We start from the raw sequence: 44,956 nt of genomic DNA, 5'->3' as shown, positions 1-44,956 counted from the left end.
GGGTTGATGCAGCATGTACCGTTGGCGGAAACACGGGACACCCCCCAACCACCCGGGAACCTCCCCGGAATTCCGAGAGGAACGACCGCAGATGACCGGTCACCACGAATCTACCGGACCCGATCCCGCGCTGAGCAGCGATTCTGTGCGCCGGGTGAGCCAGTATCAGACGGCAGGCGTGAACGCCCGGTTGAGGCTGTTCGCGCTCCTGGAGGCGCAGGGAGTGCCCGCGAGCGAGGCGGACGACCTGGTGGCCGCGCTGGAGGCCGGGGCGGTCGCAGGGGCGCAGTGCCAGGTGGTGGAGCTGGACGGCATGGCGCCGCACCCTCGTGGCGCTGAGTTCGAGGACGGCTGGGACAAGGGCGTGGCGGCCGTGAGCGAGGCCCTGGTGGGCATCGCGGACCGGGAGTGGTCCCGGCGCGGCGGCCGGTCGGCCGGGGCCGCTGAACTGGCCGTACACATCGCGGGCGTGAGGCAGCGTGAGCGCGCCGACCTGGTGCGGCTGGAGCGGTACGTCCGGGAAGCCGTCCTGCCGGCCACTCACCCGCACACCACCAGGCGCCGCCAGGTCCTGGAGGCGCTGGGCGAGGCCGGCGGTCTGTGCACGGCCCGGACGGTCAACAGCGATGGGGACTACGTCGTCTGCACGCTCGATGCCGGTCACTACGACCCGGACGACAAGCCGCCCTTCAAGGACGGAAAGCCGGGCGGCTGGCACAAGGCGGATGCGTCGATCTGGAACGACATGGGCGCGGCCTGCATTCCGCACGCGGCCCTCTGAAAGACCGCAGGAATTCAACTCCAGGGGAGGCACGGAATGTCAGCGATTCGGCTCAAGGAACACCAGGTAGACCAGAGGTCCGCGTTTAGGAAGTGGGTGGGATTCCCTGCAAGGTCATCCGTGCCCCCGCAGGGTGCCCGCGGAACGATCGTGTCAGCGACCGGCTCGGGCAAGACGATCACGGCCGCCGCGTGCGCGCTGGAGAGCTTCGCGGACGGCCGGATCCTCGTCACGGTCCCGACCCTGGACCTGCTCGCCCAGACCGCCCAGGCGTGGCGTGCAGTCGGCCACCGGGCCCCGATGGTCGCGGTGTGCTCCCTGGAAAACGACGCGGTCCTGAACGAGCTCGGAGTGCGCACCACCACCAACCCCATCCAGCTCGCCCTGTGGGCCGGGCACGGGCCCGTGGTCGTGTTCGCCACATACGCCTCTCTCGTGGACCGCGAGGACATCGACGCACCCGAGGGCCAGCGGAAGGTTCGCGGGCCGCTGGAGGCCGCTCTGGCGGGCGGAGAGCGCCTGTACGGACAGCGCATGGACCGGTTCGACCTCGCCATCGTGGATGAGGCCCACGGAACCGCTGGTGATCTTGGGCGGCCGTGGGCGGCAATCCACGACAACCAGCGGATCCCGGCGGACTTCCGGCTCTACCTCACCGCGACCCCGCGCATCCTCGCCGCGGCCCGCCCGCAGAAGGGCGCGGACGGCCAGGAGGTGGAGCTCGCGACGATGTCGGACGACCCGGAGGGAACCTACGGCGCGTGGCTCGCAGAGCTCGGTCTGAGCGAGGCCATCGAGCGCGAAATCCTTGCCGGATTCGAGATCGACGTCCTGGAGATCCGCGATCCCTCGCCTGTCCTCGGGGAGTCGGAGGAGGCGCAGCGGGGCCGGCGCCTGGCGCTCCTGCAGACCGCACTGTTGGAGCACGCGGCGGCGTACAACCTCCGTACGGTCATGACGTTCCACCAGAAGGTCGAAGAGGCCCGCGCGTTCGCGGACAAGCTCCCCGAGACCGCAGCCGCGCTGTACCTGAACGACGCCTCCGACGACGACCTGGCCGCCGCCGACAAGCTCCCCGCGTCCTCGATCGACGCAGAGTTCTACGAGCTGGAGGCAGGCCGCCACGTACCCCCGGACCGCGTCTGGTCGGCGTGGCTGTGCGGCGACCACCTCGTAGCCGAGCGGCGGGAGGCGCTGCGTCAGTTCGCCAACGGCATCGACGCCACCGGGCGCCGGGTGCACCGCGCCTTCCTCGCCAGCGTTCGCGTGCTCGGGGAGGGCGTGGACATCACCGGCGAGCGGGGAGTCGACTCGATCTGCTTCGCGGACACCCGCGGCTCCCAGGTAGAGATCGTGCAGAACATCGGCCGCGCGCTCAGGTTGAACCAAGACGGCTCCACGAAGGTCGCCAGGATCATCGTGCCGGTCTTCCTGGAGCCAAACGAGGACCCGACCGACATGGTGGCCAGCGCCTCGTTCCGCCCCCTCGTAGCGGTCCTCCAGGGCCTGCGCTCGCATGATGAGCGACTCGTCGAGCAGCTCGCCTCCCGCGCACTCACCAGCGGCAAGCGCAAGCTCCACGTCAAGCGGGACGACGACGGCCGGATCGTCGGGGCCGGCGGCGAGGACCAGGAGGACGACGACACGCAGGCCGCCGCCGAAGCGGCCCTGTTGCACTTCTCCAGCCCGCGCGACGCGGCGACGATTGCGGCGTTCCTCCGTACGCGGGTGTACCGGCCGGAGTCGCTGGTGTGGCTGGAGGGCTACCAGGCCCTGATCCGCTGGCGGGCGGAGAACGAGATCACCGGCGTACACGCCGTCCCGTACGACGTGGAGGTCGAGGTCGGCGTCACGAAGGACTTCCCGCTTGGCCGGTGGGTGCACCAGCAGCGGAAGGCGCTGCGGGCCGGGGAGCTGGAGGACCGCCGCAAGACGCTGCTGGACGCGCCGGAGGCCGGGATGGTCTGGGAGCCGGGCGAGGAGGCGTGGGAGAGCAAGCTCGCCGCGCTCCGGTCGTACCGCCGGGCCACCGGGCACCTCGCTCCCCGGCAGGACGCGGTGTGGGGCGAGGGCGAGGCGAGGGTGCCCATCGGGCAGCACCTCGCCAACCTCCGGCGCAGGGGTGGTCTGGGTAAGGACGCGGATCGGGCGGCGAAGCGCGCGCAGCAGCTCACCGAGATCGACCCGGACTGGGACTGCCCGTGGCCGCTGAACTGGCAGCGGCACTACCGGGTGCTCGCCGACCTGGTCGACGCCGACGGCGTGCTGCCCTATATCGCGGGCGGCGTCATGCACGACGGTGATGACATCGGCTCATGGAGGTGGCGTCAGCAGGAGCCGGGTACCTGGGCGCAGCTCCTGCCCGAGCAGCGCGAGCGGTTGACCGTCCTGGGCATCCGCGGCGCCACCCTCCCCGTGACCGCTGCCGCCCTGACGGAGCTCCCTGCTGCGCCGGCCGACGCAGCCTCGGGCCCGAGGAAGGCCGGAAGCAAGGCGGAGGCTGCGTTCCAGCGGGGCTTGGCAGCTCTGGCGCAGTGGGCGGAGCGGGAAGGGCAGCGGGCGGTGCCGCGCGGGCACAGCGAGACGATCATGGTGGACGGTGAGGCGGAGCCGGTGATCGTGAAGCTGGGCGTGTGGGTCTCGAACACCAAGTCGAGGCGGGACAAGCTCAGCGCCGCCCAGCGCGCCGCTCTCGCCACGCTGGGCGTCGACTGGGCGGGAGCGGTCCGAGTCGCCCAGGACGCTCCGGCGCAGCCCGCCCCTGTGCAGGCCGCACCGCCTCAGCGTGTCCACCATGATGAGTGCGACAAGACGCTCCACGAGGGCGGGAGCTGCACCTGCGATCTCATCGAGCAGTACGGACCGCCCTCCGAACGCGACGACTACTGACCACCACCGCACCGAACCGAGCCCCGGACATCGCAGATGATGTCCGGGGCTCTCTGTGCGGCCGGCCTAGTTGGCGAGTCGCTTGAACACATCCTCGAAGCGATTGAGAGTCTCGCTGTCGACCTGTCCGAAGAACTCTTCCCGGTCGCGGGTGAGCTGGTGCGCGGGTCCCACGTGGTCGAAGTCTCGAGGTTCCTTTTGCTTGCCGCGGGCGACGCCGATCCGCATGAGGATCGCTGTGGGGTTGTCCGAGACAAGCAGGTCCGACTCGTTCACCGCGACGTTTGTGGCCTTGTTGTAGAGCCAGAGGTAGTCCTTGACGGAGAACAGGTCCTCGATGTCCGCGGTCTCGGGCAGTCCTTCGATCTGGCCAATGATGATGATGTGGGACTCGTCGACCTCAGCGGCCTTCGCGGCGCGGAGGACTTTGGCGGTCACCTTGGTGGTATCCGCTCCGTCGATCAGCGCGCGAACGTCCAGACGCCGCCCCATGACTGCTACGAAGGCCGGCATGTTGCCGATGCCGCCGACCGGGATGATGGCCAGCTTGGGATCGAGGCCGGTCCGGCCCTGACTGATCAGGTAGTCGGACATCCGCATGAGGAAGACGAAGTCGCTGCTGCCTTCCACGGCCAGGAGCGGCCCGGCTCCCAGAAAGAGGTGCTGGGCGACGGAGTACCCCAGGGCTGCTTCCACCGGCAGGATCGTCTTGGCGTCGGCGGACAAGCTGACCGGGGTAATGACCACTCCGAGAGCGGGGTCCTCGCGTGTGGCCTGGTCGTGGATGGCGCGCATGGTCTCGTACCGGGTGGGGTCGATCATGTGCTGGGAGTGGGTGGTGTAGAGGACCTGCTGCTTGGTGCCGATCTCTCCGTAGATGTAGCGCAGGAAGTCGCCCTGGGCTTCACCGTGCAGGCTGGTGCCGGGCTCGTCCAGGAGGACCACGACGCGTTCACCTCGGTCACGGTAGGCGCTGAACGCGGCGAGGAAGGAGAAGAACCACTGGAAGCCGGTGGAGCGGGTGGCGAAGTTCGTCTCCACTCCGTGGCGCTCGTCGCGCAGCTCGATCTTCAGGATCCGGTGGTGCGGAACCGGCTGACCGTTGGCATCGGCTGGCATCGGGATGAGGTCGGTGTCGAACACGACGGACAGCGCGTCGTTCTGCTTCCAGTACTCGAAGACTTGGGCGCTCAGTTCCATACTGGCTGACTGGAGTTCAGCCTTGCGGCTGTTGTAGTCGTCGTCCAGGAAGTCGTCGGGCCCCTCTCCGGCCAGGCGGAGCAGCGACAGGATCGTCTCGTCTCCCTTGAGCCGCTTTCCGGCCTTAGTGCGCTCAGCAAGGGCGTGGAGGTCGCTCTCGCCCGGCAGCAGCTCGTAGGTGGAGAAGTAGAAGAACTTCGGAACGAGACTAGCCAGGGCCTCGACCTGATCCTCGTCCAAGTCGCTGTCGATCAGCAGCTTGTACTTGTTCAGCTCGGCAGGCACCTTGTCGAGCACCTTGGCGCGCGCCGTCTTCTTGTCTTCCTTCAGCTGCTTGGCGTGGGCTTTCGCCGCGGTTACGACGCCGGGAATGGTCTGCTCACCCTTGAGCAGCTCACGGTCATCGGCGTCGTCGATGCCGGTCTCCTGGAATACCTGCTCCAGCACGTGTTCCAGCGCGCACGAGAAGCCGACCTCGAGGACCCCACCGTAGGTCCGTGACGCCTCCACGATGGTTTGGACGGGGGGACGTATACCCAGGTGGTCTTCGAGCTTGTCGAGGTCGGTCTCCTCCAGGGAGAAGACCGCCCTGACGGGCGCGACCTGTCCCAGGTCCTTGTCCCGCCGGTCACGCGAGAGCCGCCGACGCGGGTAGTCCGTGGTCACGTCGAACTCATCGGCGTCATTCGCGGGATTCAGCCGGTGCAGGGCCTTGAGGATCGTCGTCTTGCCCGACTCGTTCTTGCCGATCAGGCATGTCACGCCGGGATCAACCGCCATGGTCTGGGAGTTGGTGAAGTTCCGGAACGCGTCGATCTCTACCGTGTGCAACAGCATGGGCGTCCATCCCCCAGGGCGTCGTTGTCCTGGTCGATCAGCCGACGGTCCCGCACCTCCGCAGACAGATGGAGGCCGCAGCCGCACGGCATTGGCTTGATCCGCCAGTATGCGCGCGGGCACTGACAGCGACCCGGGGATTTCAAAGTCTCGGCCTTGGCTGGTAAGCCTGGTATCGCTGACAGGGCGAAGGAACTCAGGTGCCGAGCTGGCACGAGCGCCAACGGCGCCCGGTGCGGCTGATCAGTCCCAGGTCTTCCAGGCGCCCGAGCTGGTAGGCAACCGAGCTGGTGCTGGACAGGCCGACCCGTTCTCCGATCTGCCGAATCGAGGGCCCTTCGCCGTAATCCGCGATCCAGTTACTGATCACCCGCAGAATCTGGACCTGCCGATCAGTCGGAGCATCGGAACTCATGCCGCCCTCGCTGCACGACGGTCACCGCGGGCCTGACGGCGCAGCTCGGTCCGGCCCGCCGGCCTGCCGGACGGTCGGGTGTTCCAGAAGGGGTGCCACCAGATGCGGGCGGACAGGAGGAGAAGGCGGCGGCGCAGTGCAGTGTTGCCGTGCTGGCGGGGTGTGGCGAGGGCGTCGTATGTGGCGTTGAGGTCGCGCTGGGCCTGTACCAGGTCGGCGGGGAAGGTGGGGGCATCCATTCCCGTATTAGATCGTGTGTTCGATTTTCTTGTCACGTCTGGACACGTGTGTCCGTGCTCGCTGCCCGATCATCCGCACAGCCCTACCGGCAGCCACCGAACATGGCGGGGTGCCTGCAACGCACGGCCCTGCATCGGCTCCACGCACCTCCGTCCAGGGCATCGGCGCAGTTCAGGGGTGAAACACGTGCAGGAGCGTTTCACTGCCACAGGCTGGTGTTGCACCTGTATGGGCTGTGTAGCGGGCAGGGACTCTTCGAGGTAGAGGTGCACCGATTCCCGTCTTGGTGGACCCCGTGTCGCACCAGACTGGTCGCATGACACAGGGACCGAGGGTGTACGGCAGCGAGCGTGATGACCCGGAGCACGGGCCAGAGCCCGGCCGCGACTACCGCGAGCTGACCGGTGGGCCGCTCGACGGACAGCTGATCGAGGTGACCGGCTGGACGGAAGAGGAGATCACCATCGGCGCGTTGTTGATCACTCCTCAGAGTGCATACGGACCGGGCGGCCGGGCCTCATATGGGCCTACCTTCAGCCGTCCTGACGGCCCGTAGGTGTGGGAGGGCGACGTGCCCTGACCCCCTCGCCGCCTGCGGTGCCCCAGCCCGGGCCGCGTCCTACCCGTCCGTCAGGCCCGTCTCGGGCCGACGGATCTCGCACGTCATGATGTACGACTCCCCCAACGCGAACGCACCCCCATCCGGTCCTCAGAAGCGTCGGGTGTAGCGCATGAGGAGGGCGCGGGCATCGGTCTCGGTGAGTCCGAGGGCGGCGGCGATCATGTCCCAGGGCTTCTCGTCGGTATCGACCGTGTAGGCGGCGGCCCTGGCGGTATCGGCGCTGGTGCGCTCAAGGGTGCCGATGACCTTCAGTGCGGCGAGCGGTGCGTCCGTGGCCAGGGTGTCCAGACGGGTGCGTAGCTGGGTGAGGAGGGCGGTGATGTCGTCGGGGACGGGGACGGTGCGGGCTTCGATGTCGTCGATGTGCTGGTCCCAGTCGGCTTCCGGGCCGGTGGTGTCGTACAGGTCCGGGCCTCCGGCGTCGGTGACCTCCTGCCAGTCCAGGGGGTGCAGATCCGTACCGCGCCAGCCGCACGAGCACGACCCGCGCAGCGCGGTCGCGAGCGGGGCGCGCCGGGTGCCGTCGTAGACCCACCAGTCGCTGATCTTGTGGATCTCCGCACCGCTGCCGGTGTCGAGGTACACCGGCTTTGGCTCTGCGCCGCCAGCCAGCACCGCTCCCGGGCGCCCCTCATGCGACGCGCCGAACTCCTCGGTCTCCCACATAGCCCCTACCCCACTGCCCGATCGTCGGCCCCACTGCTCCGACCCTGCCCGACCCCGGGCGCCGACGAACCCTGAATACCCGAACCGGTGAACCCCAGCCCGGCGGGAAACACAGAACCATCCCCGAGCTTCCGCCGGCCCCGCCCTTCGACCGCTTCGTCGCTCCGGGCCGCCAGGCGCGCCTCGGGCTCGATGCGCTCGGCCGCCAGCAGACGCGGCTGCTCCCTCCCCGGCTGAGCTGTTGCAGGGGTGACCGGTCCGGTGCCGAGACGGCGACGCATCGTGCTCATGAGCACATAGTCCATGATCGCCTCGGGCTCGGCTCCCCGACCCCGGAACTCCTTTTCGAGTCCGGTGCCGTCATGAGCCGGCAGCGTCGTCAGGGGGATCCGGCTCCACCTCGTCTGGGCTGAACGCACAGAACAGGGCGGCCAGGTCCGCGTGCGAACGGCCCGGCCCGTTCCTCGATCATCGCGAGGACCTGGGCGCGGGCGATCTTCACCGGTGAGGTCAGGGTGCCCCGGTCACCACGAGCGAGCCGTCGCTGATCCGCCGGATCCCGCTGATCCTCAGCGGCGGTGAGGAGTAGAGCAGCGCGCCGCCCCGGTAGAGGTCGTACTGGTAGCTCTTGGCGTACTCCAGGGTCCGGCGCTGCTCGGGGTCAGCATCGGGCAGGGTGAGTTCCACGAAGCCGCGGCCCTCGCGCAGGATCCCCTGGCAGGTGATGGCCCCGGTGATCGTCGTCGTGGTGGTGGTGTCGGTCGTGAGGTGCAGGGTGTCGCCGTGGATCGGCCGTGTCCCGGGGAAGGTCATGCGGGCACCACCGCTTGTGCGAGGCGGACTTCGGCGATCGGCTCCCACCTGATGTGGGCGCCGTCGTGCCACTGCTCCACCAGGTGCAGCCGGTCCACGGCCACCGTCGCCGACAGCGGCTCCTCGATGGCGGCCAGCGCGGCGCGCAGGGTGACGGCGTCGACGTCCTGGGCGCCGTCGGAGGTGTAGGCGAGGGACAGGTGGGGGTAGCGGCTCGGGGCCGGGGCGAAGGCGGCTCCGGTGCGGGCCATCGCCTGGATGAGCATCTCCACGACCGCAGTGAACGGGTTCCCCGGCCACCCGCTGATCTCCACCGCTATCGCACCGATGGCGGGCCGGTCGAACGTCAGGGTGAAGGGATCCACGGTCCGCGCGCGGTCTTCGACGTCCTTCAGGAGCGCGTCCAGGTCGACGTCGTCGCGGTGCAGCCCGACCGCGTGCAGGAGCGTGCAGTGGATTCCCTCCAACGGCACACTCCGCAATCCCGGGGCCGGCGGAGCGAACCCGTCTGTAGGCACGCAAATGGAATGTCCCGTTCCGGCGTAGCGACCTGGACCTTCCCGACTGTCTCATTTTGAGGACACGGCACTTCTGTCTCACGATCTTGTCCTCTGGAGATCTCCGGCACGCCGTGCACTGCTGGCGCTGGCGGCGCACACCTGCCAGAGGACTGACTGATCGTGCTTCGCGTCCACAACAGGACCTCCTGGAACGCGGTGTTTTCGACAACCACTCGCTACCAGGAGGTCCTTCCTCCATACCCCGGCCCGCGAAGATCACCCGCACGGGACCACCGGCCGGAACACCCCATCGATCAGCAGGCCACATGATCGATTGAAATACGGCTTCTGATGGCGGCAGGTTCCGTATTGGGCCTGGCCGGTACCTCCCCGGCGGTCGCCGGCACCGGCGACGCCGTGGTGCTCACCGACGAGCTCCAGCCGTTGACCACGTACACCGACCCGCAAGGCTGCCAGGCGCTGCCTCCGGTGACGCACCAGGTGAACCACGGGTCGGACCAGCCGTTCAAGGTCTACGCCGACCTGTTCTGCGCGGGCCCGTCTTTCACGATCCAGCCCGGTTACCACTCCCACGCCGAGAACGCCGGCTTCCTTCTCCTCCTGATGCCGAGGGCGGGGGCGTACACCCGAGCGGCCGGCGGCCCTCGCCTGACCTCCCCCAGCGGTTCAGGCGACGAACTCCTTGGTCCAGAAGGACCGGTAGATCAGCTTGCGCGAGACCTCCATCAGGTAGGACACGGCCCTGATCTCGATCTCCGTCAGCTCCGGGTGCCAGATGTCGAACAGCAGGACGGCGCGCCCCTGGTCGCTGTCGTTCCACACCTCGTGGTCGTAGGAGTCGTCGAAGACGAAGGCCTTGCCGGACTCCCATGTCCTCGTCCGGTCACCAACCCGCATCCGCGCCCCCTCGGGGGTCACGAGGCCCAGGTGGCAGCGCAGATGGGCGTTGGTGAAGCCGGTGTGCGCCGCGATGTGCGTGCCGGGGTCGAGCACCGAGAAGTACGTCATGCCGCAGCCCAGCGCCCCGTGGGCGGGCCGCAACGCCCGTACGGTGGCCGGGCAGGCGCTGAGGTTGCGGGGGTAGGACTTCGCGGAGTAGTAGAGGTAGTGCGCCGACCAGCGGCCCTCGTCGGCCAGTTCGGTCGGGTTGGCGACGACCCGCTTCCCGGCGAGGCCCCCGAGGCTCTCGAACTCCGCCCTGATGTCCGGCGTGGCCGCCTCCACGCCCGCGAGCCAGGGGAAGTCCGCGTCGTCCCACCATGCCTTCTCGGTGAGGCCGTGTACGAAGAGGTTGGGCTCCTGGCCGCCGCTCAGGTGCTCGTCGGCCTTGCTCTGGAGGGCGATCTCCAGGCCGCTGGTCACCCGCTCCAGCGAGGGCCTGTCCACGCCCTGCTCGTCGATCCATCGCTCCAGGTAGGCTGGGCTCTCGGCTAGCCACGGTTGCATGTCGTCCTCCAGACATCGGGGTGTCGGTCCAGCGGGAGTGTGCCCGGTCGGTCAGTCGGCGGTGAGCAGCGCGCTGAGGCTCTCCAGCGCGCTCTCGCGGGTCCGTACGCGGGTGGGGCTCTTGGCGACGAAGCCGGTGAGGGTGCGGCGCAGCACGTCGCCCGCAGTGTGGTCCACGCGGCTGATGGTGTGCACAGTGTCCGCCTTGACCATGACCAGCCGGTTCGGCCGCGGCACGATGGCGACCGGGCTGGTGCGGCTGCGGGCGATCCGTGTCTCCATGCGCAGGACGAGGTCCTTCTCGGCGTTCTCCTCGTCGCTCGCCGGCAGGGGGTCCTCGTCGATCAGTTTCAGCTCGCCACCCCAGGACGGCCGCCACCGGTCGTGGAGGAACAGGATGAACTCGCCCTGCCTGCCGAGGCCAGCGTCGTTGTGCCACCCGAGCCGGCTGCCCGCCGGGTACTTCCAGAAGGCGAACGAGATCCTGTCCCAGTCGGCGCCCGCCTCACCGAAGAAGTGCGCGTACGCGCGGACGGTCCTGGCCAGTTCCTCGTAGACGCCGGGCTGCCGTACGGCGTCGGGGGTCCCCAGGTCGTGGCGGAAGCGGGCGCCGCGGGAGCGGTGGGCGGGTCCGTCCTCAGGCGAGATCACACTGTCGCGCAGCGTGAACGCGGTATTCGTCATGAGGGCCTGTGCCGCCGCGAAGTCCTGCGGGCTCAGGAAGTCGTCGACGACGATGTAGCGGCGGCCCTGCTCTGTTTCCTGCACGGTCCTCACCTCCGGGGTCAGGGGGTCCGAGGAGTCATCGGGTTGGGGTGGCGCGGCGGGGGTCCGGCCGGGGACGCGGCGAGGACGGCCGCGCCCCAGCCCGCCACGGAGCGGTGCGCGGGGGTGATCAGTGCCTCGTCGGGCAGTTCGGCGTCGATCGTCTCCTCCAGGCGCGTGGCGAGGGCGATCCAGTCGAGCGAGTCGAGCCCGAACAGGGCGAGGTCGCGCGTGCGCAGTGCGTCGTCCTGTGCCAGGGCCGCCGCGTCGGGGGGTTCGATGCCCCGTTCGGCCATGGCCCGCACGACTAGTCCCGCGACCAGGAGTTCACAGTCCCTGAGCCGCCCGGTCTGTACAAGGTCCGTCATCGTCCCGCCTTCCGTACCCACTCGATCAGCGCTCGGCGGTCGGTCTTGCCGACCGTGGTCCTCGGCAGCCGCTCGCGTACGAGGACGCGCGGCACGGGCACGTCGGCGTCGGCGCGGGCCAGGGCGGCGGTCAGCTCGGCGGCCGTGACGTCGCCCTCGACCACCGCGTAGAAGTCCTCGAACTCGGGCCTGTCCTCGCGCGGCAGCACCAGCGGGAAGACGTCGCGGACGCCGGGGACGCCGCGCAGGAGGCGCTGGGCGAGGTCCGCCCTGACGAAGGTGCCGTTGAGGCGGAGGGGGCCGCGGGCGCGTTCCTCGAAGGTGAGCAGGCCGTCGCCGCCGTGGCGGACGATGTCGCCGGTGTGCCACTCGTGGGTGGGCCCGCTCTCGTCGTCCATGCGGCCCTCGACGGGGGCGGCGGAGCGCAGCACCAGCTCGCCGCGCTCGCCGGGGCCCGGCGCGAGGACCTCGACGCCCGGCACCGGGCGGCCCATGCCCCGGTCGCCGAAGAAGGTGCCTCCGGTCTCGGTCGAGCCGTAGCCGCGCAGCAGGGGGACGCCGAACCGCTGCCGGAACGCCGCGTCGAGGTCGTCCGGCACGGCACCCGCGCCGGCCATCGCCGCCCGGGGGCGGACCGTGCCGGTGCGGCGGGTCCCGGCGAGCAGGCGGGCCACCGGCGGGGTGACGGCGAGCACGGTCACGGCACCCTCGTCGGCCTTGCGGGCGAGGGTGCCGGCCCGGACGAGCGGGGTGACGTCGAGGTCGCAGCCCACGAGGAGGCCGGCGACGCTCACGCCCCAGCCGAAGGAGTGGGCGAGCGGCACGGGGACGGCGACCCGGTCGCCGGGCCGCAGCCCGAGGCCGTGCCGGTAGCCCTCCGCGTCCTGGAGGACGCTGGCGATCCCGCGCCGGACGACTTTCGGCCGGTCGGTGCTGCCGGAGCTGAGGTGCAGCACGGCGGTCGTCGCCAGGCGCGGGTCGCGGGGCGCGGGCGCCGCGGGCAGGACGGCGAGCGCGGGGGTGATCCGGCAGGCGCCGTCGAGGCCGTCGGCCGTCTGCTCGGCGCGCTCCCCCGGCGGCACCGGCAGGGGTACGCAGTCCGACCGCCAGACGGCGAGCGCGGCGACGATCAGGTCGCGGCCTTGCAGCCCGTCGAGGACGACGAGGTCGCTGGGGCGGGCGCCGGCGCGGGGCAGCTCCGCGGCGAGCCGGTGGAAGGCGGAGCCGGCCGCGTCGATCGGCTCGCCGTCGACCCGTACCCCGTGCGCGAGGATCCGCGCGACGAGGTCGGTGCGTCGTGGCGCGCTCATCGCACGGCCTCCGTCTCCTGCGCCCGGGCGGGGGCGGCAGCGGAGTCGATCAGCCGGTCGATGGTGAGGATGGGCAGGACGGTGGCGAGGCTGCCGGCCACGCCGACCCACAGCGTGGGCGTGATCCCGATGGCCGAGCCGAGCCAACCGGCCACGAGCGCGGCGAGCGGCATGCTGCCCCAGACGACGAAGCGGACCGAGGCGTTCATGCGGCCCAGGAGGTTCTTGGGGCAGAGCGTCTGACGCAGGCTCACCTGGGTGACGTTGAAGAGGAGCGCGCCCACGGTCAGGCCGAACTCGCCGAGCAGCAGCACGGCGCCGGCGGCCGGCTTGCTGTGCGGGGCGAGGACGGCGGCCACCGGGTTGGCGACGGTGAAGAACGCGGCCATGAGCAGACCGCAGGACATCACGGTGCCGGCGCTGAACCGCTGCCTGGCCTTCGGCGCGAGGAGCGCCCCGAGGACACCGCCCGCGGCACCGCAGGTCATGACGAGCCCGAGCATGAACGAGTCGAAGCCGATGGTGCGGATGACGAGGACCGGGACCAGCGTCGCCACCACGGTGGCGAAGAAGTTGGAGACGCCCATGGAGACGGCGAGCCGCCGGATGACGGGCTGGTCGCGGACGAAGCGCAGGCCCTCCGCGATGTCGGCGGCCAGCCGGTTCCCCTCGCCCGCGACCCGTTCGGGCTTCCGCTCGGCGTCCTTGGTCACCATCAGGGACAGGAAGCTGACGAGGTACGTGAAGGAGTCCACGAGCATGACGACGGGGGCGCTGACGACCCGCATGAGGAGCCCGGCGAGCGCCGGCCCGCCGAGCGTCGAGACCTGCGCGGTCGCCTCCAGCCGGGAGTTGGCGGCGCCGATCTCGTCCTCGGGCACCAGCACGGGGACGTACGACTGGTAGGCGACGTCGAAGAAGACGCTCACCACGCCGACGAGGACGGCCACCGCGTACAGGACCTCGATCCTGAGGCCGCCCGTCAGCCACAGGAGCGGGACGGTGAGGATGGCCAGGCACCGGATGAGGGCCGCCCACATCATGGTCCTGCGCTTGAGCAGCCGGTCCACCCACGCGCCCGCCGGCAGCCCGATGAGGAGGTAGCAGACGGTGGAGGCGGCGGCGAGCACGCCGACCTGGCGGGTGTCGGCGTCGAGCAGTTCGACGGCGGTGACGGACAGTCCGAGGGTGCCGATGCGGGTCCCGAACTGGGAGAGCGTCTGGCCGAACCAGAAGCGTCTGAAGTTCGTGGACGAGACGGAGTGCAGGTTCATGGGGTGGTTCACGACACCGGCTTCCCGGCACCCGCCGCCACGGGAACATCGGTGCTCGTCCCGGAGTCGAGGAAGACTGACCCGCGCAGGCGCAGGCCCGAGGCCCGGGTCAGCTCCTCGACATGCTGCTTTCGCACCACGTAGCGGTTCTTGCCGTAGATGAGGTAGCGCTGCCGGTCGTCGGCGCCGGTGAAGTTGACGGTCATGACGTTGGCGCCGGCCTGCAGGCCGCGGGACTGGCCGCCCGCGGACGTCTTCTCCAGCGCGCTCACGGACGGGATGAGCATCTGCGGCCGGTGCAGGCGCAGTACGGCGATGGTGTTGAGCGCGAGTTCGTTGGAACCGGCGGGCTCCAGTTGCAGCGGGGTGTCGGGCGCGGGGACGAACGGGGCGACGCTGCACATGTGGGCGCCAAGGGTCTCGGCCAGTTCGATGTCGTCGACGATGCTGTCCAGGGTCTGACCGGGCAGGCTGGAGATGAGGCCCGTACCGACCCGGTAGCCGAGGTCCACGAGGTCGCGGAAGCAGCGCAGGCGCGTCTCCAGCGGTTCGTGGCGGATGGCCCGGTGGAGCTCGGGGTCGCTCGTCTCGTGCTTGAGGATGTAACTGGTGGCGCCCAGGTCGCGCAGCCGCTGGTACTGGCCGCGTCGCAGGTTGCCCAGGTTCAGCAGGATCTCGACGCGCCCGTCGAACAGCTCGCGGATGCGGGGTATGGCGTCTTCCAGGGTGGCGACGTTGCGCGGGGTCTCGCCGCCCTGGAGCAGGACGATGTCGATGCCGGCGTCGCGGATGGCGCGGGCGCGGGCCACGATGTCGTCGCTGCTCATGAAGTAGTGGTCGTTCTCGGGGGTGTTGTCGCGGCGCATCGGGCAGTAGTCGCAGTTCACCCGGCACACGTTGGTGATCTCGATGACGCCACGCAGGATCACGGTCGGCCCGAAGTGCTCCTCCCTGAGCCGTCGTGCCTCGGCGAAGAGTTCTTCCTGGGCCGGGCCCGTGGCGGTGAGGTACGCCCGGATGTCAGATCGGGTCAGCATTGCGACACCTCGCGTGTTCGTTCGTTTCGGTGGGCTCGGTCGGGGACGGGGGCGGTACGTCGAGGTGGACGACCTGTTCGGCGACGAGTCCCGCGTCGGCGGTGTCCCGGAAGGTGCGGCGCACGGTGTCCGCGTCGGGCGTGAAGACCACGGTGGACTCCTCGCCGTTGACGGTGACGGAGAGCGCCCCGCCGACGGGGAGGCGGTCGCCGCGCAGATGAAGCGTGACGCGCCGGGCGCCGCTCACGTCGATTTCGGCGCGCCCCGGGGCGGTCCATCGCGCATGGACCTCGCCCCGAGCGCCGGGCTCGATCCCGCCCAGTTCCACCCAGTGGGCGCGGCCGTGCGTGTCGTTGTCGGCGCGGTGGCGGATCTCCAGGGGCAGCCCCGCGCGCCGGGCCCGGCTCAGCCACCGCTCCAGCCGCCGGAACAGCGGGCTGTCCTCGGCGAGTCCCAGGGTGTCCAGGCCGTGCGCGCCGTCCGGGACCTCGACGTACTCAAGCGCGCCATGTCCCTGCTCGCGCAAGGTGGCGACGGACTCTCGGTCGAACCGGGGCGGGATCCGGCTGTCCTCGGCGCCGTGGACCACGAAGAGGGGGAGGGGCAGCGCGTTGGGCAGCAGGGCCCGGGTGCGCCGGTCGGGTCCGAACGACTCCCAGATCGAGAGGGCGCCGTTGAGGGGGACGGCGGCGGCGAGGGAGTGCCAGTACCGCATGCCGAGGTTCCAGGTGGCCAGTCCGCCCATGGACACCCCGGCGAGCACGCAGCGGTCCGGGTCGGCGCCCAGCACGGTACGAGCCCACCGCAGAGCGGCGTGCGGGAATTCCTGGCCGGTCAGGTCCCAGCGCGGCATGCGGAAGCGGCTGCCGAAGATGCCCGCCACGTCGAGGTGGTGCTCGGGCGCGCCCAGTTCCTGGGCGGTGGGCGCGAGGACCGCGAGCGAGAGGCGGTCCCCCAGAGCGGTGAAGTACGGCAGGATCTGCTCCCCGGAGCCGCCCGCGCCGTGCAGGACGATCAGGGCGCCGAGGCGCCGGCCAGGGCGGTGGGGCGGTACGTGGACCGCCATCGCGGTGCTCCGGCCGCTCGCCTCGTCGACGAGTTCCACGGTGTCCGACCAGGCCCGCCAGGGCCGGTCGTCGAGCCCCTCCAGGAGGGTACGCAGGCGGGTCGCGTCGAGGCCGTGCCGGGACAGTTCGGCGTGCGCCCGCTCGTCGTCGGGCTGGAGGGACAGGGTGCGTGCTTCGCTCGGCATCATGCGTGGACCTGCTCCTTCCGCTCGTGTGCGGGGGGGTTCTCGGCGGGGGCCGCGGAAGTCGGTGCGGCCGAGCCTGACGGGCGTACGGCTGAGGCGGTGGGCCTTCAGGGACGCGAGGTGGAACGCGGCGGGCAGGTCGGCGGCGGGCACGGGCAGTTCCACCCGGTGTGCGCCGGCCGCTCCGGCCAGGGGGGCCGCGGCGGCGAGGACCTGCCCCAGGTCGGTGACGGAGGCGGCGGGGAAGCCGCTCAGGACGAGGCGGTGCCGGTCGTGGACCCAGTGCACGCCCTCGTGCTCGTCGCTGGTCAGGAGATCGGCGACCAGCGGCGGTGGTGTCGCCGCCGCCACCTGGAGCCGGCCGTGGGAGCGGGCCGTCGCCTCGGTGGCGTACGGCACGTCGGCGGGCAGCGGGAGGTCGAACCGGTGGAGGAGGGGGCCGGTGGCCCGCAGCCGCAGCATGTGGGCGAGCGCGGCCTCGGGCTTGCGCGGCTCGACCCAGGCCGCGAGCCCGGCGTAGCCCTCGGCGCGTGCGGTGTCGCGCAGCGCGAACGCGAGTTGCAGCGCGGCGCCGCTGCCACGCAGGGGCTCGTCGACGAATACGCCCTTCAGGAGCAGGTGTTCGCCCCATCGCATGCTGCGGTGGACGGCGCCGAGGCGGCCGTCGGGCAGGTCGACGCCCATCCACAGGTAGTCGTCGGGGCGGGCGAGTTCGCGGGTGAGGGCGGCAGCGTCCAGCTCCTCCAGAGCGACGATCCGCAGGACGCCCTCGGTGTCGTCAGGGGTGAGGCGTCGCACCGGGCCCTCCTCGGCGGCCGGCTTCTTCTCGTGCGGAGCGTTCACGCGAGCGGCAGCTCTCGACTCAGGGCCAGGTACGGGAACTCCGTGGGCGCGGTCTTGAGCGGGTCGGCGGGCAGCGGAACCTTCGCCATGCGCTTGCTGGAGCTGCGCGCCGCCATGAAGTTGAACAGCACGCTCGGCGGCATGAAGCGATTCTCCAGATCGCGGATGATCCACGAGAACGTGTCGGGGTGAAACGGGTAGAACGTGGGGGCGAGCAGGTCCTCGTCCGGCATGCCGAGCTGCCGGGCCATGCCGGTCTGCGGCAGCACGCGGTAGCCCACGTGCATGACCAACTCGCCGTCGTGCAGCTTGGAGTTGATGTACTCGATGCTGTTGCGCACGCTCGCGGCGTCCTCGCCCGGCCCGCCGAAGACGACGTTCACCCGCGCCGGGATGCCGTGCTTGCGGCACCGTTCGAGGCAGCGGTCGACGTGCCGGGTGTCGAAGGTCTTGCCGAGGAGTTTCATGACCCGGTCGTCGAGGCTGTCCGGGGAGATGACGACGAACTCGACGCCGCTCTCGGCCAGCAGGGCGGCGAACTCGTCGTCGAACGGCTTGGGGGTGAAGTACGCCGACCACGTCAGCCCCGGCAGCGCCAGCTCCTTAAGGAGCTGGACGACCTGCTTGGCGAAGCGCAGTTCGCTGTTGAAGATGCCGTCGGTGAAGAAGACGCGGCGGATGCCGGAGGCGTGGATCGCCCGGAGTTCCGCGGCGATGAGGTCGAGGGGCTTCAGGTCGCCGCTGTTGTCGCCGTTGAGGTACGCGTACGGGCAGTACACGCAGCCCTGGTAGCAGGTTTTCCGGCGGGTCTCGACGCCGATCATGGCGCCCTCGAACCGCGTGTAGACCTTCATGAGGGGTTCGGGGTGACGGAGCACCTCCGTCAAGAAGCCCTCGTAGCGGCGGCCCGTGATGTTCTTGTGGAGTCCGCGGTGCTCCTCGGGAGCCGCGAGGATGTCGAGCATGGCCTGTTCGCCGGGGCCGATGACGCCGACGTCGAAGCCGAGGAGCGGCCTGAGCTGGTCGGCGAACAGGGTGTAGCCCGGTCCTCCGCCGACGAGCAGCGGACGTGGCCGGCGCGTCGCATCGAGAGCGGCGCGCATCCGGTCGAGGAAGCGGATGTAGTGCTCGACATGACCGTCGCAGGAGAGGTCGATGGGGTCAATGTTGCGGATGGTGAACCCGATGGCGTCCCAGGGTTCGGTGGCCCAGGTCAGATCGTCCACGGCCGCGGGGTCCTGCACGAAGTCGATCAGCCGGGTCTCGTGGCCGGCCAGGTCGAGGGCGTCCTGCACGCACCGGATCCCTATGGGGAAGATCGGTTCGTTGCCGGGCATGGGGAGACTGGCCAGATTGACCAAAGCGACGCGGGCCATGTCGGTCCTCTCTGGAAGACGCTGCGGATGATGGACAGAAGGGTGGCGGGGGCAGACCGACGACGCGGCCTGCCCCCGCCCTCCTTGTGCTGCTCACGGCGCCTGCGGGAAGGGGCAATCAGCGCAGCGCTACGTGCCTCCCCCGGGCGCCGGCGGTCCGCTCAGCCGCAGGAGGGCGCCGTCATCGCGTGCAGGAAGTCGGAGTCGACGAGGTCGAACAGCGACTCGCAGAGTTTGTCGAAGCGCTCCGGGTCGGTCGCCATGAGCGCCTGGACAGCCTCCTTCTCCATCAACATGCCCGACGCTTCGAGAGCCTCGCGCGGATTGTTGGCCAGGTGGACCGCGAAGTCCTCGTCCTGGCTGAGGCGCTGGATGAGCGCCTCCATCGCGCCGGCGGCCTTGCCGGCCTCGGCGATCTGGTCGGCGGAGTACTCGACGACTTGCTGTGACATGTGTCCTCCTCTTCCCCCGGGTACCGAGGGACGGGCAGCAACGACGGATGGTGAGCCGCAGAGAAGCCGGGCTCGGGCGGGCGTACGTCGTGAGCCGAGCCGTTCACCTTCACGGCCGACCACCCGCGATCGAGCCCCGCTTGCGACGCCTTCGATCTTTCTGGATGCCGTGGCGAAAGTCATCGCCGTCCCACATGGTTGGCGCACACACGCAGTATGGAAGGTAAGAGTCCACACCGCGGTCACCGCTGTCACCGCTGGTTAGGCAGGCGAACCCCGCATGGCACCCGACCCCGAAATACCCGTGCACGGGACACCTGCTGGCGAGATTCCCCTACTTGACAGGGGTCGGAATTCCCTCCCTCAATTCTCTCTCCGCCTCTCGCACCGCGCGCCTCCTGCCACACACGCCCCCGCAGCCCCTGCGAGGTCGGCCTGGTTGATCCAGCGTCCGGGGGCGGTGGTGCCCGGGGCGGCGGCCCACTACACCAGCGACGCAGACACCGTCCTGCGGTGAGTGCCGCTCACTTCTGCTCGCCGCTGCGATGCTGGTCGTCGAGTAGATTTGCAACCGGGCGGGCCGCGGCCAGGACCTCTTTCCCGAAATCGGTCAGGCGCATCCGGTGCCCGCACTGGCCACGGATCAAGAGCTGCCCGCGCAGGTCGCGCTCCAGGTGCTGCAGGTGCACGGTCATCGTCGACGGTGACGTGCCCACGGCGCGGCAGTACGCCGCGAGCGAGGGATAGTCCACGGCCTGCAAGAACCGCAGGAGTCGACGGCGCCCGTCGAAGGTGCGCACGGCAGGCTGCACAAGGGCGGGGAAGCGGTCGACGCCCGGCGCGTCTGCGGGGCGGCTGGGCTTGCGCTTCTTCTTGTGCGGGCGGCGTACGGTCGCGCGGTCCCAGGTCTCCCGTGGCCGGTCAGCCAGGGTGTGTGCCCAGTGCTCGACGGCTTGGACGACTTGTCGGCCCAAGGGGGTGAGTTCCAGCTGCCGACCCCGACTCGCGCGGAACAACAGCGGTCCTCCGAGGTCCTCCTCCAGGCGCTTGAGCTGCATGGTGAGCGTGGCCGGGTTAAGGCCGTGTGTCTGGCACGCCTCAGTAAGGGTGGGGTAGCGGACCACCTGGATGAAGATGCGCAGCCGGCGCAGTGCATAGGAGTTGCCCAGGGCGGGCCGCAGCACTTCCGGGGCCGTAGCGAACTCCTGCCGCGGAGTCTTCGGCTGCCGGTTGTTCCGCGTCGCGATGCCGTGTTCACGGAGCCGGGCGGACACGGCCGATCCGCTCATACCGCGCTCCTGGCCCATGTCATCCAGCGTGCGGCGCTTGACGACGTACTGCTCATGGAGCCACGCCTGATCCATAGTGCCGCGCGGCCGGTGAGGGCGCCGGGGGATGCCGTACTCGTCGGCGAGCGCGGCCAGGGCCTTGCGGTTGATGCCGGTCTCGCGCTGGATCGTCAGGAAGGGCATGTTCTGCTGCACGTAGAGGCGTTCCAGCTGGGCCTTGGAGATCATCTGCCTGGCGGCGTGCAGGCCCTTGAGGCCCCGCTCCCCGCAGTGCGCGGTCGGCTTCGTCGCGGGTGCAGGATGTTGACCGAGGACATAGCGCAGAGTGCGCAGGTCGGTGGTCAGCTCGTCGGCGATCCGGGTGCTCGTCTGTCCGGCACGGACGCGGCGGTGAAGATCGGCCAGGTCGATGTCTGCGGGGTCGGCCCGTGGCAGGGCGAGCCCGTCCAGCAATTCGGAAGGCGGCTGCCAGGTCAGGGGCTCGTTGCCGAGCCGGTTGCGGTCGAGGAACACCTCGCCGATCCGGTCGAGCTCGGCGGACGCCTCCGGCGTGAGGACGTAGGGAAACCGGACCCGGCTGTTACGGAATGAGGAGTTGTCACGCGGTGGGTCGGGCATCCGCGTGTGGGGCAGACCGCTGATCTTCTCGAACAGGTGACTGCGGGCGACCTGGTAGCGCGTGCCGGCTCCGGGCTCGGTCAGCGTGCGGCGGCACAGGGCGATCCACTCGCTCTCGGACAGCAACGCGGTGTAGTCCAGGCGCCGCCGACGGCAGTAGTCGATCGGAACCCTGTGGTTGTCGAGATAGGCGGCGAGCTGGATCAGGGCGAGTTGGATGCCCTCGTAGCGGGCATCGTCGCGCAGTGCCTGGAGCACATGCGTCAGGGCGGGCTGGGTGATGAGGCTGCCGACCTTCTTGACCGCGTCGGGAAGTTCGAGGCGGCTGTTCACCAGCATGAGGCTGGCCGAGAGCGCGGCGTCGAGGTTCTCGCGGACCTGCGGGACGGGGTTGAGGCGTGCGGCCCACAACGGCCAGATGAGGCTGGGGATCTTGCGAGCCCGCGCGGTCAGCTGCGAGGGCGTGGTGGTCGGGAGCGACGGGGTGGGCAGCGCGGTGCGGTAGCGCAGGGCGGAGTTGGGCCACAGGGTCGGCGCGATGGTCTTGAGATGGACGGCCTCGAGCACAGGGCTGTTGTGGCGGCCCCAGTTCCGGGTCACCGTGGGGCTGGCCCAGTAGCCGCGGTCCACGATGGCGTCCAGGAGTTCCTTCATGCGGGGAGCGGCCCGGCGGCAGTCGGCTTGTCCAAGGATGCTCCAGGCGGCGATGGCGCCCGCGGCGGCGGTCTCCGCGTAGGCGGGGGCCGCACGGCCGGGATCGAGGGGCGCGCGCCGCTGGGCGCTGCTCAGGGTGCTGTTGTGTTCCCGGGCGCGGAAGTGGGCCTCCACGAGTTCCTCGGGGACCAGGTGCTTCATGCGGGGCGCGGGCATGCGGATCAGGACGCGGCGGGCGATCCCCCTCATGTCGGCGAGCACGGCCATGGCGGGCTGCGGGGCATGGGCATACACCCCGAAGGCGCCGACCCCAGTGGTGATGACGTCCAGCAGTGTCTGCTGAGCGAGGAGAGCAGGGTGCCCGGCGTCGAAGCGCATGGTCTCGGTGTCGGCGAGCGGGTGCAGGCACCGAGTCCGCGCGGCCGTAGCGGTCGGCCGGCCGAGGTGATCGCAACGACCGGGCTGGGGAATGATGTGGCTGGGGTGTGGGCGCTTTCGGTGCCGCGAGGCGCACTTGGGGCAGAAGTCCGCGAGCAGGCGACGGTGGCTGAGGCAGGCGAAGGACCAGCCGAGCCGCCAGGTCAGGGACCAGCGTCCTTCGTTCTCCCACAGGCAGTCCGGGCAGAACCGCGATCCGCTGCCGCCGCCGCGGCCCCACATGAACGCACCGTTGACCCGCTGCCGCTCTTGGTCGACGACGAGAGCTCGTTGATCGAAGTGCTGCAGCGTCATCGCGTGCAGGATGTCGGGCGCAACGCCGGTCGTGACGGCTATACGCTCGGCCTGACGTGGCGCCAGACGCGTCATCCAGGGCGCCCAGCCCGTCGGGGATTCAAACTCGCGGCGCAGGCCCAGGGCGACCAGCAACTCGCCCATGGGCACCCTCAGCTGCGCGGACAACGCCTCGAACCAGGAGTCCAGAGCCTCGCCCTCGGCCGGGGGAAGCCGCAATGGCAGGGTCCGGACCCGGCTCACTCGTCCTTCTTCGTGGGCTTCGCCCTGCGGGGGCGGGGCTTGGTCGTCATCGTCCCGCGGGCGAACTTCTCCGCGAGGGACTTACGGGCCTTCTCCGCCGCCGCGTCCAGTTTCACGTGGTCGAGGAGCTTCTGGTCGAGGACTTCGGTGTTGAGGCGGGCGGCGCGCTGGCAGCCTCGGTTGATGAGCGTCATCAGGGAGCCGATGTGTCCGCTGCTGCGGATGTAGAGGTAGTCGGACAGGTCGTCGGCGAGCATGCCGGGGTATGCCTCGCACAGCGCGATCCGCTGTTCCAGTCCCAGCAGCAGCTTGCGCCACTCGACGCGGTGCTTGTTGGTGCTGACGGTGAAGGGTTCCATCGTCAGCGGCGTCGTGCGGCGTGCCGTCTGGGCGAGGGTGATGTTGCCGCGGGCGTGGGCCTCGGAGTACAGGCCACGGTTGGCCAGGTCGACGCCGATGAAGATCAGGGTGACCGGGAACTCGTTCGCGATGTACTTGAAGTGGTTGCTGACCTCGGTGCCGGTTTTGTCCTGCCACTTAAGGAAGTGCAGGTCGTCGATGATCAAGACCCTCGTCTCACACTCCAAAACGCAGTCCAGGGCGCGCTGTGCGAAGAGCGCGGCGGTGCCGGTCTTACGGCCGGGGTGCGCGTAGTACTCCAGCAAGGACCGGTTGAACTCCTTCATGCCGATGTTGCTGGTCAGCCCGACCCGGCAGACCGGCCACCGCTCGTGCCCGGCGGCGGTGAACGCTCCCTCCAGCGCGATCACCTGCCGGTGGTACTTCAGCGCGAAGTTCAGGACCGCGGTGGTCTTGCCGAGCCCGGGATGGGCGTCCACGGCGACGGAGCCCTTGGCCTTGTCGCCGTCCTGCTGATTACTCGTGATGATGTCCCACAAGTCCTCCTGCAGAGCCTTGAGCTGAGGCGTGGCGAGCGGCCCGATGTTGGCGTGCCACACGGACCGCTCGTGTTCGTACTCCAGCAGCGCGGCCTCACCCAGGTCCGCCTTCTGCTTGAGGGTGAGCAGCTCCGGCCGCTTCCGGGGCGGCGCCGTGGCCATCGCTCCCAAGCCTTCCTTCCGCGAGAGCGTGAGGTTGTCCAAGTGAGCGTTCTCGGGCTTCTCGGGCGGCATTATGCGTCCTCCATGGCGTCGTCGTAGAAGTCCTCAGCGGTGTCTGGGCCATCGAGTTCGTCGTCCTCGTCGTCATCTCCGGCTACCGGGCCCTCGTACGGCTCGGCCTCGTCCGAGGCCGGCTCCGCCGTCCTGTCCTCGTCCGGGTCGTCGGTGGCGGTGAGGATCCGGGCGACGGCCGGCAGCGCGCGCACGTCGTCCTCGGCGGTGTCCGGCAGGTCGAAGGCGGACCGTTCACGGGCCTGGCGCAGAGCCAGGCGCCGCTCCGTCATGGTCAGGCCGAGGCCCAGGTGCCAGCGTTCGAGGAGTTCCGCGACCGCGGTCTCGTCGTCGGGATAGGGATACTTCTCGCCCGCGACCTTTCGGGCGATCTCGATGGCACCCTCGCTGATCGGGAACTTCTGGGCCGGGGCGTGTTCCCATTCCAGGGTGTGCCAGCTACGGGTGTCCGGACGGCGGAAGTAGATGTAGTTGATGTTGTCGGGGTCGACCTGGATGGGCCACATCCCCTTGGCCTTGGGGCCGGTGTACGGGCTGGTCTCGCCCCGATAGCCGTCCAGGCCCCGGCCGTTGTAACGGCACTTGCGGATCTCGACGCCGTAATGGTGGGTCGGCTTCCACTCGGTCTTCAGGAACTCGAAGCCGAGCGCCGGATCCCGGGGCACCTCGATGTAGCCGGCCCGGGCGATGCCGTGCTCGAACATCTTCGCCGGAGACAGGCGCACCCCCGGCGCGTACGCATCGGCGAGTCCCTTGTGCGGCCTCAAGTGATACACGCAGGCCACCCACTCCCTGATGATCGCCTCCAACTCGTGGAGGAAGAAGAACGCCTGATCCTCCGGCCGCTCGCCCCGCGAGAACAGATCCGGGCCCTTGTAGCCGGGCAGCGCCTCGAGCGGCCCCTCGCGCAGGGTCTTGAAAAATCTTTCAATCGGTCCTTTATCCCGGCCCGTTCGAAGGCGAGCCGGCTGGATCGACAGACCGAGTCGCTGGCAGACGGAGGTGATGTGCTCGGAGACGTAGGGCTTGCCGTGGTCGACCACGATGGTTTCCGGCACCAGCGCCGGGCTCGCGACGCCGCGCTTCTTGACCTTCTTCGCCTTCCCTTCTTCCTCTTCTTCGGGTTCGAGAGCCTCACGCTCGACGAACACGGTGCGGGGAATGCCGTGGTCGGGCCACACTGCGTACGCTGGCCAGTCCTTGCCGGCCGGGCGGGGGCGGTAGGTCTGGAACATCACCGCCGCGACGTCGATGGACATCGTGGACACCGGCGTCACCCTGAGCCCGCAGACGCACCGCGTGTACCAGTCCATCGCGACCGTCAGCTCGGCCTGGACCCACTTCATCGTGATCGGGTCCATCGCGAAGACGTCGAGGCGGGTGGTGTCCATCAGCAGGTATTCGCCCGGCCTCGTGGGCCGCAGCTTCCCGTACGCGCCCGGTGGCCGGGCAGCGATGTCCCGGTTGCGTTTCGAGCTCAGCCGGAACGTCGGCAACCTGCGTTCCAGCTCCTCAAGCCACCGATACGCCGTCGCTCGCCCCGGCAGCTTCACCTCGTCCTCGCCATACCGGGCCACTAGGCGCGGGCCGACGCTGCGGATCACCTTCGCGCGGGTGGGCTTGGAGTCCTTGCCGTGCTCAGCCATGATCTCCAGGGCCATCTCCACCCACCGCGGATCAGCCCGGCCCAGCCCGCCCATGTTCCCGCTCCCGCGGTCCGGGCCGCCGTGCACGAGCCCGGCCTCCCGGTCAGTGTGGAAGGCCCTGACCCATCGCTTGATGGTGCGTACGCTCACGCCCAGCTCTGTGGCCTTCGCCTCGTACCGCTCAAGCTTGGGCACGGTGGACTCGTACTGGGGCCGGGGCTCGCCCGCCTCCGGGAGTTCGGGACTGCCTGAACGGAAGCCGTAGAGAACCTCGTTTATGTGAGCCGCGCGCTCCCTGACCTCGGCAAGCTCCTCCTCGCTGAGCTGAGCGAACAACACCGACGCCGTCTCGCGGTCGTCGTCTGCCTCCGGGCCCGGCCCGGTCGCGATGACCGAGGCGCGACCGGAGGCGAGAACCTCACGCAGCGACAGCCGGAACCGTTGGTCCAACCGGTCACGGACCAGGACCTCGTTGCCGGCCGCCGAGCCGAACATCTCCTCCACCACGACGGCTTCACCGTCGTACATCAGCCGCGTGCCCACTCCCACACGTACAGCAGCTCCGCTCATATGCCCTCCCTTCCGTACCCTCTGGATCAGGTGGACCTGCTCGCTCTCTTCGTCGTCGGGATCGGTCTCCTCTACCGGGCGGGGAAGGTCGCGTCGCCCTGCTCCGACCACCGAAGCCGGGCCCTGGCGCAGCAGGTGACGTTCGGAAAGGACTTCCGTCAGATCCGTGACGAAGTGCTGACACCACAACAGCCGTAGTACGGCGGCCCGCACCCGCCAGTCCGGGTGGTGCGGAAAGGCTCGAAACGCATCGCCCAGCGACGCCCCGTGAAGATCCGCCTCGCGGATCTCGGCGAGCAGCTCCTCGTCGAAGAGCCAGTCGCGGCGGTAGCCCGCGAGGAACCGCAGGTTCGCCAACTCTGCCTCCGGAGGCTCGGACCACACTTCGAAATCCCAGCCACGTGACAGAACGACCTCGCGGGCCCAGCCGAGCGCAAAATTCACCTTCGGGCGCGTGAGCAGGTGACGCGGCTTGACGTCCACGACCACCGGCACGCCCTTCTCGCGTAGCACCAGGAAGTCGGGCACATGACGGCGCCGGCGACCATCCACGGTGGTGGAAAGCAGGAACGGCTGGGCGAAGACGGCCGTCACGTCCCGGTCGAAGTCGGCGTAGAGCAGGCGAGTCAGCTCAAGGCGAGACTCGTACACGACGTGGTCGCGCATGGTGGAAGACCAATGCGTGCCGGAGTAGTGCTTCTGCCCGTCCCACCACCGGAACGTACGCCACGGCAGCGACGGCTCGAAGACGTCAACACCTGTCGTCGGCCAGTTCACGTCCTCGTTGATCGCCCCGTCCAGGAGACGGAGGCTCATCGTGACTTCACCAACCACACGCGACATGGCCCTCCCCCGAGCAGCGAGAGCGGGAAGCAGAAATCCCGGCCTCGATCAGCTGCGACGTCTCCACGATCAGGTTGGAGAAGGCCGCTGCATAGATCGAGGCCGGGATCAGCACTACGACGAGTGAACGATCAGACAGGAGTTCGTCTCATCGCGACGTCCTTTGGGCCGGACAAGGGCCACGGTCAACGAGAAAGGGACATCCGAAATGCGAACCTACACGTCGTACGGGGCAGCAAGAGCAGCGGCCTCCTCCTGCGTCGGCAGGATGTGCCAGTGCAGGTCCCGGCGGCCCACCGGCCAGACGCGCCCCACCCGCTCGAAAAAGCTCTCCACCAACATCCCCCTGTCCGGGCGGCCTTCGCCCCCGCCGCAGAGCCTGCCACGCCCCGGCCGTCGGCGCGGTCGCTTCTCTGCCGGGCTTCATCGCCTCTCAGGACAAGCGCGGCGCGGGCCAGGCCGGCTCCCAGCGCCAGGCCGCCCACCGGTCGGCGTCCGCGAACGGGCCGGTGCGCTCCTCGATCATCGCGAGGACCTGGGCGCGGGCGAGGTCCACCGCCTGGTGCTCGGTGTCGGTCACGATGCCCAGCCGCCGAACGTGGGCGTACTCGTCTTCGTCCTTCCACCGCCAGCTGCTGAGGTCGGGATCGATGACGAGGTCGACGGTCAGATCGAGCGTGTCGAACCCGGTCTCGGTACGGCGGGTGGGGTGCTCAAAGTTGACGTACCAGTTCCTCAGCCCGCCCGCGGTGAAGAACGCGTTGACGCTGAACCACGCCGCCGGCGGCTTCCACAGCAGCAGCTCCGTCTCCTGCCACACCCCGGGCTCGAGCTCCCACTCCCCCGCCGCCATCGCCTCGAACGCCTCGATGCGCACCGTACGGTCGCCCTCGTCGCGGGCCTTGGCGTACAGGGCCGGCCACCGCGCTTGAGCGCCGGGCGCACACGCGGTCACCAGCGCCTCGCCGGTGTCGGCGACCACCCGAAGCGCCTGCTCGCTCCACACCCGGCCGCTGCGGTGCACATCGCGCCGCACGACCGTCTCCCCCGTCGTGAAGATCTTCACCAGTGCCTCCCTCGCGAACCCGGCCGGGATATCCGGCCACGCGGCCACCACCTCAGCGCGCGAGAGTGGGGCGGGGCAAGCCGCTCTCAAGCCCGGCCCGGCCGGGACGGCTTGCCCTGGCTCCCCTTGGGCTTGCCCGGGTCAGGTCCACCGGCGGAACCAGCCGCGGCCCCTCTCCGGCTCGGGGTCGTCCTCCGGCTCCGGCGGTGCGACGGCTCGGAGGCGGGTCGCTTCGGCGGCAGCTTTCTCGCGGGCGATGTCGTCGGCTCGGCACGGGCCGCACACGGACTTGTCCCCGGCCCGTACGGCGCTCCGGTGCACGGTAATCTCCTCCCAGCGTTCGTCCGTGAACTTCCGCCCGCACCGCGTGCACACCGGGCGCTCCGCCTCCCGCTCAGCGGCACGGCGCTGCTTGTCCGCCGCTTCGGCGCGGGACTCCTGGGCGCGGTAGAGGACGTCACCGTCGGGATTGTCGAGCGCGGCCGTCAGCGTCTGCTCCTCCGTGCGCCCCAGCCGCCGCCACACCGCCGCGTCGGCGCCGTGCTCCTGAAGCTGCTCCAGGGTGGTGACGACGACAGGCACCGCCTGGCGGTAGTCCCGCGCGGTGACCGCCTTCTCGTAGAGGGAGTCGTACCGGCGCGGCGCCCAGTAGCGGCGGCCGGCCTCCTCCAGCACGGCGACCGTGTTGTCGACCTTCGCCTCGGTGGTGTCCGCGAAGACGAACGCGACGGGCACCAGGCCCTCCCGGCCGGTCGGCGGGTAGAAGCGGCGCCACAGCCGCTTGTCGTGGTCGACGTGCTCGATCGCGTCCGGCCGCGAGCGGACCAGGTCCACGGTGCGCTTGGCCGTGTCCTTCGGCAGCAGCCGGCCCCACTCCCAGTACCGGCGCAGCTTGACCACCAGGTCGTGCGCGTCCTCGCTGCGGCGGTCGATCTCCAGCAGCAGCACCGGTACCCCGGCCTCCGGCGCCCGCACCACCAGGTCCGCCCGCTGCACGAAGTTACTGCCGAGCCGGTGACCGATCTCCGTCTGGAAGCCGAGCCGGTGACCGATCCCGGCCCGGTGGAGTTCGGCGGCCGTCGAGGTGACCGCCGCGGCGTGGTCGTCGTAACTGGTACCGAGCAGCTTCCCGGTCACCGGGTCGTACTTCTTCTCGCGCAGCACCGACATCCGTATGCCCTTCGGCTCCAGCAGCTTCTTCGCCTCGCCGTGGCCTCGCTTCGTCAGCACCCACACCTGCCGCTGGTCGTCCCGGACCGTTTCGATCCTCACCAGGTGGTGCTCCTCCAGATCCAGGAGGTTGTCCCGTACGAGCTTGTCGTGCTGGTTGTCCGGCCGGGTCAGCTTCCACAACTGGTCGGGCGTAGCCCTCTGGAAGATTCCCAGCGCTTGCAGCAGTTCCCGGCGTCGAGGTTCGGTCGAAGTCCTCCTGTGCTGGGGACTCCGTTGGACTAGAGGGTTGTCGGACCTGCGGCGACCCCCCTTACGCCGGGCCTGACCTGCGGAAACGCCCGGTCCTTGGCGACGCGGCGCGGAGGGGGTGATGGAGGGGTTTACGGAGGGGGCCTCTTCGACCTGGACAAGGGGGTTCTCGGGGCTGTCGGCGGTGCTCGCCACAGGGTGCTCCTGGAGGTGGGGCGGGCCTATCCCGCCATTCACCTACTACAGGTGTCGTCCGCGGCGAGTTTGTGACGCCGACCTCGGAAAACCTGCCCGTCGTAACCGCATCGTGATCAACTGTGACTTTGATCGGTGATTGCCGAGGCTACTGAGAATGAGCGCAGTTCGAGGCGGTGCGTTGATTTCTAGTTGGCGGATGCGTTGCCCAGTAGTTGGCGGATCCTCTACCGGAGCGCCTGCTTCGAGTCGACAGTTCAGCGGGGCGCCTCACGCCGCACTGAGCGCTTCGACGAGTCGCCGCTGCACGTCTGCCACCAGGCGCTGAAGCCGTCCCGGCCGTATCCCTTCCCTCTCGATCCACTCGTCCAGGCGCGGACGCAGGTACCGCACCATGTGAGCTCCGTGGCGGCGAAGGACTGACCGGCTCATGGAAATCTCTTCCTGGACCTGTCTGCGGAGCTCATCGGTCCAGCCCTGCTCCCGGTCGTCCTCGCCCAGAGGAGTTTTGAAAGCGGCCACCGTCTCATCGAGGACCGCGAGCAAGTCCATGACTCCTCCAAAAGATCACACGACTGCCTCAGCGAGTACTGCAACGGCAAGCTCGCCAACTATCGCTCAAATCCGCCAACTACCGCTCAACGGCACAACCAACGGGGGGAGACTTCTCCGTCCTCAGCGGCCGGACTCTGTCCACAGGGCCGCGATTAGAGGCTCCTCTTGAGGCCCGCCGCGATCAGCGTAGCGGCCCGTCGATGAGGAGCCACCAATGCCCGAGACCACCATGCCGCTCGCCCCGATGACCCCGCACGCGGTGATGAGCGCCTCAACTACCTCCGGGCGATCGAGGCCGACGACACAGAGGCCGCTGCCGAGTTCGCCGGCGCCGAGCCGCAGATGGCCGCGCTGCTCGTACAGGTCGCGGAACGCGTCGTCATCCCGGTCACCAACCTGTCGCACCAGGAGCAGGAGGACGTGCCGTGCGACGACTCGTTCGCGCTGTTCGAGCTGGGGCTCTGCTTCCTGGCCACCCTGCGGTCCTGGCACGAGCAGGCCGGCGCCGACGCGGCCCCGGGCATCGCCCTCGCCCTCATCCGCTTCGCCACGCAGATCCTCACCGAGAACCACGAGAACGTCGCCGACATCCTGCACCAGCTCAATGCCGTCGCCCTGGGCCAGGCGATGGAAGCGCACCCCGCACCGGCCGATGCGCACGCGGTGCGCTTGACCATCGCGTAGCGCACCGAGGACGCCGGTGGTGCGCATCGTGCGCGCACCACCGGCGGGAGGTGCGCGCACGGTGCGCACCGTGGACCGCGCTCGCGCGCACCGGGTGCGCACTTCTCCGAACGGTGCGGTGCGGTGCGCGCGCCGCGCGTATCAAGTGCGCGCACCACGTCCTCGTTCGCCGGCCCGCAGGCGAGGCGGACTCCTATATCACACACCCCCTTGTCCGCCGTCTGATCGGCGGCCAGGACCGGCTCTGTCCAGGGGAAACGCTCTGGTAGCCAACGTGGTCAAGGGGAGACGTGCGGCCTCCCAGAGCTGGACAAGGGGTGCGCGGTCGGCCGGTGCGCCCGATCCGGGAGGCGCGCACCGGGTTCGGTGCGGAACATCCTGGTGCACACGAGAGTGGAGCCCACCCGGTGGAATCCGTCGGGTGGGCTCCACTCTCCGCTCGGTGGAGTCCACCCGATGCTCTGCATCCGATGCCGGGCATCGTCCACTGGATGCTGAGCATCGTGGGTTCCACCCAGTGGACGATGCCCGGCATCGTCACCACAGCCAGGCACTGGAGTGCCGCACCCGGGACAGGGCTCGGGCATCGCGCCGCGCGGCCGCGTTGCCGATCCGGCTCTGCCGGGACCGGGGCCGGCGCGACTCCCCGGCCGCGAGGCGGCGCTTCCCGGCGTCCTGGAGCCGCCGCCGCTGCCTGTGCAGCTGAAGCTTCTTCGCCGCCTTCGACTTCGGCGTTCGGGGCCGCTTCCAGACCGGCTGCCACCCCGCAGGCTCATCGGGGGCGGGCTCCTGGTCCTCATCGAGCGCGGCGGCCATCTTCGCGCGAGCCGCGTGGGCGCGGGCAAGGGCGTCCTGGGCGTCGGGCCGTTCTTCCGGGGTACTCACGCGACTCCTCCTGTGGGTCGGCCCGGCGTGTGCTGGATGCCGGGCTGCTGGGTGTGCGGGGCCGGGGCGGGCTGTGGACGCGGGCCGTGGGCGACTTCGCGTGCCCGCTTGCTGTCCTGGATCGTGGCGGCCAACTGCGCGGCGGCGGCTTCCATGGTCTGGCGGGTCCGCTCCACCGTGTCGATGCCGGTCCCCGCCTCCAAGAGGCGGCCAGCCTTCAGGCCGGTTGGGAACGGCCGCGGGTGCGGCCTCGATGCGGCGGGCACGGCGACGCCGTACGACCGGGGGCGGGAGCCCAGGCGCTCCGCACGCCGCGCCGCGTTGACCCGGGCGGCCAGAGCGCCGGCGGCGAGGCGAGCCCGCTCGTACGGGGGCGCGGTGCGCTTGCAGGTCAGCGGGCGCAACACGGCCTGGCCGTCGGTGTCGCGCGGGTACAGGGCGGACAGGTCGGCGGTCATCATCCGGCCCCGGCCGACGGATCGGGTGTAGTCGTCGACGGCCGTCTGCACAATCTGTTCAGCCAGGCCCGGCTGGTGGGGTCGGCCGCGCAGGACGTAGGAGAGGTAGCGGCGGGCTTCGGCAAGCAGGTGGTGACGCTTGAACGCCCCGCGCATCACATACACCACGGCGACGACATCGACGGCGGCCAGCACTATGTCGACCACCGGCCGTACCCGCGCCCACACCGCCGCGGCTGCCGCCCGCGCCCGCTCCGCCAGCCGGTCGATGACGTCGGCCCCGAACGCGGCGACCGCCGACTCCCGCCATCGCATCCGCAGCTCGGACAGCGACCGCAGCTCCTTGCGCTTCGGGGGGCGCGTCCGGTCGGCGGCCTTACAGGCCAGCGCGTACCCGGCCCGCTCCCCCGGCCTATGCCCGTGCTCGTCTTCGTAGTCGGCCACCAGGACGGACAGCGCGTCCTCGATCTGCTGGCGGCGGGTCGACTGCCAGCCGATGAGCCGCTCGTCGATCCCAGCAATTTCCATGACGGGCCGGTGCCCGGGTGTCACCTCGCGGGGCTCCCAGGCCCACCCGAGCCGGGCGGACACCTCCTCCATGAAGAACAGGAGGTACAGGGTGTCCGCGACAACGATGTTGGCCAGCAGCGAGTCCGCCGACAGATTCCCCCACGTCCCCGCCTCGTCCGGCCGCCGGACGCGAATCGAGATCACCGCATGATCGTGGAGCAGCGGCCTCGATTCCGTGGCTCTGGACTCGTAGTGCCGGAACACGGCGACGATCAGCCCATCCCGGATGGGCTTGCGGTGCTTGCCGTCGCTCCCCCATCGGATCTGCGCGACCGACTCCCCCACCCACGCCAGCGTCTTGTCCACAGAGATGTCCTGGCACAGCTCCAGCACCCGGCGGATTTCGTCATCGCCGAACGCCCACGCGATGTGTGCCGTCGGCGGCGGCCGGAACGTGAAGTCCATGCCCAGCCAGGGCCTGCGCTCCTTGGCCTTCTCGGTCTTCGGCGACCGGTTGTGCTCGATGGGCCTGCCCAGCACGGTCGCCCGCCGGGCCTTCGCGGGATCGTCGCCCGCCTCCAGGCGCTCGCGCTCGATCCGGTCGCCGTCCGGGTGCCGGCCCTCCCCCAGGAGCAGCTCGGCCTGCCGCTCGCCCACCACGTCCCCAGCCGTGAGGCCGACCGCGGCCAGGCCCCGGCCCCGCCAGATCCCGGGCGGGACTCCGGCTTCGTCCTGGGCGTCGCGCAGCGCCGTGCCCGCAGGGCGGTGGCCATCGCCGACCATCACGCCGCGGAAAAGGTAGCGCACCCCGTCACCCGGGCGGAGCTCCGATTTGCTGATCACCGGCACATGAAACACCGGCGTTGACCTGCGGAAAAGCGTGATCCGGGGTCCTTCCCGCCGGGCGGGAGGCCATCAGCAGATCTTTACCGGAGCGCCCGCCAGGCGGACCGGCGCAGCAGCCCGCGACGGTACGCCGCGGCCGTGTGCACAGTGCGCCGCATGAACACGAACCTGCTTCACGGAGACCTCTGCCCGCTGTGCCGTCGCCCGCTCACGCGGCGCCCAAAGGTCGTCGTCCGCTCGGCTGGCGTGCCGTACCCCACCCGGATCGGCTACCTGCCCCACAGCACCCGCTGCACCAACGACCCGGTCATCGAGCAGAAGTGGAACGACCTGATGAACGACCGCGGCGGGAGCTGACGGCGGCCGTGCGACTACTGCGCACCGACCACACGAGCATCACCAGCCACAAACACACACGCCAACCGACTCCACCGTCATCGAGCACGCACCAGCGCACCGCACCCCCGACAACCCACCACCCCTGACCGCGCGACGTCACCGACGCCCTTCAACACGAGCAGCCACCACCGCCCCCGGCCACCGGTCGGGGGCTTCGTGCTTCCCGGAGGAGTTCGCCGTGCCCACGTACGAGACCCTGCCGCGCTTCACCGCCGACCTGGACCGCCTCACCCCGGAACAACGCCGCAAGTTCCGCCAGACCGTGGCGGCCTTCGTCGAGGACCTGCGCGCCGGAGGACGCTTCCGCGCCGGCCTCCGCATCAAGCGCGTCCAGAGGGCTCCGGGCATCTACGAGCTGACCTGGTCCATGGGCACCGGCCCCGCAGGGCGCGCCACATTCGAATACGGGACCGAGGTCCGCCCCGGCACACCGCACGTCATCTGGCGGCGCATTGGCACCCACCAGATTCTCACCGGGCCATGACCCGCGAGTGTGACGGCGTACGAACCTGCACGCGCGCAGTACCGGTCAGGACGTGGCAGTGATGGTGCGCTTGGGCGGGTGGGCGGCCGCATCGCCGTATGTTCCCGATGGGGCCCTCATCCGGCCTGGGCGTACGACGGTTCACGGTGCTGTGTATCCGGAGCAACGGTGAGCGGGGGGTCTATGAGTCCGAGAACTGACAGGAGGGGGTCCCCCCAGGTTGCCCATTTCCTCAGATCCACGCGGTCCAGGAGTTGGATGTCGTGGGAGCGCGCGAAGTCGGCGGCCGGCTTGGTGAAGGTCCCATTGGTTACGGCGACGACGATGTCGGCGTGGTGTTCTGGCCGTGCAGTCCCGTTGAGGGTCTGAATTTCGGGGGATCCTACTTTTCCGGCTCCTGCAACGCGATGCTTGCATTGGAAGACGACGCGGAGCTTGCCAGCTGTGATTGCGATGACATCGGCACCCAGGTCGCGTGAGCCGCCGCCGGCTCGGACGACGTGCAGGCCGTCCCGTCGGGCAAGGGCGGTCACCATGCGCTCAAATTCGTAGGGTGTCATGCCGTGAATCTCGTCAAGACTGAAGCTGTCGTCGGAGGCGAGGAATGCCGCCATTTCTCTTTCGAGGATGGCCAGACGATGCATCTCGTTCCGGTGGCGAAGCAGGGCGTTCCGTACGTCCCGCTGGGCCTTCACGATCTGGTCCCGCAGGGTGCCGAGCAGTTCGACGGCCGAGCGGTCAGGATGCGTCTGATCACCCTGCTGGTATCGGATTGTGAGGTCGTCAGATGTGCTTTGGCACAGTTGCCGCCATGTCGCCTTCGCCTTCCGTGAGGCCCCTTCACCAATATCGGCAGCCCGTTCGAGGGAGTGGCGGAGGTCGTCTGCGGCATCCAAGTAGGCGCTCACGAAAGGCGAGTTGAACGGGGCCGAGAGCCTGTCCAGCTTCTCGACATCGGACAGGAGCCAGTCCGTCAGCTCATCTGCCATGACTATGCAGTCAAGGGCGATCCGGCCTTCCGTCCAGTGAAGGTAGGAGGCGAGGAGGTCGTCATCCGACGCCTCGCTGAGATGGCGCTGAAAAGCCTCATTTAGTTGAGGGTTGCAATACTCTGGCAATTTGACGTTGGTACGCCAGTTGATGTGCACTACTGGATTTCTCCATTCCACAGCGGCATTTCCCATTGAATCCATCTCTGCAGTTCTGGACGCTGGATCAGGTGCACGGCCGGAACCGTCTCCTCGATATGACGATGGGCGGGGTGCGAGATGAACTTCAGATTGGTGATCGCCCACACGGCGTCGAAGCCTGCCGCTTCGGCTGCGCGTTGTGCGCGGACCATTGAGCGGAGGTTGGTGATCTCCTTGTGCTCGGGCTGCTGGACGTGAGCGGAGTAGACGAGTGCCTTCTCGGTGCCACGAGAGATCTCGGTGATCCTGCAGCCGAGGTCAGTCGTTTGGAACCCTGAGCGCCCAAACGCCTGCCGTATGACTTCGTCGAACTGATCTGAGGTCATGGCGTCGAGCTTGGTGAGTGTTGGGGTCGCTGCGCCTCGCTTCTGATGCTCCTCCAGCTTGGCCAGCTCGTGAGTTTTCTGCCGATACCGACCCATTATCTTCTCCACGCGCGCCTGAGCGGCTGCCAGCTGGGCATGGAAGATGCCAAGAGAGAGCTGCGTGTCGTCCTGATGTGCGTCTCTTCTGTCCGCCTTCAAACCCAGACGGCCGCCGATCTCCCTTGCTATGTCGTGGCATTGCTGTAGAGCCTGCTGCGCCTCGAAGTGCTCGTCAGATAGCTTGTCGGCCACCTTTGAGGCGTAGGTCTGGCAACGATCGGCCACTTGGTCGTCGTCGAACTGCCACGACAGCCTGGCTTTTCGTGCATTCGCATCGTTCATCTCGCGGCTCAACTGGTCACAGAAATCGCGCCAGTTCGCTGTCAGCTCTTCCGCTAGTCGCACTTCAGCCACCCAGATGAACGACGAGAGGACATCATCGCGGTCAGCGCGCCCCAGCCGCTTGCCGATCGCTCTGCGCAGCGATGAGGTTTCGTAACGGTTCGGGGTAACGCCCGCATTTCGGTCGATGATCACCGCGCGAGAGTACACAGCACCTCTGACATATAGCTCCGGGCTCGATCCCACCGCGAGGCCTGCAGCCCTTCAACGCCAGGCGGTACTAAGGTAGCGCCATGACCGCCCCATATGATCCCGACGATCGGGAAAAGGTAGTAGCGAAGCTGCCAGCTGCTCTGCGCCGCGAGCTGAAGGTACGCGCGGCCGAGTTGAGCGAAGACATCCAGGACGCCGTGACTGCTGGCGTATCCGCCTGGATCGAACTGGACAGTCACCCCGCCGTCGATACCAGCGGTGGCGCCTCCTTCTCGACCTACTTGCCGACCGGTCTCTACGGGCGGCTCAAAGCTGCCAGCGCAGCCCGTAAGCACTCCTACAACCAGGGCGTGGCGCAGTCGATCCGGCACTGGTTGGATTCACACCCTTCGCCCCGTCCGGCGGCTCCTCGTACGACCGGGGCGCGGCGGATCGTCTTCGGTAACCAGAAGGGCGGGGTCGGAAAGACGTCGGTGTCGGCCGGGGTAGCGCAGGCTCTCGCGGAGATGGGGCAGCGGACGCTGCTGGTCGACTTCGACCCGCAAGGGCATCTCACCCGGCAGCTCGGCTACGAGATGCTGGAAGTCGAAGCTGCCAGCCTCGCCAAGCACATGCTCGCCGAGACCGGGGGGCTGGTGAGGGATCTCTTCGTCCCCATAGAGGGGGGCGATTTCGAGGGCCGACTGTGGCTCCTGCCGTCGTGCAAGGACGCCTTCCTCCTGGACGCGAAGCTGGCCACCACGCGCGCGGTCCGTATCAAGGAGACTGCGCTGGAACGGGTCCTGAACGAGGTGGAACAGGACTTCGACTTCATCATCATCGACTGCCCCCCGAGCCTGGGCTACACCATGGACACCGCCTTGTACTACGGGCGGACCCGCAAGGACGAGGAAGAGGGGCAATCCGGGCTCGTGGTCCCGGTCCAGGCCGAGGACTCCTCCGGAGACGCCTACGACATGCTCGCCGACCAGGTGGACGATCTGTGCGAGGACCTGAAGGTGGACATCGCGACGGTCGGCTTCGTCGTGAACCTGTACGACGCGCGCAATGGGTACATCGCCACCTCTTCCCTTGAGTCCTGGCAGAACATGGATGAACCCGTGCTCGGCGTCGTTCCGGAGCTGAAGGAGCAGCGCGAGGCCGTACGGCACAAGAAGCCGCTGCTGGCCTACGAGCCTGACTGTGAGCAGGCTCAGGTCCTGCGGTCGATCGCGAAGAGGATCAAGGCATGAGCGTCGCTGACAAGGTCGGGCAGAGCTCCTCGATCGGCCGGCGGCGCAGTCAGCGCGGCCGGGCCAAGGCCGTCACCGAAGGGACCATTCCCACCTACGAGCTGGTGAGGCTCGACCTGGCGGCGGTCTCCCCTACGCCACTCAATCCCCGCCGTAACTTCGGCACGGATCAGGAGAAGGCGCGGTTCGGAGAGGAGCTGCGGGAGGTTCAGCTCGCCGCCTGCGTGGCGGTGAGCCGCGACGCCTACCTCGCTCTGTGGCCGAACCACGAGAAGACCATCGGGCCGGAGTGCTCGCACGTACTTGTCAACGGAGAGCGCCGGTACCGCAGCGCTCTACACATCGGCCTCAAGCAGCTCGACTTCGTCGTACGCGATGACCTGGCGTCCTCCCGGGCGGATTTCGTCGACCACCTCCTCGCGGAGAACCTGGACCGCGAGGACTTCGACGTCATCGAACGGGCCCGCGGCGTGAAGCAACTCGTCAGCGTCTGCGAGGAGGAAGAAGGAGACCGTGGGGCTCGCAGCCGCGCGGCGGAACGTCTGGGGCGCGACCGGTCCTGGGTGACCAATCAGCTCGCCCTCCTGACGCTCCCTGACGAGGTGCAGACCCAGCTGAGCTCCGGTGCCGTCTCTGAACGCGACGGCCGCATGTTGGCCCGTCATCTGAAGGACCACCCCGACCTGAACGCGGAAGGCCTTCTCGATCATCTCGCGTCCGTCAGGGAGTCGGCCGACCGGCAACGTCAGGAACAGCAGCACCTCATCGAGGTGGGGCGTCAAGCGCTCCAACAGAACGCCCCAGCGAATTTGTTGTCCGCGGACAACAAGTCACCCGCCTCCGAGGAACCGAGGAGTTTGTTGTCCGCGGACAACAAGTCGTCCGCTCGGAGCACGGAGCTTCAGGGAGACACTCCCCCGGCGAAGAGGGCTGCTGCTTTGTTGTCCGCGGACAACAAAGTCCCGGGACCATCCGGTCCTGTGGACAGCGAGCCGCGAGTGGCTCAGGGTGAGAGCCTTCCACAGCCTGGTGGTGCCGCCCGACCCGAAATTCCTCGCACAGCGCTGGACGCGCTGGAGGCACACGCGGCGGATGTAGCCGAACTTACCGCCAACCTCCAATACCTCTCTGATCTTCACCGAGAGGCCGCTGGCGTAGACGAGACGCGAGCAAATCACCTGGTCAACGCCATCCGTGAGCAGCTCCGTACTGCACTCGATGCCCTCCCCGGCGCGGTGAAGCAAGGATGAATCGCCTCGTGGGTTGTTGTCCGCGGACAACAACCCACGAGGCCTCGGGCTGGACCGACATCGGATCGCCAGCTTGCATAGAAACACAGAAAGGCCCGTTCCCCGCCGCAGCTTTTGCGGCAGGGAACGGGCCTTCAAGGTGGGCGTCACGGCGCCTGAGCAGTCACCCGCTCGCGTCCGCGACGGCGGCGTTCAGGGGCGCGACGACGTCGGTCTCGGACGGGTCGGTGAACAGGTGGCGGTCGCTGACGTCGAGTGGTCCGAACCGTGCGGAGACGCGGAACCCGGGCGCGAGGGTGGTCTCCCGTCCGTCCAGTGTGGCGGTGAGCCGGTCGCCGTCCTGTTGGGCGTGCCGGGTCTGGGTGTACGGGCCAAGCCGGAGCAGGGTGTAGCCGTCGAGGCTGTCGTCGAGTTTGCGGGCCTCGATGTAGAGGGCGTAGTGGGCGAGCTCCATGCCGAGGTCGTCAGGCAAGGGGAGGCCGGCTGCGGCGTGGGTGAGCATCGCGTAGCCGGGCTGCCAGATGCCGAGGATCGCGGTGGTCTCGCAGCGCAGCCAGCCCCGTTCGGTGTATCGGAGCTGGCGGCCGTAGAGGTAGGCCGCGGCGTGCGGGGTGTCAGGGTGGACCAAGGCGACGGCGATCATGTCGGGACCGTGGTCGTCGCCGGGCCGGGTGTGCGCACGTTCCACGAACGGTCCGACGCGCACGGCGACGTCCACGGCGAGGCCGGGCGTCCAGGGCTGCGGGTTGCGTACGGCGGTGAGCATCTCGCGGAACTGGCCGCCGACGGCCTGGTCCTCGGGGGAAATGGCGCCGGGGACGTGGCCGCAGCGTCGGAAGGAGGGTCGCTTCATCGGGTGGGATCCTGTCCAGGGGTGCGCTGGGACTGTGCTGTCGAGAAGGCCGGGCTCAGGTAGCGGGCGGCGATGTTCACGAAGTCGTCGTGCGCGTCCTTCGCTGCCTCGCGAGCGGCGGTCAGGTTCTCGGTGGTGGCGTACGCGTCTCGGATCGCGTAGGTCAGCGTGATCATGCGGTCGGCGGCGGCGCGCACCGCCTGGTCCTCGATGAGGACGCGCAGCGCGACCAGCGGGCGGGTGACCGCGCTGCGGGTCATGTAGCTCTCGCCGCGCAGGGCCTCGATCCGGTCGGGGCCGGTCTGCTTGAGGACGGCGTCGCCGCGCCTCCACATCGCGGTGCGGTGGTCAGAGGCGGCGCAGGCGAGTGCGGTGACGGCTTCCAGTCGGTCGCGGCGGATCGCCTCGCCGTGGTTGGCGCGCATCTGTCGTTCGGCGGCGCGTTCCTGGAATCGGCCGGACACGATCGCGCCCGCCAGGGTGGCGATGACGGCGAGGCCGGCGGTGATGAGGGTGGCTAACATGCGGGGCTCTCCAGAGTGCTCGTGAGGGTGAAGTGCTGGGGGAGTGCCGCCTCCGGCTCGGGGCGCAGTGCGGTGTCCGGCGGCAGCCACCGGTGGGTGCAGTGCCAGCAGCGGTGGACGTGGCTCCATCCGGGGTGGTCGGGTCGCTTGGTGAAGCGGGTGGAGCGGCTGATGCGGGTGCAGGCCGGGCACCGGGACGGGGTCGCCATGTCCTCCCCCTCCAGCCATTCGATGGCGATGAAGGTGGCGGGCTGGGTGGTCGGGGCGTCGGGGCCGGCGTCGTCGACGTACCAGGGGCAGTCGTCGTCGCGGCCCGCCCTGACGGCCTGGATGTGGGTGCGCCTGGTGCTGAAGGCGATCAGGTCGGCGAGTTCGTTGGTGGGCACGATGAGCTCTCCGAGCACGCGTCGGTGGTAGGCGCTGGTGACGGCCAGGACCGTGCGGTCGGTGAGGTGGCCCAGGGCCAGGAGGCGGTCGCTCTCCTCGCCCAGGGCGGCGGCCGGGATGCCGTGCAGGCGGTCGAAGCCCGGCTCGGTGCCGGACAGGGCGAACAGCTCGCCGGGGGCTGCGTCGGTGAAGACGGTCACGAAGGTCTCCTCGAGTTGAGGGGTGGCATCCGGGGCGGCCGGGCTCGTGGCCGGCGGCCGCCCCGGGCCGGACATGGGTGAAGCGGCCCGCCGTCATCGGGGCGGGCCGCTTCGGGGCCGTACGGGGCGCGGCGGCGGTCAGCCGCCGACGGGGTTCATGCGGAGTTCGGCCAGGGCGATCCCGACCGAGGCGCAGGACCCGGAGCAGAAGCTACGGGCAGGCATGGTGGAACCCTGGACGTGGATGCGGACCCAGCCGCGGCGCTGGACGCTGCGGCCCGCGACCTCCTGGCCGCACCCGTCGACGGGGCAGTCGCCCGGCGGCAGGATCCGGCGTCCGGGCTGGGAGCCGGACGCGGCGGTGACGTACTGCCCGCCGTACCACTCCCGCTGCTTCTGCGAGCGATCCTGCACCGGCTTGCCGGTGCGCTGGGCCTCGCGGACGGCGGCCAGGCAGCCGCACTCCTCGGTCGCGGGGACCTTGCGGTAGGTGTGCTGCCGGTAGCCGCGCATGCTGCCGTGATCGATTCCGGCCTCCTGCCCGATGACGCTCACCGCACCTCCTCCTTCGGGGCGTTGAGCGCCACGGCCGCAGTCAGGATGTCGGCGTGGTCGAACGCCAGCGGCGGGAGACCGTTCAGCGGCCACCAGCGCGCAGCGCGGGCGTCGTCCCCGGCGACGATCGGGGTGTCGGCGGGGACGGTGACCACGTACGCGACGGTGACGTACCGGCCGCGCGGGTCGCGGTCGGGCTGGTCGAAGACGCCGACCTGGCGCAGGTCGTCGGCGCTCACGTGGACGCCGGTCTCCTCAGCCAGCTCACGGACGGCGGCGTCCCGGCTGGTCTCTCCGGCGTCGCAGTGACCTCCGGCGCAGGCCCATTCGCCCTCGTACGGCGGCCAGTCGCGCTCGATCAGCAGGACGTCGCCGCCGGGCGTCAGGACCACCACGTCGGCGGTGTATCGGATGGTCTCGAACGTCTCGGTTTCGGTCATGTGCACCTCTCGGTAGGGCGGGTCAGCGGGTGGGGGTGTCGGGTGACCATGAGGAACTGGTCGCTGCGGAGGTCCATGACGACGTGGGAGTCGCGGCCCTGGGCGCGCTGGGCGGCGGCGTATTCGTCGGCGGGCCTGGAGCCGCGGGGGTGGCCGGCACGGAATCGCTCCAGGACGGTGTGGGCGGGCGCGGCGGTGGCCATCAGGCGTCACCGCCGTGCACGCGCTCGTGGATCTCGATCAGGGTGGCGATGGCGTCGGGGTTGTCGGCGAGACCGACCCACAGCCCTTGCGCGGTGAAGACGGGCGCCGTGTCGCTGTCCGCGTCGAAGATGACGACGTAGTCGGCGTACCGGTCGATGACCATCTCGCGCAGGACGGGGACCAGCGCGGTGTCCAGGACCTCCAGGACGTCCGCGGTGAGCCGGGCAAGCTCGCCGGGCGTCGACGGCTGGGCCAGGGTGCCGGTGATGCGCAGCAGGTCGCTGGGCTGTATGCCGCTCAGCAGCTCGTGGACGATCCGCGCGTCCCTGGCGGTGCAGGAGATGACGGTGTCGGGGGCGTCCTCGGGGAGGGTGTCCGCGTCGGCGGGACGGACGGTCAGGTCGAACATCGCGGTGCCGTGCGGGCCGGGGGCGGGGATGGCGTCGACCCAGCCGTCGACGGTGCAATACGTGGTCTCCATCAGCTGGCCTCCGCCAGGGTCTTGGTGGTGCGGGGAGAGCGGGGTCGGTTGGTGTGCTGCGCGAGCAGCAGGAGCTCGCAGTTGCGGCGCTGCTGCTCCGGGGTGAGGGGCGGGGCCTTCGGGCCGGTCCGGTGCCAGAGCGGAGAGGCGGGAGGCTCGGGGTAGGCGAGGGCGAGGTCGATGTCGTCCTGCGGAGTGCTGCTCATGGGAGCCTCCGGGCGGGGGATCAGGCGTGGTTGTCGTCGCGCCAGCTCGTGGGCTGGACGTCGGAGGCGAACCGACCGAGGCGGGCCTCGGTGGGATTCGCAGCGATCCAGCTCTCAGCGCACATCTTGTGAGTGGGCTCCCGGTGTGGGAGCGCAGCGGTGTGGGCTGCTCGCACAGCGCGCAGGGGCGCATCTGCCAGTGGTCGTAGTGCTGGCTGTCGCGCCAGTCGAGAAGGCCGCCGGGAGCCGGGACACAGCCCGGCTCGAACGGCGGCTTCTTGTCTCGCTTGCGGGTCACGGCCGGAAGCCGGGCAACTGCTGGAACACCTGCTCCAGCAGATCCGGCGTCGGCTTCCAGGGACCGAGCTGCCCGCCGACAGGGACGGGCAGGGCGAGCTCCTGGACGTCGGCGAGCGCAACGTGCCACGCATCGGCCTGCGCCCACTCGGTACAGGGCGGGGAGCCTTCGGGGTCCTGGTGGCAGTCGGTGATCCGGGCGACGCCGACCACGGCGCCGGTCACCAGCTCGCGGCCGCGGATCGTGCGGGCGACCAGCGGCAGGCGCAGGGCGGGCCGTTCGATCTGCTGGCTCGCGTGCAGGAGTACCCAGCCGGTCCGCCACGGTCGGGGCCGGTTCTCGATGGTCTTCGCGCCGGTCAGGATCGCGGTGGTCCACGGCTGCCTGATGCTGATGCCGCGGATCCAGTCGCCTGCGGGCAGGGTCACCGTGCTCATGCGGCCCGCCCCCACGTCGCTGTACCGGGGCGCCCGGCCCGGCGGCCGTTGATGGACGGCACCGTGACGTGCTGCGCCGTCGCGAGGACCGCGCGGCCGGAGTGCTTGCCGTCGTAGAGAGCTGCATCGGCGGCCCTCTGCAACACGGTCAGGTCGGAGGAGCCGACCGAGGCCGGGGTCGCGGCACCGACCGAGGCGGCGACGTCGACGGTGCGGGCGTCGTCCAGGGTGACCGGCGTGTGCAGCATCCGCACTAGCTGCTCCAGGCGCTGGGTACGGCGGTCGGCGGGCAGCGTCAGGACCACGGCGAACTCATCGCCCCCGAGCCGACCGACGGCAGCGCGCGGGCCTGCCCACGCAGTGAGGCGGGCTCCGATCGCGGCGAGGACGGTGTCCCCGGCTTCGTGGCCCATGCCGTCATTGATCTGCTTGAAGTGGTCGGCGTCGACCATGACCACGGTCCCCTTGTCGCCATGGCGAACCAGGAGCCGGCGGGCGCGGGCGGTGTAGGCGTCGCGGCGCAGCAGCCCGGTCAGCGGGTCCTTGTCCTTGGCGGCGTTCTGCTTGAGCAGCACGGTCGCGTGGACCGCCCAGCCGGTCAGCGGGACGGCTGCGGCGGTGATCAGGAGGGTGCGCGGGCCGAACCGGCCCGAAGCGTGCAGGACGGAGTCCATACTGAGGTCTCCCTCTCGTCTCGTACGGGATGGGTGGCCCGGGGCAGTCGTCAGCCAGCAAGCAGGGCGGCTGTCCCGGGGCGGAGCTATAACTCGAAGTTGCTGGGCTTGGTCCAGCGGAAGGGGTTCGTCCAGCGGCCGGCGGTCGCGGCGGGCCAGTCGAGCTCCCAGCCGGGCCGGAATCCGCAGGCACCCCAGCCGTCCGGCCGACCGTGCGGGATCTCGCGCCCGGCCTCCGTCGCGGCGCGTGCCGCGTCGTAGACATCGTGGGCGATCCGTACGGCGGCGCTGCGGCTATCGGCCCGGCCGGTGAAGACATGCAGACCACGCACGCCGGGGGCCTCAGTGCTTCGTATCGGGACGTCGACTTCGAAGTAGGAAAGCGGCATGACGTCCATCTCCTCTCTGTGTTGAGGGGCCACCGCGACCGCCCCGGACCCGCGGGTGCAGGGCCGGGGCGGCACGGAGTGCGCTCAACTCAGACGGGGGAGCTGGCCGATCCGATCGCGTCGCGCAGGTGGGTACGCGCCGAGGCCAGGAGCGAGCGCTGGTCGCCGTCCGGGCTGGTGAGTGCGTCGGTGAGGTAGTAGGCGGCGTGGTCCAGGTCGTCGCTGGCGTCCTCGTAGTGGGGGAGTCGGGAGTCGGCGAGGAGATCGCGGACCTCTTCGACCAGGTCGATGAACCGGGTCGGGGCGAGGCTGCGCGGCGGGTCGCTGCCGATGAGGGCGGCGAGGTCCGCGGTGAAGCAGGCGTCGAGCGCGGCGAA

Annotated in this window: 45 protein-coding genes (1 of these 45 cut by a window edge); 8 read left to right on the top strand and 37 right to left on the bottom strand. The window is 69.6% G+C overall.

The features are described from left to right. Window positions 1-154 precede the first annotated feature (154 nt). Window positions 155-781 carry a hypothetical protein gene (locus tag ACIP89_RS35425; RefSeq protein WP_402118559.1) on the top strand — a complete coding sequence of 209 codons (627 nt, stop codon included), beginning with the start codon at window positions 155-157 and terminating at the stop codon, window positions 779-781. 36 nt (window positions 782-817) lie between these two features. Beyond that, window positions 818-3,670: a Helicase associated domain protein gene (locus tag ACIP89_RS35420; protein ID WP_402118556.1), complete on the top strand. Its 2,853-nt coding sequence runs from the start codon at window positions 818-820 to the stop codon at window positions 3,668-3,670. 66 nt (window positions 3,671-3,736) lie between these two features. On the opposite strand, the gene ACIP89_RS35415 is transcribed toward ACIP89_RS35420, so the two are convergent. The 3 genes from ACIP89_RS35415 to ACIP89_RS35405 all read right to left on the bottom strand — a co-directional run bounded on the left by ACIP89_RS35415 (window position 3,737) and on the right by ACIP89_RS35405 (window position 6,361). After that, on the bottom strand, window positions 3,737-5,707 hold the full coding sequence (locus ACIP89_RS35415) for an AAA family ATPase (protein WP_402118554.1): 1,971 nt from the start codon (window positions 5,705-5,707) through the stop codon (window positions 3,737-3,739). A gap of 196 nt (window positions 5,708-5,903) precedes the next feature. After that, window positions 5,904-6,122, bottom strand: coding sequence for a LexA family protein (locus ACIP89_RS35410; RefSeq protein ID WP_402118553.1), 219 nt, complete (start codon window positions 6,120-6,122; stop codon window positions 5,904-5,906). Continuing rightward, window positions 6,119-6,361: a hypothetical protein gene (locus tag ACIP89_RS35405; protein ID WP_402118551.1), complete on the bottom strand. Its 243-nt coding sequence runs from the start codon at window positions 6,359-6,361 to the stop codon at window positions 6,119-6,121. The genes ACIP89_RS35410 and ACIP89_RS35405 overlap by 4 nt, the downstream gene beginning before the upstream one ends. Window positions 6,362-6,678: 317 nt before the next feature. Between ACIP89_RS35405 and ACIP89_RS35400 the strand changes: the two genes are divergently transcribed. Continuing rightward, entirely contained in the window at window positions 6,679-6,918 is a 240-nt protein-coding gene (locus ACIP89_RS35400; RefSeq protein WP_402118550.1) for a hypothetical protein, read from the top strand. Between the two features lie 153 nt (window positions 6,919-7,071). On the opposite strand, the gene ACIP89_RS35395 is transcribed toward ACIP89_RS35400, so the two are convergent. From ACIP89_RS35395 to ACIP89_RS35310, 18 genes are all read right to left on the bottom strand, one after another. Continuing rightward, window positions 7,072-7,569 carry a hypothetical protein gene (locus ACIP89_RS35395; protein WP_402118549.1) on the bottom strand — a complete coding sequence of 166 codons (498 nt, stop codon included), beginning with the start codon at window positions 7,567-7,569 and terminating at the stop codon, window positions 7,072-7,074. A gap of 591 nt (window positions 7,570-8,160) precedes the next feature. Continuing rightward, window positions 8,161-8,463 carry a hypothetical protein gene (locus ACIP89_RS35390; RefSeq protein ID WP_402118548.1) on the bottom strand — a complete coding sequence of 101 codons (303 nt, stop codon included), beginning with the start codon at window positions 8,461-8,463 and terminating at the stop codon, window positions 8,161-8,163. Continuing rightward, entirely contained in the window at window positions 8,460-8,936 is a 477-nt protein-coding gene (locus ACIP89_RS35385) for a 2'-5' RNA ligase family protein (RefSeq protein WP_402118547.1), read from the bottom strand. Before ACIP89_RS35385 ends, ACIP89_RS35390 begins: the two co-directional genes overlap by 4 nt. A 714-nt stretch (window positions 8,937-9,650) precedes the next feature. Further along, window positions 9,651-10,430, bottom strand: a complete 780-nt coding sequence (locus ACIP89_RS35380; protein WP_402118546.1) for an aspartyl/asparaginyl beta-hydroxylase domain-containing protein — start codon at window positions 10,428-10,430, stop codon at window positions 9,651-9,653. Between the two features lie 51 nt (window positions 10,431-10,481). After that, window positions 10,482-11,198 (bottom strand): 2OG-Fe(II) oxygenase, encoded by a 717-nt coding sequence (locus ACIP89_RS35375; protein ID WP_402118544.1) that lies wholly within the window; start codon window positions 11,196-11,198, stop codon window positions 10,482-10,484. A gap of 17 nt (window positions 11,199-11,215) precedes the next feature. After that, window positions 11,216-11,563 carry an acyl carrier protein gene (locus ACIP89_RS35370; RefSeq protein WP_402118541.1) on the bottom strand — a complete coding sequence of 116 codons (348 nt, stop codon included), beginning with the start codon at window positions 11,561-11,563 and terminating at the stop codon, window positions 11,216-11,218. After that, a complete protein-coding gene (locus ACIP89_RS35365; protein WP_402118539.1) occupies window positions 11,560-12,873 on the bottom strand; it encodes a class I adenylate-forming enzyme family protein in 1,314 nt (437 codons plus the stop codon). The genes ACIP89_RS35370 and ACIP89_RS35365 overlap by 4 nt, the downstream gene beginning before the upstream one ends. Further along, entirely contained in the window at window positions 12,870-14,159 is a 1,290-nt protein-coding gene (locus ACIP89_RS35360) for an MFS transporter (protein ID WP_402118536.1), read from the bottom strand. The genes ACIP89_RS35365 and ACIP89_RS35360 overlap by 4 nt, the downstream gene beginning before the upstream one ends. Next, a complete protein-coding gene (locus ACIP89_RS35355) occupies window positions 14,156-15,184 on the bottom strand; it encodes a radical SAM protein (protein ID WP_402118533.1) in 1,029 nt (342 codons plus the stop codon). The genes ACIP89_RS35360 and ACIP89_RS35355 overlap by 4 nt, the downstream gene beginning before the upstream one ends. Next, window positions 15,168-17,279: a hypothetical protein gene (locus ACIP89_RS35350; RefSeq protein WP_402118531.1), complete on the bottom strand. Its 2,112-nt coding sequence runs from the start codon at window positions 17,277-17,279 to the stop codon at window positions 15,168-15,170. Before ACIP89_RS35350 ends, ACIP89_RS35355 begins: the two co-directional genes overlap by 17 nt. Further along, the gene (locus tag ACIP89_RS35345) at window positions 17,276-18,616 is read right to left on the bottom strand and encodes a B12-binding domain-containing radical SAM protein (RefSeq protein WP_402118529.1); all 1,341 of its coding nucleotides are present in this window, start codon (window positions 18,614-18,616) and stop codon (window positions 17,276-17,278) included. Before ACIP89_RS35345 ends, ACIP89_RS35350 begins: the two co-directional genes overlap by 4 nt. Window positions 18,617-18,816: 200 nt before the next feature. Further along, window positions 18,817-19,107 (bottom strand): hypothetical protein, encoded by a 291-nt coding sequence (locus ACIP89_RS35340; RefSeq protein ID WP_402118527.1) that lies wholly within the window; start codon window positions 19,105-19,107, stop codon window positions 18,817-18,819. A 524-nt stretch (window positions 19,108-19,631) separates the two neighbouring features. After that, window positions 19,632-22,643: a LysR family transcriptional regulator gene (locus ACIP89_RS35335; RefSeq protein ID WP_402118524.1), complete on the bottom strand. Its 3,012-nt coding sequence runs from the start codon at window positions 22,641-22,643 to the stop codon at window positions 19,632-19,634. Further along, window positions 22,640-23,704 carry a TniB family NTP-binding protein gene (locus ACIP89_RS35330; RefSeq protein WP_402118522.1) on the bottom strand — a complete coding sequence of 355 codons (1,065 nt, stop codon included), beginning with the start codon at window positions 23,702-23,704 and terminating at the stop codon, window positions 22,640-22,642. Before ACIP89_RS35330 ends, ACIP89_RS35335 begins: the two co-directional genes overlap by 4 nt. A gap of 71 nt (window positions 23,705-23,775) precedes the next feature. Beyond that, window positions 23,776-26,835 (bottom strand): TnsA-like heteromeric transposase endonuclease subunit, encoded by a 3,060-nt coding sequence (locus ACIP89_RS35325; protein WP_402118520.1) that lies wholly within the window; start codon window positions 26,833-26,835, stop codon window positions 23,776-23,778. A gap of 433 nt (window positions 26,836-27,268) precedes the next feature. Then, window positions 27,269-27,901, bottom strand: a complete 633-nt coding sequence (locus tag ACIP89_RS35320) for a DUF402 domain-containing protein (RefSeq protein ID WP_402118518.1) — start codon at window positions 27,899-27,901, stop codon at window positions 27,269-27,271. A 141-nt stretch (window positions 27,902-28,042) separates the two neighbouring features. Continuing rightward, window positions 28,043-29,254, bottom strand: a complete 1,212-nt coding sequence (locus ACIP89_RS35315; RefSeq protein WP_402118516.1) for a hypothetical protein — start codon at window positions 29,252-29,254, stop codon at window positions 28,043-28,045. Window positions 29,255-29,788: 534 nt separating this feature from the next. Further along, on the bottom strand, window positions 29,789-30,070 hold the full coding sequence (locus ACIP89_RS35310) for a hypothetical protein (RefSeq protein WP_402118513.1): 282 nt from the start codon (window positions 30,068-30,070) through the stop codon (window positions 29,789-29,791). Window positions 30,071-30,415: 345 nt separating this feature from the next. On the opposite strand from ACIP89_RS35310, the gene ACIP89_RS35305 reads away from it, so the two are divergent. Continuing rightward, window positions 30,416-30,757, top strand: coding sequence for a hypothetical protein (locus tag ACIP89_RS35305; protein ID WP_402118510.1), 342 nt, complete (start codon window positions 30,416-30,418; stop codon window positions 30,755-30,757). A gap of 537 nt (window positions 30,758-31,294) precedes the next feature. Here the strand turns inward: ACIP89_RS35305 and ACIP89_RS35300 are convergent. Together ACIP89_RS35300 and mobF are read right to left on the bottom strand one after the other, a co-directional pair. Then, on the bottom strand, window positions 31,295-31,642 hold the full coding sequence (locus ACIP89_RS35300; RefSeq protein WP_402118508.1) for a hypothetical protein: 348 nt from the start codon (window positions 31,640-31,642) through the stop codon (window positions 31,295-31,297). After that, window positions 31,639-33,453 (bottom strand): MobF family relaxase, encoded by a 1,815-nt coding sequence (mobF, locus tag ACIP89_RS35295; RefSeq protein WP_402118505.1) that lies wholly within the window; start codon window positions 33,451-33,453, stop codon window positions 31,639-31,641. Before mobF ends, ACIP89_RS35300 begins: the two co-directional genes overlap by 4 nt. Before the next feature lie 159 nt (window positions 33,454-33,612). On the opposite strand from mobF, the gene ACIP89_RS35290 reads away from it, so the two are divergent. After that, window positions 33,613-33,813, top strand: a complete 201-nt coding sequence (locus ACIP89_RS35290) for a hypothetical protein (RefSeq protein WP_402118504.1) — start codon at window positions 33,613-33,615, stop codon at window positions 33,811-33,813. Between the two features lie 220 nt (window positions 33,814-34,033). Next, window positions 34,034-34,339: a hypothetical protein gene (locus ACIP89_RS35285; protein WP_402118501.1), complete on the top strand. Its 306-nt coding sequence runs from the start codon at window positions 34,034-34,036 to the stop codon at window positions 34,337-34,339. A gap of 116 nt (window positions 34,340-34,455) precedes the next feature. Here ACIP89_RS35285 and ACIP89_RS35280 read toward each other — a convergent pair whose 3' ends face one another. Together ACIP89_RS35280 and ACIP89_RS35275 are read right to left on the bottom strand one after the other, a co-directional pair. Beyond that, entirely contained in the window at window positions 34,456-35,487 is a 1,032-nt protein-coding gene (locus ACIP89_RS35280; protein WP_402118500.1) for a restriction endonuclease, read from the bottom strand. After that, window positions 35,487-36,431, bottom strand: coding sequence for a hypothetical protein (locus ACIP89_RS35275; protein WP_402118498.1), 945 nt, complete (start codon window positions 36,429-36,431; stop codon window positions 35,487-35,489). Before ACIP89_RS35275 ends, ACIP89_RS35280 begins: the two co-directional genes overlap by 1 nt. Window positions 36,432-36,529: 98 nt before the next feature. Here ACIP89_RS35275 and ACIP89_RS35270 point away from each other — a divergent pair, with 98 nt between their 5' ends. After that, on the top strand, window positions 36,530-37,681 hold the full coding sequence (locus tag ACIP89_RS35270; protein WP_402118495.1) for a ParA family protein: 1,152 nt from the start codon (window positions 36,530-36,532) through the stop codon (window positions 37,679-37,681). After that, complete coding sequence (locus ACIP89_RS35265) at window positions 37,678-38,931, top strand: ParB/RepB/Spo0J family partition protein (RefSeq protein WP_402118493.1); 1,254 nt, start codon at window positions 37,678-37,680, stop codon at window positions 38,929-38,931. The genes ACIP89_RS35270 and ACIP89_RS35265 overlap by 4 nt, the downstream gene beginning before the upstream one ends. 163 nt (window positions 38,932-39,094) lie before the next feature. Here the strand turns inward: ACIP89_RS35265 and ACIP89_RS35260 are convergent, their stop codons facing one another. The 12 genes from ACIP89_RS35260 to ACIP89_RS35205 all read right to left on the bottom strand — a co-directional run. Then, a complete protein-coding gene (locus tag ACIP89_RS35260) occupies window positions 39,095-39,784 on the bottom strand; it encodes a hypothetical protein (protein WP_402118492.1) in 690 nt (229 codons plus the stop codon). Next, complete coding sequence (locus ACIP89_RS35255; RefSeq protein WP_402118491.1) at window positions 39,781-40,308, bottom strand: hypothetical protein; 528 nt, start codon at window positions 40,306-40,308, stop codon at window positions 39,781-39,783. Before ACIP89_RS35255 ends, ACIP89_RS35260 begins: the two co-directional genes overlap by 4 nt. Then, the gene (locus ACIP89_RS35250; protein ID WP_402118490.1) at window positions 40,302-40,895 is read right to left on the bottom strand and encodes a hypothetical protein; all 594 of its coding nucleotides are present in this window, start codon (window positions 40,893-40,895) and stop codon (window positions 40,302-40,304) included. The genes ACIP89_RS35255 and ACIP89_RS35250 overlap by 7 nt, the downstream gene beginning before the upstream one ends. 138 nt (window positions 40,896-41,033) lie before the next feature. Then, complete coding sequence (locus ACIP89_RS35245) at window positions 41,034-41,450, bottom strand: hypothetical protein (protein ID WP_402118488.1); 417 nt, start codon at window positions 41,448-41,450, stop codon at window positions 41,034-41,036. Continuing rightward, complete coding sequence (locus ACIP89_RS35240) at window positions 41,447-41,890, bottom strand: NUDIX domain-containing protein (RefSeq protein WP_402118486.1); 444 nt, start codon at window positions 41,888-41,890, stop codon at window positions 41,447-41,449. Before ACIP89_RS35240 ends, ACIP89_RS35245 begins: the two co-directional genes overlap by 4 nt. After that, entirely contained in the window at window positions 41,887-42,093 is a 207-nt protein-coding gene (locus ACIP89_RS35235) for a hypothetical protein (RefSeq protein WP_402118485.1), read from the bottom strand. Before ACIP89_RS35235 ends, ACIP89_RS35240 begins: the two co-directional genes overlap by 4 nt. Next, window positions 42,093-42,575, bottom strand: coding sequence for a hypothetical protein (locus ACIP89_RS35230; protein ID WP_402118482.1), 483 nt, complete (start codon window positions 42,573-42,575; stop codon window positions 42,093-42,095). The genes ACIP89_RS35235 and ACIP89_RS35230 overlap by 1 nt, the downstream gene beginning before the upstream one ends. Then, entirely contained in the window at window positions 42,575-42,781 is a 207-nt protein-coding gene (locus ACIP89_RS35225; protein ID WP_402118480.1) for a hypothetical protein, read from the bottom strand. Before ACIP89_RS35225 ends, ACIP89_RS35230 begins: the two co-directional genes overlap by 1 nt. Window positions 42,782-43,075: 294 nt before the next feature. Continuing rightward, window positions 43,076-43,516, bottom strand: coding sequence for a hypothetical protein (locus ACIP89_RS35220; protein ID WP_402118478.1), 441 nt, complete (start codon window positions 43,514-43,516; stop codon window positions 43,076-43,078). Next, window positions 43,513-44,190, bottom strand: coding sequence for a GGDEF domain-containing protein (locus ACIP89_RS35215; RefSeq protein WP_402118476.1), 678 nt, complete (start codon window positions 44,188-44,190; stop codon window positions 43,513-43,515). The genes ACIP89_RS35220 and ACIP89_RS35215 overlap by 4 nt, the downstream gene beginning before the upstream one ends. Before the next feature lie 86 nt (window positions 44,191-44,276). Next, window positions 44,277-44,579, bottom strand: a complete 303-nt coding sequence (locus tag ACIP89_RS35210) for a hypothetical protein (RefSeq protein ID WP_402118475.1) — start codon at window positions 44,577-44,579, stop codon at window positions 44,277-44,279. Between the two features lie 89 nt (window positions 44,580-44,668). Continuing rightward, a protein-coding gene (locus tag ACIP89_RS35205; protein WP_402118472.1) for a hypothetical protein crosses the window boundary here: on the bottom strand, window positions 44,669-44,956 show its 3' portion. Its footprint extends 30 nt past the window's final position; 288 of the gene's 318 nt are visible here — the last part of the coding sequence; the start codon falls outside the window, past its right edge — the gene reads right to left on this strand; it ends in the stop codon at window positions 44,669-44,671.

Source organism: Streptomyces sp. NPDC088730 (genome assembly GCF_044751215.1).
GTDB lineage: Bacteria > Actinomycetota > Actinomycetes > Streptomycetales > Streptomycetaceae > Streptomyces.
This window is presented reverse-complemented; position numbering and strand designations above follow the sequence as displayed.

Bases quoted from the DNA above. Each gene is read 5' to 3' on its own strand.
- ACIP89_RS35330 (WP_402118522.1), bottom strand. From the start codon at position 23,704: ATGGCCACGGCGCCGCCCCGGAAGCGGCCGGAGCTGCTCACCCTCAAG.
- ACIP89_RS35415 (WP_402118554.1), bottom strand. From the start codon at position 5,707: ATGCTGTTGCACACGGTAGAGATCGACGCGTTCCGGAACTTCACCAAC.
- ACIP89_RS35255 (WP_402118491.1), bottom strand. From the start codon at position 40,308: ATGTTAGCCACCCTCATCACCGCCGGCCTCGCCGTCATCGCCACCCTG.
- ACIP89_RS35230 (WP_402118482.1), bottom strand. From the start codon at position 42,575: ATGGAGACCACGTATTGCACCGTCGACGGCTGGGTCGACGCCATCCCC.
- ACIP89_RS35290 (WP_402118504.1), top strand. From the start codon at position 33,613: ATGAACACGAACCTGCTTCACGGAGACCTCTGCCCGCTGTGCCGTCGC.
- ACIP89_RS35340 (WP_402118527.1), bottom strand. From the start codon at position 19,107: ATGTCACAGCAAGTCGTCGAGTACTCCGCCGACCAGATCGCCGAGGCC.
- ACIP89_RS35390 (WP_402118548.1), bottom strand. From the start codon at position 8,463: ATGACCTTCCCCGGGACACGGCCGATCCACGGCGACACCCTGCACCTC.
- ACIP89_RS35420 (WP_402118556.1), top strand. From the start codon at position 818: ATGTCAGCGATTCGGCTCAAGGAACACCAGGTAGACCAGAGGTCCGCG.
- ACIP89_RS35345 (WP_402118529.1), bottom strand. From the start codon at position 18,616: ATGCCCGGCAACGAACCGATCTTCCCCATAGGGATCCGGTGCGTGCAG.
- ACIP89_RS35220 (WP_402118478.1), bottom strand. From the start codon at position 43,516: ATGAGCACGGTGACCCTGCCCGCAGGCGACTGGATCCGCGGCATCAGC.
- ACIP89_RS35210 (WP_402118475.1), bottom strand. From the start codon at position 44,579: ATGCCGCTTTCCTACTTCGAAGTCGACGTCCCGATACGAAGCACTGAG.
- ACIP89_RS35410 (WP_402118553.1), bottom strand. From the start codon at position 6,122: ATGAGTTCCGATGCTCCGACTGATCGGCAGGTCCAGATTCTGCGGGTG.
- ACIP89_RS35325 (WP_402118520.1), bottom strand. From the start codon at position 26,835: ATGTCGCGTGTGGTTGGTGAAGTCACGATGAGCCTCCGTCTCCTGGAC.
- ACIP89_RS35260 (WP_402118492.1), bottom strand. From the start codon at position 39,784: ATGAAGCGACCCTCCTTCCGACGCTGCGGCCACGTCCCCGGCGCCATT.
- ACIP89_RS35365 (WP_402118539.1), bottom strand. From the start codon at position 12,873: ATGAGCGCGCCACGACGCACCGACCTCGTCGCGCGGATCCTCGCGCAC.
- ACIP89_RS35265 (WP_402118493.1), top strand. From the start codon at position 37,678: ATGAGCGTCGCTGACAAGGTCGGGCAGAGCTCCTCGATCGGCCGGCGG.
- ACIP89_RS35235 (WP_402118485.1), bottom strand. From the start codon at position 42,093: ATGGCCACCGCCGCGCCCGCCCACACCGTCCTGGAGCGATTCCGTGCC.
- ACIP89_RS35215 (WP_402118476.1), bottom strand. From the start codon at position 44,190: ATGGACTCCGTCCTGCACGCTTCGGGCCGGTTCGGCCCGCGCACCCTC.
- ACIP89_RS35240 (WP_402118486.1), bottom strand. From the start codon at position 41,890: ATGACCGAAACCGAGACGTTCGAGACCATCCGATACACCGCCGACGTG.
- ACIP89_RS35310 (WP_402118513.1), bottom strand. From the start codon at position 30,070: ATGGACTTGCTCGCGGTCCTCGATGAGACGGTGGCCGCTTTCAAAACT.
- ACIP89_RS35225 (WP_402118480.1), bottom strand. From the start codon at position 42,781: ATGAGCAGCACTCCGCAGGACGACATCGACCTCGCCCTCGCCTACCCC.
- ACIP89_RS35400 (WP_402118550.1), top strand. From the start codon at position 6,679: ATGACACAGGGACCGAGGGTGTACGGCAGCGAGCGTGATGACCCGGAG.
- ACIP89_RS35355 (WP_402118533.1), bottom strand. From the start codon at position 15,184: ATGCTGACCCGATCTGACATCCGGGCGTACCTCACCGCCACGGGCCCG.
- ACIP89_RS35305 (WP_402118510.1), top strand. From the start codon at position 30,416: ATGGCCGCGCTGCTCGTACAGGTCGCGGAACGCGTCGTCATCCCGGTC.
- ACIP89_RS35370 (WP_402118541.1), bottom strand. From the start codon at position 11,563: ATGACGGACCTTGTACAGACCGGGCGGCTCAGGGACTGTGAACTCCTG.
- ACIP89_RS35380 (WP_402118546.1), bottom strand. From the start codon at position 10,430: ATGCAACCGTGGCTAGCCGAGAGCCCAGCCTACCTGGAGCGATGGATC.
- ACIP89_RS35405 (WP_402118551.1), bottom strand. From the start codon at position 6,361: ATGGATGCCCCCACCTTCCCCGCCGACCTGGTACAGGCCCAGCGCGAC.
- ACIP89_RS35270 (WP_402118495.1), top strand. From the start codon at position 36,530: ATGACCGCCCCATATGATCCCGACGATCGGGAAAAGGTAGTAGCGAAG.